The organism is Acinetobacter sp. IK23 (assembly GCF_035615275.1).
GTDB lineage: Bacteria > Pseudomonadota > Gammaproteobacteria > Pseudomonadales > Moraxellaceae > Acinetobacter > Acinetobacter seifertii.
This window is the reverse complement of the sequence record NZ_JANBNX010000020.1, coordinates 1-57,671: the sequence shown is the minus strand read 5'-3', so window position 1 is coordinate 57,671 and position 57,671 is coordinate 1. Positions and strand designations below refer to the sequence as shown.

Sequence of the window (57,671 nt, the reverse complement as noted above, 5' to 3'; positions counted from 1 at the left end):
GAAACCGTAAATGATTGACGCAAAGGCCATTTGACCCGGCATTTGATAGAAAAAGAGCGCAATCAATAGTGCAATAATGACTGTGCCTGTACCCGCAATACTGCCTTTTAAACGAAAAACAGCCAATGCCAAAAAGAAGAAAATAATCGGGATTAATGCAACCGCACTAGACAGCCAAATATTATTTAAAGGGTCATAAAGTTGTTGCCACATATTGAGCATTGTCATCTCCTTGAAATGCCGAGGCGAAATTTTTTGTACCTTAAAAGTTTAAACATTTAGCACAATTGGTATTACCAATTTAAATTTAAGTGCAAATATTCTTCCTTAAACCATAGATCTCATCATAAACACAGATATTGGCAAGATCAATCATTAAATTAACATCATAATTGGTATGACCAATATAGCTAAGAAAAATAAAGCTATTTCTAATTTATAAATTTATTTATTAGACTAAAGTCGTAAAAATCTTTCTTATAAATTTAGATATGAGCTACCGAAATGAAGTGAAAAATTTGAATATAAAAACTATAAACATACCTGTTTCATGATCTATGTATAATGTGCACACAACTCAAACCACATGTATTGAATTGAATAATGACTACTTTAACGTGTTTTAAAGCTTATGATATCCGAGGCAAACTCGGCACCGAATTGAATGAAGAAATCGCCTATAAAATTGGCCGCGCATACGGACAAATCTATAAACCAAAGACCGTGGTTGTAGGTTGTGATATTCGTCTAAGCAGTGAGGGTTTAAAACAAGCGACTATCCGCGGTTTAAACGATGCGGGTGTGAATGTGCTTGATTTGGGCATGACGGGAACTGAAGAAGTTTACTTCGCCGCTTTCCATTTAGATGTGCAAGGTGGTATCGAAGTTACTGCGAGCCATAACCCAATGGACTATAACGGTATGAAATTGGTTCGAGAAAATGCTCGTCCAATTAGTGCAGATACCGGTTTAAAAGAAATTCAGGCTTTAGCAGAAACCAATCACTTTGAAGAAGTTAGCCAAAAAGGCACAACTCAAAGTTATAACATTTTGCCTGAGTTCGTCGATCACTTAATCACCTATATTGAACCAGCAAAAATCCGCCCACTTAAGTTAGTGGTAAACGCGGGTAATGGTGCAGCTGGTCACGTGATTGATGCCATTGAAGAAAAATTTAAGGCGCTTAACGTACCCGTTGAATTTATTAAAATTCACCATGAGGCAGATGGTACTTTCCCAAATGGGATTCCTAACCCAATTTTAATTGAAAACCGTGACAGTACTCGAAATGCTGTTCTTGAGCATAAAGCAGATATGGGAATTGCTTGGGACGGCGACTTTGACCGCTGTTTCTTGTTCGATGAAAAAGGTCAATTCATTGAAGGCTACTATATTGTTGGTCTACTGGCTCAAGCTTTCTTGATTAAACAATCAGGCGAGAAAATTGTGCACGATCCACGTTTAGTGTGGAACACATTTGATATCGTAGATGAATATAAAGGTGTTGCTGTACAGTCAAAATCTGGTCACGCGTTCATTAAAGACGTTATGCGTGAACACAATGCGGTATATGGCGGTGAAATGAGTGCCCATCACTATTTCCGTGACTTTGCTTACTGTGATAGCGGTATGATTCCGTGGTTACTTACTGTTGCTCTACTTTCTGAAACAGGACAATCACTTTCAACACTCGTTGAAAATATGATTACCAAATTTCCTTGTAGTGGTGAAATCAACTTTAAAGTAGCTGATACACAAATCACTATTCAAAAGATTTTTGATTTCTATGCTGCTCAAAACCCGGAAATTGACCGTACCGATGGTGTAAGCCTCGACTTTGGTGCATGGCGTTTTAATGTACGTGCTTCAAACACTGAGCCTTTACTACGTCTCAACATTGAAAGCCGTGCAGACCGTCAAGCTCAGCCAATGCAGCATTATGTAGATGAATTGACTGGACTAATTCAGTCTTAATAGAGCTCATCTCAAAGAGATGGAAGATTATTGTTCCATCTCTTTTTGGCTATTCTGCATAATTTTATAAGTATGATTATGTCCATCTAATACATCCTTATTTAGATTTTCATAACCTTTCAACAGCGCTTTTTTATCAAAATTACACGTTTGATTTTCATTAATAAATTTTTGGTGAATGGCACTAAAACAACTCGATACATCATCAACAAATTGATAGTAATCAGACAAAGGCAACCCTGCCAACTTTAATAGTTTTGGAGCAACGAAACTTGCAGAAATATAAGGCTGATTCAAGGGCTTCTTATCTAATTTATAATTGCTCCACACTACAAACGGTGTCTGATAATTTTTTAAATTAGTCCGCTCAGGATCATCTTTAAAAAATCCATAACTCTCATAAACTTCTTGTAGATTCGGTAAATGATCGCCAAAAGCCACTAAAATTGTTGGTCGATCTACTGTCTTTAAATATTCAGCGAGCTCTTTTAGCTTTTGGTTAGCACGTGCAGTTCCAGCAGTATAAGTACTTAACTTTTGCTTTTCAGTCTCAGACAGCTCTTTATTAAATTTATAATTCTGCTTACCAAAACGATCATCGTTATACATAGGATGATTTTCAACAGTAATCGCATAAATAAACTTTGGCTGTTGCTCGTTCTCTTCTAAAGTAGACTTAATCGAATCAAAAATAAGATCATCTGTGGCCCACCCACCCAAGTTAAAAACTGTAGATCGATCTTTTTGGGCAATCATATTTTCAAGTGATATAAATTTATCGAAGCCTAAATCTGGATATACCTTATTCCGATTATAGTAATATCCATAGTTATTATGCATTGCAATCGTTTGGTAACCAATTGAGTTTAAATAATAAGGCAGAGCATAAATTGGCTTTTTCAACTTGGAGACATATAACAACTCATTTGGGAAAAAAGTTGTGTTGAGGCTCGTAAGTACTTCAAATTCAACATTCGCAGTACCTCCTCCAAAAGAAGGAGACAGTAAATTAGAGACCTGATTTTGATGAACAAAAGATAGTAAGTCTTTTGGTAAACCACTATCTAAATGATGAGAATCCCAAAAAGATTCTTCCATCACGATAACAATGTTCGGATATTCCTTCTCATTGTCGTCTAAAGATTGAGCCAAATGATGTTCCTGCAAAATCTGCTGTATCTCTTGCTCAGATACTTTACGATTAGGTAATAAAACACTGGTTACATTATCCAATACCTTAGATACGTAAAAAGTCACAAAACCATAATCTTGAATTTTTCGATAGTCGCCGATCCAGTCATTTCTCGTATTTGGAAATTCTTGTAAACTGGCACAAATCATAGGTTTATTTTCTGAAAAACACGCCCCTGTAGGATTTTTAATAAAATTTAAGTAAATTAAGCCACTACCAAGCAATCCAAAAATAATAATATTGGGAACATAGGTATGAAAAGTGGCTTTACTTTCTTTACGTATAGCAATCAGCAGCACAATAAGAAAGAAAATAATGAGAGTAAAAAAGATGAGCTGTAAATGCCAAGGAGTTGCCTTCATGGCCTCTGGAAGTAAAAAAATATCTTCAGGACTTAAATTACTAAATAAATATTGTTGCTTCTTTTTATTAATAAAATTTAAAAATATAACAAATAATTGACTTAAAAAAAGAGCTGTATACTTTCGGCCAACTATAATAAAAAATAGTTGAATTACTGCATAGTTAAAGAGAATTGAAAAAATAGCTTTTTCTGAAATCAAATAGCTATAAAACTTATCCCATGTCAAGTTCATATCCCATGCAACGTATACACCTACGCAGGTGGATAAAAAAGCAATAAAGATAAATAACAGCTGTTGACGTAAAAAAACCATGACGACAAAAAAGAGGCTAACAGGGGATTATGGCGAATACTAACATGAAAGTAGTCACTACAACTTTAGCCTCTTTTTAGAAAAAAGCCTTATCTCGGCACAACAACAATATCTGCCTGATATTTAGAAAAATTAAATAATTATTTTTTATATCCAGTCGGATTCTGTTTTTGCCAGTTCCAACTATCGGCTAGCATATCTTCCAAAGTATATTGTGGCTTCCACTCCAACTCTTGTTCAGCACGAGAGGCATCTGCATAAAACGCGGATAAATCCCCCTCCCGTCTATCAACAAACTCAGTTGGAATTTGAATACCATTCACTTTTTCAAAGGTTTCTTTAATTTGCAAAATTGAAATTGGAACACCTGTTCCAATATTCCAAGCCCGACAGCCACGACTATTCAAACGATTCGCCAATGCCAAAACATGGGCTCTAGCCAAGTCAACAACATGGATAAAATCCCGTTCACAAGTTCCATCTTTAGTTGGGTAGTCATTGCCAAAAATCAACAGTTTCTCACGTCGCCCTACAGCAACTTGTGTGACATAAGGCATAAGATTATTAGGAACACCTAATGGATCTTCTCCAATCTGCCCACTTTTATGAGCACCCACAGGATTGAAATAACGTAATAAAGCAATCGACCATCTAGAATCTGCCAGTGCTATTTTTTGTAGCATCTGCTCAATAATCATTTTGGTATACCCATAATTATTATTAGGAATACTTAAAAGCATATCTTCATGGTATGGAGATGGATTTAATTCACCATAAACTGTTGCCGATGAACTAAATACAAAATTAAAAACTCCTGCTTTCTCCATTGATTTAACAAGCTGGTTAGTACCTGCAATATTATTATCAAAATAAATTAATGGCTTTTCCTGACTTTCACCAACAGCTTTTAAACCAGCAAAATGAATAACAGCTTCAATATTATAATTTTTAAAAAGCTGATCTAAAACATTTCCATCACGAATGTCACCTTGAACAAAAATTAAGGATTTATTCGCCAACTTTTGTACACGTTTTAGAGATTCTTCAGAGCTATTTGACAAATTATCCAATACAATAACTTCGTGACCTGCATTAAGCAATTCAATACAAGCATGTGAACCAATATAACCAGCACCTCCGGTCACTAATATTTTAGCCATCTGTCTTCCCTAATAATATTTTTAATAAACCTTGTGTTGAAACATCAAAAGTTGAAATATCTTTGATCTCACGATTTAAAACAGGTAATAATTGACTAGCAATTTCCTTCCCTTTTTCAACACCCCATTGATCAAAAGGATTAATATTCCATAAAACTGATTGTACAAAAACCTTATGTTCGTACATTGCTATCAACATACCTAAACTATATGGATTTAATTCTTTTAAAAGAATAGTTGAACTTGGTTGATTACCCTCATATTTTTTATAAGTTGGTAAATTATTTAATTCATCATTCGAAAGTGCCTGATTACCAAATGCTAATAAACGTGATTGAGCTAAACAATTAGATAAAGCAAGATGATGTTGATCTACCAAAGCGGCAGCATTCTCTGCATAAGTAAATTGATTGGCGTTATATCGTTTTACTGGTGCAATAAAGTCACAACTTACGGAATGCGTACCTTGATGCAAAAGCTGATAAAATGCATGTTGTGCATTTGGCCCAACTTCTCCCCAAATAATTGGACATGTAACAGAGTTCACTTTTTCTCCATTACGTTGAGTCGACTTCCCATTGGACTCCATTTCCAATTGCTGCAAATAGGAAGCAAAGTACTTTAAACGCCCATCATATGGTAATACTGCATGAGTTTGAATATTTAAAAAATTATTATTCCAAACTCCGAGTAATCCCATTAAAACAGGAATGTTGTTCTCAAAAGATGTTGTTTGAAAGTGTTGATCTATCGCATAAGCACCAGCTAGTAACTGCTTAAAACCATCAACACCTATACTTAAAGCTATAGGAAATCCAATGCATGACCATAATGAATATCGACCACCAACCCAGTCCCACAGCAGAAGTTGTTTGTCAGGGGATATTCCCCACTCTGTCATTTTTTCAGGTTTTGTCGATACACCTACAAAATGACTTTTTATCACACACTCTCTATCACCCAGAGCTTTTTGCAGCCACTGACGAGCAGTTTCCGCATTTGATAAAGTATCAATCGTACCAAACGATTTTGACGATATAATGAAAAGAGTTGTTTCAGGTCGTAATTGATGTAATAAATCAGATAACTGACTACCATCCATCGTAGAAACAAAATGTATTGCTAAAGGTTTAGCTGTAGGCACTTTAAAATCAGAAAGTGCATGCGTAACCATTAAAGGTCCTAGATCTGATCCACCAACCCCAATATTTACGACATCTTGAATAACTTCACCAGTTACACCACGATACTGCCCAGAATGTATTTGTTTTACTAACTTGTACATGTTTTCAAGTTGTTGATGCACGGATGATGATAACTCATCAAATTCAGTATTAAATCTCGGTAATCTTAGAGCCCAGTGCATCGCTGACCGATTCTCGGTATAGTTTATCTTCTCACCAGAGAACAATCTTTTGATCCAAATATCCAGCTGTTTTTTATTAGCAAATTCGACTAAAGCATTTATTACTTCTATATCTATTCTATGTTTACTAAAATCAAAAGTTATATCGTCATAATGTAAACAAAACTGTTCGAAACGATCAACTTGCTCTGAAAATAATTCATTAAGGTGTTTAGATTTCAGTTTGTCAGCTAATGACTGCAAAGTGTAATTTGGTATATATATGTTTTGCATCAAATGTTCTTCAATTTTTTCATTCATTTTCGTCCAACACCCTCGTAGACAAAGCCGGTTGCTTTAACATAGTCAGGATCATAAATATTACGCCCATCTAAAATTAATGGATGACGCATTTTTTTATGTAATTGTTGAAAATTAGGGCTAAAATAACACCTCCATGCTGTAACAATACACAGTGCATCGGCATCATTAACAACTTCATAAGGATCGTGACTAAGAACTAAATCTTCTCGCTCGCCGTAAATTTTATATATTTCTTGTAATGCTTGTGGATCATGTAATCGTACCTTTGCCCCTTGCGCCCATAATGCGGCTAATATCGTGTGGATAGGAGAATTATTTACATTAGAACTATTTTCCTTGAACGATGCTCCCCATATAGCTATGGTTTTTTCTTTCAGATTTGAATGGTAATAATTCCAAAGTTTCCTAAAAAGAATTTCTTTTTGTGTTTCATTAATCTCCCATACTTGTTGAAGAAGACGGCTTTTAGCACCCGTCTGAGAAACTGCACTTGATAAGGTCAAAATATCATGTGAAAAATTTTCTCCACCAAAACCAGATCCTGGCGATAAATAAGCCGAGCCAATTCGAGTATCTGCACCTAATGCTTGTTTCACATTCAATATATCGATACCCAGTTTCTCAGCAACTAAAGCTAAGTCATTCATATAACTTACACGTGTCGCCAACATGCCTGAGATACTCAATTTGGTAAACTCCGCATCTAAAATAGGCATAAATAAATATTGATTTTCATACCTAAAAAATGGTCGCAATAACTCTTTAATCAATCGTTTTGATTCTTCTACCTCTACACCAACAATAACATGTTTAACATTTAAGACACTATTAATAGCATTTCCCTCTTGAATAACATCGGGAAAATAAACCCAATAGTCATTTGGTAATATTGCTTTTAGTTTTTCAGTTCCATGTAAACCAAAGGTTGAACTATTTATCATTAATCGAGGATGAACTATAGGCCGATGTGATAACAGACTCAATGTATTGAATGCAAGGTCATACTCAGTTGGATTAAAGCAGAAAAAGTAAACTTCCATATCCACAGGAATATCAACCAAGCTCTTTTCAATTAAACTGCCTAAATCTCGCTGTTTGATTAGTCTACGATTTACTTCTTCTTCTTGATATTCGATACCTGAAATATTTTTGTTCAAATATGAATTCTGATGGCACCAATAAACCTGATTACCATACTCAGATAACAACGCTGCCATAACTCCAGCATGTAAAGTGGTACCCAAGATTGCAATTTTCATTTTGTACCCTATTATCTAAGAAAGCTGAATATTTAAGTCTGCAATTAATTGTTTAAAATCCTTTCCTAACTTTGGATGGTTTACTCCATAATCCAATACAGCTTTTAAGTAGCCTAATTTATTTCCACAATCAAACGTTTTACCTCTCATTCTATAGGCCTCAACTACATCATTTTGTTGTAGTGTTGCAATTGCATCAGTCAATTGAATTTCATTACCCGCACCTTTTGATGTGCGCTCTAGAATGTTCATAATTTTGTTAGGTAAAACATAACGGCCAACTACAGAAAGGTTCGATGGTGCATCAGCAATATTAGGTTTTTCAACAATTGCTCGCACCACCTCGTTTCCACCCTCCTGAGGTACTGTCGCAACATCAACGATCCCATATTGGTCTACTAAATGTGGCAACACACTTTCAACCATAATCTGAGCGATATTAACTTTGTTATAACGCCCAATCATTATTTCCAAATCACTTTGCTGATTGGACTCATTTTTAACTAAAACGTCAGGAAGCAGGACAGCAAAATCATCATCACCAACGATATCTTTTGCACATAAAACAGCATGCCCTAAGCCAAGTGGTTGAGGTTGACGAATACTAACAATAGAGACATGATCAGGAATAATATCTGTAATTTCTTCCAAGAGATCGAATTTTTGTTTTTCTATCAAAATTGTCTCTAACTCAAAATTACGATCAAAATAATTTTCTATCGACACTTTCGATGAATGAGTCACTAAAATAATTTGCTCAATACCTGCTTCAACAGCCTCTCGAACAACGTATTCAATTGCAGGACGATCAACGACCGTGACCATTTCTTTAGGAATTGACTTACTGGCAGGTAAGAAACGAGTCCCTAACCCTGCAACAGGAAGAATGGCTTTTTTGATCATTTGTGTATTCACTATAAAAGTTTCTATCTAAAATTAAATAAATCTCGCATGTTATTAAACCGCGAGATGGTTTTGATAAATTTGTATTGTCTAGTCAAATAAAACCTGTTCTTTCATCTCTAAAATTTCATATTTAACGGAAGCTCTAGACTCACTGAAGCACCACTATCTTTTCCTTTAACGTCAGAGTCACTTAACCAAACATTAATCTTTAAAGGAATTTGAGGTTTGATATTATGAGTCCAGGTAAGATCCAAACCTTTTATTTTATCTTTTTGGTCAAATGCATGATTAATTTCGACATTCGATTGATTAACTTGAGTGTAAAACACTCTACCCATTAAACGATTAACTTTATCGAACTGAATATCCCCACCTAATGAAACCAAATCACCATCACCACCAATTGGGTATCCAAGGGGATAACCATTCTGATAATAACCATCAGTGTAAATATAGTGATTATAACTATAACCTAAGTTTTTACCATTTGTGCTAGTGTCCGCCCACTCCACATAAACTGAAAATGGCATATTTTTATAAGAAGCTGCGTAATCCAAACCAGCTAAGTAAGTATTCCTCGAAGGTAAACCACCTGCTTCATCTTCTCCAATTACTTGTCCATAGACACCAATTGGATACCCTAAAGCTTTATTTAAATTAAGTCTAAAATCTATTCCTGCCAATTGATTAGAAGGATCTTCGGCAGGATTATAGACATTATCATTGCCTTTGATCGCCTGCCATAAAGTATTTAAACTTTCAGAACGCCCCTCGCCACCCCATTGCAATACACGGGAAGCGCCTAATTCTAAAAACTGGAATGGTTGAGCCGTTATTCTTAGTCCGAGTAATTTTGCATGCGGGACAGCTTCATAATCTTTCAGTTGCCCGGCAAAAACCTGATACTGCCAAGAGCCAAACCAAGACAACCATTTTGTTTCAAATGGATTTTGTAACGCCCTTTGAATAGTGACACCATAGACAGGCCTACTCGCATCACCACGAATTAAACTACCCTCATGACCAGGGCCCCACCATGTTGGTATTTGACCTGCTATCAACCATTGATTCCATAGCTTAGTAGCAAGATAAGACCCTTCAAGGTTAATATCTTCATTCATCGTGTCTTGTTGATCTTTTTCTACATTAACGCGAAGCTTTGCATCCCAAAATGTTCCACCTGTATTCAATTCCAAATATCCTTGATATTCAGATTTGCTTTTATCCGCAAAACTTTTAGGTAAATATTTTGGATCAGACTCTGCAAACAATCCAATCTTTACAGCGTCATTGTCTAAATTTATATTTTTTTGTATCGAAGCAATAACTTTTTCTTGTACTGAATTTGTCGGTTTTGCATTAGATAAGGCATTTTGAATTTCATCACCGCTCAATGGCCATGTAGATGTACTTATTTGAATTACACCTTGCTGATTCAACCAGTTCAAATCATTACGCAACTCACTGTCATTCAATAAAATTCCTTGCGCAAAAACAACTGATGTTGTTGTTAATCCTAAAAGAAATAATCCCATTAAAATTTGTTTTTGCTTCACCTTCATCATTCTATAATCTCAAAACTATTCGAGCAATGATAACTATCTTATCGAAATTTGAATGTAATTTTCAGTATTTTTTAACCTATAACTGTTGTTTAGAATCTAAAAAATCTATCTTATTGAATTATGCCTTAAAATTGAATAAACTTCTGGTTAATGAAGTTTGCCCAATCTACACTTGCAATACTATTGTAATAAAAACAACATTACACTTGTATTATGATAGATGAACGCAAAGTTTTACCTCTTATGAATACAAAATTAACATACCCAATATCGAATGAAGAAAATCAATTCATGATTATCAAACCTCAACCCCCTCTCAAACGAGTCTTTGATTTATTCTTTGCAATCATACTTTTTATTGTATTACTACCTTTATTCTTACTATTTTCCATTATTGTAAAAGTAGATGGTGGCAGTGCTTTTTATGGACATGAGAGGGTAGGCAAAAATGGGCAGAAATTTAAATGTTTAAAATTTAGATCTATGGCGAGTAACTCCCAAGAACTATTACAGAATCTCTTAGCATCCGATCCAATAGCATATGAAGAATGGCACAGTACCTACAAACTAAAAAATGATCCTCGTGTTACAAAAATTGGGCATTTTTTAAGAAAATCAAGTTTAGACGAGATGCCACAACTTATTAACATCATTAAAGGTGAAATGAGCTTTGTCGGTCCTAGACCCGTAACTCAAGATGAACTGACTCGTTACAAAGACAATGTTATTTACTATCTAGCAGTTACACCAGGTCTGACAGGCCTATGGCAGGTAAGTGGACGTAACGATATTGATTATGAAACACGTGTTTTATTAGACACTCAATACGTCAAAAATTGGTCATTTTTTCAAGACCTAAAAATTCTCGCAAAAACATTTATCATTGTTATTCTTGGCAAAGGCGCATACTAATATGATCATTGAGGACTCCCAACTAGTTTCTGACAAAACAGTTTTCGCCTCTATTGTTATTTACAAACATTCCTATTTAGACTTAAAGCCTACCTTAGACTCCTTAAGTAATACTCCTTCAATACAAAAAATCATTCTTATAGACAATGACCAAAGTGATTGGGCTCAAACTTTAAATAATGAAAAAATTGTTTACATAAAATCTGAGGGTAATTTTGGATTTGGATATGGTCATAATCTTGCAATTCAGCAATATGCAAAAGCCTCAGATTTCTTTTTGATTTGCAATCCAGATATTGCGTTTGAAGCAAACGAATTCGAAAAGTTATTAAATTTTGCGGCAAAATCAGATGCTGGATTATTCTTACCTCGCATATATAAAGGTGATGGGGTAGATCAGCATGGTGCTCGTTTATTGCCCACGCCAATGAACTTATTTGCTCGACGCTTTTCTCCAGCATTCGGAGAAAAGCTTGATCAAAATTATTTACTAAAAAAATTTTCTATTAATAAGCCAATATTTGCTCCAAATTTGATTGGATGCTTTATGCTATTTGCAAGTCATGCACTACTCGACCTTGGCGGGTTTGATGAACGCTTTTTTATGTATATGGAAGATGTTGATCTTTCTAGGAGATGTTATGAAAAATATGGAGCTGTGTACTATCCACTTGCACATGTAATACACTTACATGAACAAGGCTCTTATAAAAACAAAACGCTCTTAAAGGCACACCTCAAAAGTGCTTATCAATATTTTAACAAGTGGGGCTGGTTTATTGATGTCAAAAGAAATCAAATCAATGAAGAATGTTTGAAACAGTTTCTTTAAAAAAAAGACTATCAGTTATCAAACCCGATAGTTCTTGCTTTGTCTTAAACCATCTCTGATCGCTTTAATATAATATTTTATATAGTCAGCTTTCTTGCTTTTAGTTAGTAATAGTAAAATTTGAATACCGAAATTTATTATCATTAACTTTATTACCAGTATTTTTGGAACATAAGGCATTTTCCACATAAAAAATAAATTTCGGATGCGATAATAACGTCTTAAACCAGAATGTACTGGTATATTAAAATTTGCAATTTTTAATGTATCATCACCAATACTATGTTTCATTACTGCTTTTTCGGACATATATAACTTATAACCCTTACTTAAAGCTCTAAAACACCATTCTGTATCTACAAAATCAATAAAAAATTCTTCACGCATCAAACCTATTTCTTTGAGAGCTTTAACTGATACTAATGTGCCAGATGAAATTAAAAAACTTACCTCAATAGGCTGACTAATATTTTCAACTACTATTTTATCAATTAGACCATAACTATTAAATTTTAAAGCTGGAAAATAAAATCCTTTTTTTTCATCAATAAAACGTGGCCCTATAGCCGCAAAATTACTGGAATTAGCTCCAACTTTTTTTAAATCAAAAATTAAATTAACCAGGAAATGATCATCAATTTTACTATCTTGATCAAAAAAAATTATTTTATCAGCACCAAGATCAATAGCTTTCGTTATTCCAGTATTTTGTGCTTTAGCTAAACCTTCATTAGAAGATAATTTAATACACAAAATACTATTTGAACATTCAGAAAACATTTCAAAGAAATCATCATCAGAAGCATTATCTATCAAAATAACATTAAATTTACTAGAAATTAGAGTTTTAACTAAATCTAGCAATTTCGCACGATCTGGATTGTAAGTAACAACTAATGAAAAATTTTTATCTTCCATATCAAGTCCTATTTTTGCAATTTCTAAAGTGAAAAGAATAAGAGGCACAGAAAAAAAGTATAACACCTCCACTTGCACCAAATAATAAAGGATTAGTTGAACCCAACATAACCCAAATTATAAATAGGAAAAATGGAACAATAATTTTATTAATGAAGCTCAAAGAAACTTGATAATTAAAATAATAAATATTATAAAGGATTAGCCCAAATAGAATTAATGTACCAATTAAACCTAAATTCATAAGTATAGACAAGGATTGACTCTCATACAAATACTTTACATCACTAGATCGGATGAAATTTGGAAGATAATAACCAAAACCATTACCAAAAAAAGGAGCTTCTAAAAATTTACTAAATAGAAGTCTATTTTGTAAAATTCTTTCTAAATCTGAATAATAATTTACATCAGCAGCGTCCTTCCCAAATCTTGCAGTTACAGCAGAAATTAAAGTACTTCTAATTGATGGTATAAAACTTAACACAAAAAATAAGAAAGCACTTGATAGGATAAATTTTATTTTCTGCTTTAATTCTATATTCATTACAACAAATAAAAATATTAAAGTAAAAGTTATCAACCAAAAAGCTCTTGAAAATATAAGAATAAGCGATATGGATAGTAACAAAAGCTGAGATACAAGTATAAACTTTTTAGAATTACTTTTTAGAAACTCGAATAAAAGAAAATATATACAAAATGGAAGAACAGAATCTACTGGTAATTGTAATCGCGATAAATTAGTATCCCCCACCCCCATTGTCATAAGGTTAATTTTCCATACATCTGAAATTTTTTCTAAAATATCTATAATTGAAAAACCGATAAAAGTACTTAGAAAAATTAGTAATATTTTCAAAGAAGAAATCAACAGTAAGAAAAACTTAATATTTCTATAAACAACACCATAATCCTGATTTGAAGAATATTTATTGTAAGAAACAGAAGCTAAAAACAAAAAAATAATAATGCTTAGTAAAATATCACTTGACTGGCTTAAAATATAAAAATCTTCATTACCTATACTAAATGAATAAAGAACAAAACACACTAGTACAAACAAAAATGGTAAAATTCTTATAAAGAAAAATGAAGCAATTTTAAGATTAAAGAAAAAATAACTAAAAATAAAAAAAATAAACAATGGATTTCTTAAAAATATTAAACCAATAGCTATTTTAAAGAGGTTGTCAATTTTAAACTTCATATAATACCTTACTTAATAGAGTTAATAACTCTGTAAATTTTTCTCAATATTCTAATATTTAACAACCAGTTTAACAAACAATTACTAGATATGAAAAAATTTGTACAAGCAGTATATATAATCTGACTTTTCTTTTTTTTCTCCTGCACTTTAATAAATCTCTCAACAGCAGTATAAAATGAGCGATCTAGATTACCAGCACTTTTATGATATAAGTGAAAATCAATAACATAACAATTTAACCCTAAATTTATTGCATTTTGACACAAATCAGTTGCATATAGGTGAAAACCGGTTAATAATTGAGAACAACCTATATTATGTTTCATATTAATAATCAGAAAATTTTCATCTAAGCTCATTACCTTTGCTGGAAGATTACCATTTTTTTGCTCTCCATTAGGATCAGTTATATTGATAAAGTATTCCCCCTTCTCGTTTTTTCCAGCATTGCCAGCTACGGCCCAATTATTATCTTTAGATTCTAACTCACTAATACAATTTAATAGCTTATAATAACTATCATAATGAAATAAAATATCTTGATGGCAAAAAATCATATATTCAGATTTACATATTTTTAAAGCATGATTCAAACCAGAATATCCATCAAATGTATTTGAATTTTTATTGTCGAAATAATAAAATTTTATATCTTCACGATCAAAGCCTACTTTTTCAGCACTCTCGACCATTTCATTATACTCTTCAAATCGAGTAACTAGAGTATAAAATTCAATTTTATTTTCAAATACTTGATTTTTTGGCACTTGATACATAAAAATTTCCAATCTCGAGTTAGTTTAACTTGATTAATTCCATTGCTTAATTTTCTTACAAAAACCAAGAAATAACATCAGTGAAACTATTGTTTCTGTAATAACAATTGATACCGCAGCACCATAAATATCATAGTAATATATTAAAATAAAAATATGAAGAAGATGGCTTAGCCCACCTAAAATATATATTTTCCCCAACAACTTAGCTTCACCAATTACAATCAATCCCCATTGACCAAAAAGAATTCCTAGTGAAATCACTAACGGTAAAATAGACAAGATCTCTAATATTTTATAAGATTCATAAAACTCACTACCATAAAGTATAGATACAATAAATCTAGAGCTTAAAAAAATTAATATTGAAATTAAAAAACCTATCAAAGTTAAAATTATACCGAATTTTTTAAATTTTAATAAATATTCTTTCTTATTATTAAAATTGGACAAATTAGGGAAAATTGCCTGGTTCAATGGGCCCATTAATGATTGAGATGTAGTAATAACTTTATCTGCCGATGAATAAATTCCAATATTTCTCAAACCTACAAAAAAACTCATAATAAATGTATTCATAGTTGTATAAATACTTGAGCCCAAGTAACTAACAAATATATATGATGACTCTACAAGTAGATTCTTAGAAAAAAGATAATCAAATTTACAAAATTTTGCTAATTTCAATTTAAATACATAAAGAATTGAAATCAAACCAGATATAAATAATCCTAGGCATATAAAAAACATCGCCCAATTAATATCATCACTTCCATTAACAAAAACAAAAATTAACAACAATGAGACAAATTTTGACAATGTTGTTGGGATCAAGAGAATACTCATTCTCTGTAGACCTTGAAATAACCATATTGGATTTAAAGTTGCTCCCAATAAGGATATAAATCCTATATAAATTAAATATTGGATATTTTTAAATTGGGGAATAAATTGACAAAGTAGGAATGTTAATATAATTGAAAAAGCTAAGAAAAAAAACTTTATTAAAATTGTATGAGTAAATAATCTATTAATTTCTTTTTGATTCTTATTCTCATTAGCAATACTAATTCTCCGGGTAACAGTTAAATTAAACCCAAAATCTATAAGCATCACCAAATACAAGATAATAGCTTGAGATAAAGCTAAAGCTCCCATTCCACTAGGACCAAATATTCTTGACAAATAGGGGATAGTGAGTAAAGGAAAAATATAATTCGTACCCTGAATTAAAAAGAGTATAAAAATATTTTTCCGAACTATGCTCATATAGACCTATATTTTAAATTTAGAAAATACTACGATTACTAATAGCTTCTTTAAAAGTTGGAGCAAGTCTATCTTTATCTGTCAACTTTAATTCGATTCCGCTTTCTATTGGCCACTCAATTGCAAAGTCAGCATCATCCCATACAATACTTCTTTCACACTCTTTAGAGTAATAATCTGTGGTCTTATATAAAAACTGAGTATTATCTTCGAGTGCTATAAAGCCATGCGCAAAACCAGCAGGAATCCAAAACTGTTTGTGGTTTTCACCGGTAAGCTCGACCCCTACCCACTCCCCAAATGTTGGTGAGTTTTCACGTATATCTACTGCTACATCCCACGCTCGGCCTTGTACCACACGTACCAGTTTTCCTTGCGCATGCGGATTAAGCTGATAATGCAAACCGCGCAATACACCTTTTTGTGAAAACGAGTGATTGTCTTGTACAAATTGTGGAACGTCTAAGTCACGCTCAGTAAGTGCCTGCTCAAATTTTTTTTGATTAAAACTTTCCATAAACCAGCCACGGTCATCACCAAACACACGCGGCTCTAAAATGAGTAAACCTTCGATTTTGGTTTCAATAATATTCATTATAATGACGTCCAGTATACCTTGATATAAGAAGCATCATGTAGATATACATAATGCCCTGATTACACTTATTTTGAATGTTCTTGATGCAATTTTAACAAGTACTGACCATATCCAGTTTTCTTAAAAAATTCACCACGTGCTTTAAGTTGGTTTAAATCGATCCAGCCATTGTTAAAAGAAATCTCTTCTAAACTAGCAACTTTTAAACCCTGACGATGCTCAATGGTTTGTACAAACTGACTGGCTTCAATCAGTGAATCATGTGTACCAGTATCTAGCCATGCAAAACCTCGACCAAGTACTTCTACATTTAGTGCTTGTTGCTGTAAATAAATATTATTTACGTCGGTAATTTCAAGCTCTCCGCGATGTGATGGTTTAATATTTTTGGCAATTTCAACCACTGAATTGTCATAAAAATACAAGCCAGTCACTGCATAATTCGATTTTGGCTGTTCTGGTTTTTCTTCAATACTTAAAGCTTTACCCGATACATCAAAATCGACGACACCAAAACGCTCAGGATCATTTACATAGTAGCCAAATACAGTCGCGCCGTTATTTTGCGCAGCAGCACGCTTCAATTGTTCACTAAAATGCTGACCGTAGAAGATATTGTCACCCAAGATCAGAGTGACATTATCTTGACCAATAAATTCTTCTCCCAAAATAAAGGCTTGTGCAAGCCCATCAGGAGATGGCTGAACTTTGTAAGAGAGTTTGATTCCAAGTTCCTCACCAGTACCTAAAAGTTTTTCAAAATTTGGCAAGTCTTCAGGAGTAGAAATAATTAAAATTTCATTGATTCCCGCCAACATCAACACAGACAATGGATAATAAATCATTGGCTTATCATAAATTGGCAATAATTGTTTTGATGTACCCATTGTGATTGGGTATAAACGAGTTCCTGAACCGCCAGCAAGAATAATACCTTTACGTTTTACTTGGCTCATTGAATAATTTCCTCTAAAACTTGTCCTACACCTAGCTTCCAATTCGGTAGGTGTATTTTAAAATTTGCTTGTAGTTTATTTGTATTTAAACGGGAATTTAAAGGTCGTTTAGCTGGAGTAGGATATGCAGTCGTTTCAATTGCATTTACTTTTTGAATTGCTAAAGATTGTCCTTTTTGTTTAGCTAACTCAAATACAAATTGTGCATAGTCGAACCACGAGCATTCACCAGCAGCAGCCAAATGATAATGCCCTAATAAATCTTTTTGTTGCTGAGCACCCATTAATGAATAATACTTTAGTGCATGTGCTGTTACATCCGCAATAAGAGCCGCCCCTGTCGGCGCACCAATCTGGTCATGAATAATACTTAGCTCTTCACGATTTGAAGCTAATTTCAACATCGTTTTTATAAAATTATTACCATGCGAAGCATAAACCCAGCATGTTCTGAAGTTAATAAAAGCACAGCCACTTTGCTCAAGTGCAATTTCACCAAGGCGCTTTGTATTTCCATACAAATTTACTGGATCCGTTAAGTCACTCTCAGACCATGCTTTTGTTCCTTCACCATTAAAAACATAATCGGTTGAATAGTGAACGAGTAAAATATGATGAGTCTGACAAAGTTCAGCTAGATTTTTAACAGCGAGATGATTTATTAAATCAGCGTTTTCTTGATCTGATTCAGCTTTATCAACCGCGGTATAAGCGGCAGCATTTACAATTATATCTGGCTGAACTTTTTCAATAGTTTGTTTAATTTGATCAAAATTAGCCAAATCACCACTTAAACCATCTAAACTTATAGAACGGTCAAGCGCTGTCACCTCGCCAAGTGGTTGTAGAGCGCGTTGTAACTCCCAACCAACTTGTCCATTTTTTCCGAGCAATAATATTTTCATGGTTATCACTCAAAATTTAGGCTTTTTTTGCCTGATATTGTTGTTGTACCCAGTTTTTGTATTCACCGCTTTGTACGTTTTCAACCCATTCTTGGTTGTTCAAGTACCATTCAACAGTTTTACGAAGACCTGTTTCAAAACTTTCTTCTGGCACCCACCCTAGATCTTCTTTAATTTTCGTTGCATCAATTGCATAACGTAGATCATGACCAGGACGATCTTTGACATACGTAATTAAATCAACATAATGGGCCACGCCTTCAGGTTTATTTGGCGCAAGTTCCTCAAGTAACTGGCAAATTGATTTTACGACATCAATATTTTTTTGTTCGTTATGACCACCAATATTATAAGTTTCACCTACTTTGGCTTCAGTAACAACTTTATAAAGTGCACGTGCATGATCTTCAACATATAACCAATCACGAATTTGATCACCTTTACCATAAATTGGTAAAGCTTTCCCTTTTAATGCATTTAATATCACTAGGGGAATTAATTTTTCTGGGAAGTGATATGGGCCATAGTTATTAGAACAATTTGTAATTACTACTGGTAAACCATAAGTACGATTCCAAGCACGTACTAAATGATCTGAGCTTGCCTTACTTGCAGAATATGGAGAACTTGGCGCATAAGATGTCGTTTCATGAAATAAATCATCAGTTCCCTCAAGATCACCATATACTTCATCGGTTGAAATATGATGAAAACGGAATGCTGTTTTTTTATCGTCACTTAAATTATTCCAATAATGACGTGCGGCTTCTAATAATTGATATGTTCCGATAATATTGGTTTCAATAAATGCAGCAGACCCCGTAATTGATCGATCAACGTGTGATTCTGCAGCTAAATGCATAACTAAGTCTGGCTGAAAATCTTTAAATAAAACATCCAATGCTTTACGGTCGCAGATATCAGTTTGAGAAAATTGATATCTTGAATTTTGGTCAACCTCTTTAAGTGATTCTAAATTTCCTGCATATGTCAATTTATCAACATTAAGAACATCATTATTAGTATTTTTGATAATGTGACGAACAACAGCAGAACCAATAAAACCTGCTCCACCTGTAACTAAAATTTTCATAAAATTCCTATGTTAGTAATCTTTACAGCCGAATATCACTTTGTTCTTTGTTTAAAACATATTTTAAATCATATAAAACATGTTCTCCTTTGCCTAAGGAAACAAGTTCCTGTGCAGACATTTGTTTAAACTGGTCATGTGCAACCGCTATTATAATCGCGTCATACCGACCTTGTTTTAATTCCATAATTGGAGCTAAGCCATACTCTGCTTCAACCTCCGCACTATCTACCCAAGGATCATAGATATCAAGATCTAAATCGTATTCTTTTAGTGCTTTTACCATATCTACAATTTTGGTATTTCGTATATCGGGACAATTTTCTTTAAAGCTTAAACCTAAAATTAATATACGTGCCCCTACAACTTGGATACGTTTCTTTACCATTTCTTTGATCAATTGAGTTGCAACATATTCTCCCATACGGTCATTTAAACGACGAGCTGCTAAAATGATTTCAGGATGCAAACCAATCGACTCGGCTTTATGTGTTAAGTAGTAAGGGTCAACACCAATACAATGCCCACCAACCAAACCTGGTCTAAAATTTAAAAAATTCCACTTTGTACCCGCTGCTTTAAGCACATCCTCTGTATCAATACCCATTTTATTAAAAATAAGAGCCAATTCATTGATCAATGCAATATTGACATCTCTTTGTGTATTTTCAATGACTTTTGCAGCTTCAGCAACTTTAATAGTCGGCGCTTTATGTGTTCCTGCTTCAATGATTAAGTTATAAACTTGATCAATATAATCAGCTACCAACGGTGTTGAACCTGATGTAATTTTTAAAATATTAGTGACACGTCGTTGTTTATCGCCAGGATTAATACGCTCAGGGCTATAACCTACAAAAAAATCTTGATTGAACTTTAAACCTGAATATTTTTCTAATTCAGGTATACATACCTCTTGTGTCGCACCTGGATAAACCGTTGACTCATAAACAACGATATCGCCTTTTTTTAAAACCTTCGCAATACTTTGAGATGCTTTTATAAGAGGGGTCAAATCTGGTTGTTTAAAATCGTCAATTGGTGTTGGTACCGTGACAATAAAGAAGTTTGAATTCTGTAAATCTTCAATATTTGCTGTATACGACAAATGCTGTACGTATTTCAACTCATCTGAGGTTACTTCTAATGTATGGTCATGTCCGTTTTTTAACTCCAATATCCGATTTTCATTTATATCAAATCCGATTGTAGGTTTATATTTACCAAATTCAACTGCTAAAGGTAATCCAACATACCCTAAGCCGATAATTGCTATTTTTAGTTGCTCAAGTTGAAACATATATAAAACCTAACCATTTAATTTTAAATGGGGAAACATCATGGACACGACCTACTACGTTAATATAGCAGACTTTAAACAAAATTTTCTCGAAATATACAATCACTGCTTGGCAAATAAAGTATGATTTGGGTTAATTATAGACTACAATCCAATGTCTTCATGCAAAGTATCATTGGATTACAAACAATAAAGGGTTTGAATGTGAAGCATCAAAGCACATTATTATTTTTAGCCATTTCACTTTCGTTTACAGGATGTGCAGTCACCTCAGGCTTACAAACTTATGACTTACCTGAACAAGGTGCTTTTAAAACAGAACAAGGAGCAGAAGTTTCTGTTGTTCAACTCACCCAAAACAATATTCCAAAAATTAGTTCCGAGGCTTTGCGTCCACAAGGAAATATAAGCGCCTTATTTAATACTCCTTTTTATCAATACCGCTTAAGTGCTGGGGATGTTTTATCTATTCAGCTTTGGGCTTATCCTGAAATTACTCCTCCTATTCAAGGTGCCTCTACCGATATTAAAGCATTTGGATACCCTATTGATTCTGCAGGAAATGTACAGTTACCACTTGTAGGACAAGTTCATATTGCAGGGAAAACACTGGCTGAGACCAATAAATATTTACGAAGTCAATTTGCTAAGTATTTAAAAACACCTGATGTTGTAGTTCGAGTCTTGTCATACCAAGCTAAACGCTATTTTGTTAATGGTCAGGTTATGAAAAGTGGACAATACACTTTAGATGATCAACCTATCAGTATCTATACAGCCCTCAGTATGGCAGGTGGTGTAAATCAAGAGTCTGGTGATAATACTGATATTCAACTCATTCGTAATGGCGAAGTTTATAATTTAAATGTCGTTGCACTTGAGAAACAAGGTTATTCACTACACAAATTACTAGTCCAACCCAATGATACGATTTATGTAAATACTAAACAAAATCAAAAACTCTATGTTATGGGTGAGTCTAATAAAAATTCAGCAATTCCATTACGAGATCAAGGTATGACCTTGAGTGATGTATTGGGCGAGAGTGAAGGTGTTAATCCATACTCGGCAAGTGCAGCTCGTATTTATGTCATGCGTACAGATTTACAAACAAAAAGATCAACAATCTATCAGCTCAATTTGAGTAGTATTGGTAACCTTGCATTATCTAATCAATTCCAAATGCAAAAAAATGACATCGTTTATATTGATGCGACTGGTTTAACACGCTGGCAGCGTATCATGAACCAGATTGTACCGTTCTCAAGTGCACTTTATACCTTTGATCAATTAGGTAAAAACTAGCATGCAGTTACAAAATATCTTAGTGGTCTGTGTTGGTAATATTTGCCGCAGCCCAATGGCAGAGTACTTTTTAAAGGCCCAGCATCCTAGATTAAATATCTCATCTGCTGGTATTTCAGCCCTAGTAGGTCATAATGCAGATGACAAAGCGATTCACTGTATGGATCAGTTGAATATTGATATGAGACCACACGTGGCTCGTCAGCTCAGCGCTGAATTAATCAAACAAAATGATTTAATTTTAGTCATGAGTAATAATCAGCAAAAGCATATTGAACAAACTTGGCCATTTGCTAAGGGTAAAATTTTTAGGCTTGGCCATTGGCAAGGGCAAAATATACCTGACCCCTATCAGCATGACCAAGCTTTTTTTGATCAGACTTGCCGCAACATTCAAAGCTATGTGCAAGATTGGCGCACTCAATTATAATTGTATATTAGTTGTAAATTTATGAACCAAAACTCTAAAACTAGCGAAGATAGCATCGATTTAAAAGAGTTATTCTTTTCATTGATTGCACAGTGGAAAATCATAGCGTGCTGCGTGGTCTTAAGTTTAATTTGTGCCTTGCTATACTTACGGATAACGCCAGATACTTATTCTGTAGATGCTATGGTACAAGTTGAGGACAGTAAAGGCGCTGCCTCTGCTGCTTTGCTTGGTGACCTTTCTAAAGTCAGTGGAGGTCTATCTCAAAAATCACCAGCTGATCCAGAAATAGAGATTCTTCGTTCTAGAATGGTTTTAGGACAAGTCATCCGGAACCTTAATCTTGATATTAACGTCAAAGATAATCAATCAGGATTGATCGATAAGTTAATTTCACAAGATAAGAGTAGACTTGATTATCGTCATGAATCTGTACTGTACATTAATCAAAATAATAATTTGATTATACGAGAACTTAAAGTACCTGAATATTATTTAGATAAACCCTTAAAGTTAGAGTTCAAAGGTGCAAATCAATTTACTCTAACCTATAAAAATCAAGTTGTATTTAATGGTCAATTAAACAAGAAAAATATACTAAATACAAATAGAGGTCTTTGGCAGGTACAACTTAATGCTCAAGGTAATCTGAAAGAACAAAGCTATACTTTAACTAAGCTCGCTCTACCAACAGCCGTTAAAAATTTTAATGATATCTATAGTGTTGCTGAAAAAGGTAAAATGACCGGTGTTATTGGTTTAAATTATCTAGGCCAAGATCCTGAGCACATTACACAAGTACTTAATAATGTTTTAAATGTTTATCATGAACAAAATATTGAGAGAAAGTCGTTAGAAACAAAACAGACTTTAGCTTTCCTTGAAAAACAGTTACCAGAGCTTCGAAAGCAGTTGGAAGATTCTGAGATTAAGTTTAATCAGTTCCGTGAAAAGTATAAAACGGTAGATGTGAATGCTGAATCTGAATTATTACTAAAACAGAATATTGATCTTGAAAAACTTAAGATCGAGTTAGAACAGAAGCAAGCAGAGCTTTCTGCTAAGTACACCAATGATCATCCATTAATCCGCCAAATTGATGCACAAATTACAGAGATTAATAAAAAGATTGCTGATCTTAATAATCGTTTAACTCAACTTCCTGAGACCCAACGTTTATATTTACAACTATATCGTGATGTAAAGGTCAATACAGAGCTATATACATCATTACTCAACTCATACCAGCAACTCAAAATCGCTAATGCGGGTGAGATTGGTAATGTTCGCATTATTGACACTGCTGTAGAACCAGTTAAACCAGTTAAACCTAAAAAACTGATTGTTCTCATACTTTCTATTTTTGTTGGTGGTTTTATCGGTGTATTAATTGCATTACTACGCAATATGATGCGTAGCGGAATTAAAGATTCTACTCAAATTGAAAATGAATTAGATCTGCCAGTTTATGCGACCGTACCTCGTTCTCCTATTCAAGAGACTCGTATGATTATTTTGAAAAAGAAAAAGAGTATTCCTATTTTAGCAGTTAAAAGTAGTGATGATATTGCAATTGAAAGCTTACGCAGTATTCGTACTGCGATTCACTTCGCTTTAACCTCAGCAAAAAATAATATTATTATGATTGCAGGTCCTTCACCAGAAGTAGGTAAATCATTCATTTCGACCAACTTGGCCACTATTTTTGCCCAAGGTAATAAACGCGTATTGCTTATTGATGCTGATATGCGCCGTGGTTATATGCATAAATACTTCGATGTTGATGTAAAACCTGGTCTTTCTGAATTACTAAGTGGGCAAGCTGACTTGACACAAGTTTTACATAAAACGCAAGTTGGAAATCTTGATGTCATTACTCGTGGTAAGAGTCCAACCAACCCTTCAGAAATGTTGAGTTCTACACAGTTTAAAGACTTGTTAGAAAAGTTTCAGACTCAATATGACCATATCATTATTGATACCCCACCAGTGCTTGCAGTAACTGACGGTATCATTATTTCTCAGTATACTGGTGTAAACTTAATTGTTGCTCGTTATGCTAAGTCTCATATGAAAGAGCTTGAATTAACAGTTAATCGTTTTGAACAAGCTGGTGTTAAAGTGAATGGCTTTATCCTTAACGATATTCAACGTTCTAGTGGCGGTGGTTATGGTTATAACTATGCCTATGCCTATAAAGCACAAAAAGAAGATTAATTAAGAGTTTTCTTAAAAAAGCCAGATCAAATGATCTGGCTTTTTTATTCGATTTTTAAGTTTCACCAAATTAAAACTAACTAAAATATATAAAAAAACCACTCGTTTTTTTTGTCAAACATTCTATGCTTAAGTCGAAGCATGCTAAGATCGAAGCAGCCTTTTAGACTCAAATGATTATTTTTGGAACCTTTTATGAGTAAAGCCTTACCCATTGCTGTCGCTGTAGTTTTAGGCGGTGCTGCACTTGTACCTGTATATTATGCAACTCAACATCCGACCACAGAAGCCGGACGTAAAGCAGACAAAAATGCTTCTCCAATTCAAAAAATCAGTTATGTTCTTGGTTATGAAGTTGCGCAACAAACTCCTCCAGAACTAGATACTAAGGCATTTGTTCAAGGGATCCATGATGCTCGTGGCAAGCAAGCAAGTGCTTATACTCAAGAAGATTTAAAAGCAGCTGTTGCAGCTTATGAAAAAGAGTTACAACAAAAAATGCAGCATCAAGATAAACCTGAACAAGCTGGCACATCTGCTGAATCTGCCGATGTACAATTCCTTGCTGAAAACAAAACAAAAGCTGGGGTAAAAACTACTGCATCAGGTTTGCAATATATCATTACTAAAGAAGGTACTGGTAAGCAGCCAACAGCACAGTCTGTTGTTAAAGTTCATTATGAAGGTCGCTTAATTAACGGTCAGGTTTTTGATAGTTCTTATAAACGTGGTCAACCTATCGAGTTCCCTCTTAATCAGGTGATTCCAGGATGGACTGAAGGTCTTCAACTTATGAAAGAAGGCGGAAAAGCGACTTTCTTTATTCCATCAAACCTTGCATATGGTCCACAAGAAGTTCCAGGGATCCCAGCAAACAGTACACTGATTTTTGATGTAGAACTCATTTCAGTGAAATAATAACAATCCAGGAGAGTAATTATACTCTCCTGTTTTTTTGGAAAATGGCATGAAAAAAATTAGTTTGGTTATTGCAGCTTCAACAATGAGCTTATCTGTTCTTGCTGCCACGCCGATAACAAATAAAAGCCCAGCAAAAGATCAGTTTAGCTATAGTTATGGCTATTTAATGGGACGTAATAATACTGATGCATTAACAGATTTAAATCTTGATATCTTTTATCAAGGTCTTCAAGAAGGTGCTCAGAACAAGTCAGCACGCCTCACTGATGAAGAAATGGCGAAAGCGATTAATGAGTATAAAAAAACTTTAGAAGCTAAACAGCTTGTTGAATTTCAAAAGCAAGGACAACAAAATACCCAAGCTGGGGCTGCTTTTCTGGCGGAAAATGCTAAGAAATCTGGTGTGATTGCAACAAAATCAGGTTTGCAATATCAAGTTTTAAAAGAAGGTTCTGGTAAAACACCTAAAGCGACTTCTCGTGTAAAAGTGAACTATGAAGGCCGTTTACTCGACGGAACTGTCTTTGACAGTTCAATTGCACGTAATCACCCTGTCGATTTCCAGTTGAATCAGGTGATTACAGGCTGGACAGAAGGCTTACAAACGATGAAAGAAGGCGGTAAAACCCGTTTCTTTATTCCAGCTAAACTTGCTTATGGTGAAGTAGGCGCTGGTGATAGTATTGGTCCAAATAGTACTTTAATTTTTGATATTGAATTGCTACAAGTTTTGCCAAAATAAGTTTTTTAAGATCAAAAAAAGCGATCATTTAAGATCGCTTTTTTTATTTTAATGTTTTAAATCTCTTGGTCTAAAACCTGTAATCAGTAAGCCCATTAAGTAAGCGATTACACCTACTACGCATAGGCCTGCGACCTCAGCAATACGGATCCATTGAGAAAGTTCACCATTATACCAATTTAACCCAAACCAAAGCACTGCAATCATAGCAAGGTTTGCTAAACCATATTGAAGAGCTAGTTTTTTCCAATGTGAGCCAAATCGGAAAATATTACGCTTATGTAGATAGAAGTAGAGCAAACCGGCATTTACCAAAGCTGAGCCAGAAGATGCTAGTGCAAGCGCCATATGCTCAGCATGCCAATTGATTAGTTTAAAGAATCCAATAAATACAACGTTTAAAATGGCATTTGCGGCAACTGACATTAAACCTACACGTACTGGTGTTTTAGTATCTTGCTGCGCGTAGAAGCCTGGTGCAAACACCTTAATGAGCATAAAAGAAATTACACCAGCACTCATACATTGCAATGCAAGTGCTGTCATTTGAGTATCACGTAGGTCAAACTCGCCGCGTTGGAATAAAGCCTGAATAATCGGTGTAGAAAGCATAAATAAGGCGATACTTGCTGGCAAACCAACCAACACAATAACTCTTGCTGCCCAGTCGATCATGCCGCGGAACTTTTCCTGATCTTGCTCAGCATGACGTGCTGAAAGCGAAGGTAAAATCACTGTACCAATGGCAACACCGATTAAACCTAAAGGTAGCTCAGTCATACGCTCTGCACTGTAGAGCCAAGATACCGAACCGTCTTGCATAAAAGAGGCCCAAATCGTATTTAACAATAGGTTAATCTGAGTCACAGACACACCAAATAATGCTGGAAGCATTAATTTTAAAATACGCTCTACACCCTCGTGTTTAAAATCAACTTTGGGTGGAATTAGTAGATTTTTACGCCATAACTCAGGAATTTGTATGGCTAACTGTAAAATACCTGCTGCGACAACAGACCATCCTAATGCTTTAATAGGCTCAGCCATATACGGCGTAAGCCACCATGCACCTGCGATCATTGCGACATTAAGCAATACAGGTGAAAAAGCAGGGGAAGCAAAAGAACCATAACTGTTTAAGATACTGCTGGCAAAAGCAGTCAGTGACATAAACATTAAATATGGAATAGTCAGACGGAACATGCTGACCGCTAAATCGAATTTTTCAGGGTCATTATGGAAACCTGGCGCATACATATAGATGATTGCTGGTGCCAAAACCATAGCCACGAAAGTGAGTAAAGTCATGACCATAAGCAAACAACCAAATACCCGACTAATCAGGATTTGAACTTCAGCATGTAATCGACCTGTTTTATATTCGGTTAGTACCGGAATAAAAGCTTGCGAGAAAGCTCCTTCTGCAAATAACCTTCGAAAGAAGTTGGGAATACGAAAAGCAACGACAAAGGTATCGAAATCTTTACCCGCACCAAACACGTTGAGCAGTACAACATCTCGTACTAAACCCAATACCCGTGACAACATCGTCATTGCACTGACAATAAAAGTCGATCGCCATAATGCCATCGTACTCACCTACAGCTATATATTCGAAAGTCGCTATTGTAATGAAACTAGAAAATCTTTTCGTTGTGAAATGATGAATGAACTCAAGTTTTTTTCTGTGCTAACAGTTGTCTAAAGTGCTGCCATTTAAAATAAGGTCCCGGATCGGTTTTTCGGCCCGGTGCAATATCTGAATGTCCTGCAATATGGTTTTTAATTTCTGGATAAGCTTGGCGAATAGCGGTAACCACATCAGTTAGTACACTGTACTGTACTTCGTCAAAAGGCAAGTCATCACTTCCTTCAAGTTCAATACCAATTGAATAATCATTGCACTCAACTTTAGCTAAATAACTCGAACGCCCTGCATGCCATGCCCGATCATTAAAGTTAACAAACTGTAGGATTTCACCTGTTCGTAAAATTAACAGATGCGTAGAGACTTGCATCCCCTCAATGGTCTGAAAATAAGGATGAACTGACCAATCTAACTTGTTTTGAAAAAACTGCTCAATATACCCACCTCCAAATTGAGATGGCGGCAAGCTAATATTATGAACCACAATCATTTGAATTTCGGTACCAGTCGGACGCTGGTTAAAATTTGGAGAAGGAACTTGTCTCGCCCCTTTTAATTGTCCATCTATAACTTCATACGGTGTGATTTTCTTCATTGAAGTGCCAATAAATTGCTTGCCATTGTTTTAGTTTAAAACAGTTATGTGCTTTTCAAAGTAGTCAGCACGATTGTTTATCGCGATTAAACACATAAAACAGCTTATTTTTAAAGTCGACGGTGCTAATATATCGCAAGTTTTAGGGTCATCGACAAAATGGAAACCGTATGAGCATACCTCAGTCTTTGCTTGAACAGTCAATTCAAATCAATATTCAACAAGCATTACAAGAAGATATTGGGGACGGTGACATTACCGCTATGCTCACGCCTGAAGATGAACAGGCAACCGCGACCATCATTAGCCGTGAAGATATGGTTTTAGCTGGACAGCCGTGGGTAAATGCACTCATCTCAGCTTATGACAATACTGTACAGGTAACTTGGTTAAAACAAGAAGGTGACCGTGTTGCTGCAAATGAAGCCTTTTTAAAGCTTGCTGGTTCTGCACGTAGCTTACTGACGGTAGAGCGCCCTGCTTTAAACTTTATTCAAACTTTGTCTGCTGTTGCAACAAAAACTGCTGAATATGTTCAGCATCTTGAAGGTTTAAATACAAAACTTCTCGATACACGTAAAACTTTACCGGGTTTACGTATTGCACAAAAATACGCAGTAACCGTCGGCGGCGGACAAAATCACCGCCTCGGTTTATTTGATGCATTCTTAATTAAAGAAAATCATATTATGGCAGCGGGCGGTATTGCCCAAGCGATAGCAAAAGCACACCAAATTGCACTAGGCAAACCAGTTGAAGTCGAAGTTGAAACTTGGGATGAGCTCAACCAAGCACTTGAGGCTGGTGCGGACATTGTCATGCTAGACAACTTCAGCCAACAACAAATGATTGATGCCGTAAAACATGTGGCTGGACGTTGTAAACTCGAAGCTTCGGGCAATATCACTATTGAAAACTTACGCGAAGTAGCGACTACTGGTGTCGACTATATTTCTATGGGCGTATTGACTAAAGACGTCAAAGCCGTTGATTTATCAATGCGTTTTAATGCTTAAATAAAATCAGCATCATTATTGGTATTTTTTTGCGACTTAGTCATGTCTGCTGCTTGTGTTTTTTGCCATGCTGACTGAGTCGCTTGTCCCCCACTATCCCGTGGATCGGCAGCCATTAAAACAAAAGTAACTACTGCTAATAATACAATAAAACCTTGTAGCATAAATTTTCCCCATCACTTTTAAAAATTTAGGGTTTCAAGGTAAAAGATAAATATGACTAGGCTTAGGAGATTCTGTTACAAAAGGTAAACCTTTATTTTTATTATTCATCTACATAATAAGATATTACTTCCCTTCATTTATATTTCCCAACATTAGATTGTGCGAGATGTCATCTACAACCTGCCCAAAATCTATAAATATATTGTTTTTGCAATAAATCAGATATATGCAGGAAGAGAACAGGTTTTGTAGATGACAAATGCATTTGGTTACTTTGGGCGAAACCAAAGTAACGAATTAGCTACTTCCACTGGATGAATAAATGATAAGACTCCGTCGTGCTAGCTAATTTAAAATATGATTAACTTAAGACTTCATCTTAATCATTCATCCATTAGAGCAACTTAAGACTCTAAATAACCCATATATGGGTCAGAAATCGAATCTTCTTGAGTTTCTATACGTCCTGCAAAACGGCGGCTAAAAGTAGCATCATCCGCTAATGTCACCGTAAAGTCATACCAACCACCAAATTCAGACATATCCCAAACTAATTCTTTTTCAGAACTATTCGTTTCAATCGTCCATGTCTTATTTGGAAGATAAGCATTTGCTTTGACGTTAAGCTTGACTGACTTATTACCATCGTGACGAACCTTTAAATATAAATTCGCATCACACTCTTCCACACAGACTCTAATTTCTGGTAGTGCTTGAGTTTGATTGATTTGGATCAAATTACCTTTAAACGCGCGGTGGAAACCATTTGGACCAAGTACCCATAAATCGTACTGTCCATTTATAGTATTCCACACATCATCAAGCTGTTTACCTGCCTCAACCATATAGCGACGAGGAGCTACTGTAAGATCTAATCGATTATAGACATGGAAAACGGCTGCTTGTTTACCCGTATTAGAGAACATCAATTTAACTGTTTTTTGAGTGGCATCAACTTTGGCACTGGTGTGCAAAATATATGGCAAAGCACATGATGGTCGAATCCCCATTTCCTGCTGAGGAAATTGCTGCTGGCTCGGTACAGGAACTTGTGGCAATAAAGCTTGAGCAACACGAATCGCATCGGCTTCGGCTTTGGTTTTCTTGCCATCTAGTTCAGCAACAGGCAAAAGGTTCGGTGTTTTAAAATTAAATGCTGTCGTTAAATCACCACATACGGCGCGGCGGTATGGGCTAATATTCGGCTCTTGTACACCAAAGCGTTTTTCTAAAAACTGTAAAATAGAAGTATGGTCAAAGACTTGAGAGTTTACCCAGCCACCACGGCTCCACGGTGAAATCACATACATCGGAACGCGTACACCTGGCCCATACACTCGACCATCTGGCTTAGGTTGAGATTTTGAAGTCGCTACCGCCGGATGATTAAAGTATTCATAAGATACTTGCTGATCGGTTAAAGTTGTTTTTCCATATACAACGCCATTTATATCTTTAAATGGTGCACTCGGTGAAGGAACATGGTCGAAGAAACCATCATTTTCATCGAAGTTCACCAATAAAACCGTTTGACTCCACACTTGAGGGTTTTCAGTTAAAGCATTTAATACTTCTTGCATATACCAAGCACCCTGTACAGGACTTGATGGTCCCGGATGCTCACTGTAGGTCGCTGGAGCAACTAACCAACTCACTTGCGGTAATTTACCTTGAGCAATATCAGCTTTAAAAGTTCCTAAGAAACCACCATCCGGCATGGTATTGGCAATACCTTTATAAAGTGGCTGTGTTGCATCGATTTTTTCATCGTATGCTGGGCATGTTGGGGTGTCATTACTGACAGGTTGACCAGATTGCTCGTTAGCACGGCGATATTGCTTGAAACCAGCTAAAGGGTTATCGGTAAAGTTATCTGGCATGTTTTGATAAACTTTCCATGTCACGCCAGCCTGCTGTAAACGCTCAGGATACGTCGTCCATTCATAACCATCTGTTGATGATCCAATCCCATCAAATTCGTTGACCACACTGGCTACACCTGCACCTGTAGGACCATTCGTTCCAGTCCAGATAAACTTACGGTTCGGGTTAGTCCCTGCATGCATAGCGCAGTGGTAGGCATCACAAATGGTAAAAGCGTTGGCTAAAGCAAATTGATATTCAACTTCTTGCTTTTTATAGTAGCCCATAGATTGCGGCTTTTTATAAGCAACCCAATCACTCATTCGGCCATTGTCCCAAGCAGCTTGGCCATCTGACCATGAGTGAGGCGTTCCTGAAACACGCTGAGCATTTCCTAAACGACTATCTAAATGGTAAGGCAATACTTTATTTTTCTTGGCATCGTATTGCTCCCAGACCTTACGATTTTCTGTCATTGGAATGGTAAAGCGGTCACCAAAACCACGTACACCTTTTAATGTTCCGAAATAATTATCAAAAGAACGGTTTTCCTGAGTCAAAATCACGATATGTTTAACATCTTGAATAGTTCCACTTTCAACTTTGGCATCGATAGCCAGCGCTTTTTGAATACTTAGCGGGAAACTTGCTAGAGCAGCGGTCCCAAACATAGTTTTTGTAGAATTTAAAAGAAATTCGCGACGATTCATTTTTTCATCCTTAATTTTTATTATGGTGCACAGTGCATTTTGCAATTACTGGTTGGCGGTGTTGTTGGCGATGAATTATCTGAGTTGTTGTCATCGTTACAAGCACTGAGCATAAGCGCTAAAGATGTAATAAATAAAAGTGAAAGTTTTCGCATCATTTTTTTCCAAACGGTTTAAATGCGAACTACTAATAAAGCGTAAAAGTGACAGACAAGTGATGTTTTTATGTCGATTTGATGAAGGCATAAAAAAACGCATCCGAAGATGCGTTTTTTAGAAAACTTAAAATTACCAGCCTAAAGCTTCTTGTTGCTTTTTAATCAGCTCGGCAATTCCTTTTTCTGCCATTTCTAACATGGCATTGCTTTGTGCACGAGTAAACGGTTTATCTTCGGCTGTACCTTGAATTTCAATAAACTCGCCAGCTTGTGTCATTACTACGTTTAAATCAGTTTGACAGTTCGAATCTTCTTCATAGCAAAGATCAAGAAGCACTTCATCTTGATACATACCTACAGAAATTGCAGCAACCAAACCTTTAAGTGGATCATGCTTAATTTTTTTCTGTGCAAGTAAAACATTCATCGCATCAACCAATGCTACAGCAGCACCAGTGATTGAAGCTGTACGTGTACCGCCATCTGCCTGAATGACATCGCAGTCGATGGTAATGGTATTTTCACCCAACTTTTTCAAATCAACCATCGCACGTAAGCTACGGCCAATGAGGCGTTGGATTTCTTGAGTACGACCAGTTTGTTTACCACGAGCAGCTTCACGGTCACAACGTGAATGTGTTGAACGCGGTAACATACCATACTCTGCTGTTACCCAGCCTTGGCCTTGGCCTTTTAAAAAGCGTGGCACTGAATTATCAATGCTTGCAGTACAAAGGACTTTGGTGTGACCAAATTCGACCAGCACAGAACCTTCAGCATAACGGGTGTAGTTTCGTGTAATTTTCACTTCACGTAATTGGTCTAATGCACGTTGGTCAATACGCATAATCCTTCCTAACTTCTCTTAAATACAAACTTGGGCATAGTATAGCAAAGGATTTTGACAGGTTGAGTTTATTCCCTACTTTGAAATGTAAGTCTGCACTTTTCATGACTTAAAAATAAAAATAGCCCCTAAAAAGGAGCTATTTTGGATTAACTGAGATTATGCAAATTTAAATTTTGCTTTTAACTTTTCTAATGTCTGCATCACTTTTCCAGTAGTTTGGTTTGGTAATGAACATTTTGCTAAACGTACCCATACACTCCAGAACTGACGCATAAAGCTCGCTTCGTTGTAGTGAATGCCATATTCTGCACAAAGTGCCTTAATCTTTGGCGCTACTTCTTTATAGCGGTTAGCTGGCATGTCCGGAAATAAATGGTGTTCAATTTGATGACTTAAGTTACCACTCATAAAGTGCATCCACTCTGTCCCACTAAAATTACTCGAACCACGAATCTGGCGTAAATACCACTCTGCCTTAGTTTCAGTGTCGGTATTATCCGGCTCAAACGTTTCTGCATCTTCAGTAAAATGACCATTAAAGATCACGGCAGATGACCACAAGTTACGAATAATATTGGCAACTACATTTCCTGCAAAAACTGGTAAAAACATAGGCCCAGAGATCACAGGGAAAAACACATAGTCTTTTAAAACTTGACGCGTTGCTTTTTTACGGACTTTAGCCGAGTCTTTCCAAACCTGTTTCCAGCTCTTGGTTTTATAAACTAATGCATCTTCAAGATGTAAGTTTTGTACACCTACATACCATTCAAAGAAAAACATTAACTGTAGACCGAGTGGAATATTGAGCAGGTGACGAGGTTCCCACTTCTGTTGATCACTTACTCGTAAAATTCCATAACCAACATCATGGTCTTTACCTACAATATTGGTATAGGTATGGTGCACATAGTTATGTGTTTCACGCCAGTCATCACCCGATGCAATGGTATCCCAATCGTAAGTATTACCGTTCAGGCTTGGTTCATTTAACCAATCAAACTGACCATGCATGACGTTATGACCAAGTTCCATGTTTTCTACAATTTTAGAAATGCCTAATAAGCCTGTTCCCAATAACCAGACAGGTGGAATCCAGCCACCAAACATCAACATGCCACGCGATGCAATTTCGGTATAGCGAACAAAATTACGCACTTTGTAGATATATTTTGCATCTTGCTCACCAAGACTTTGCATAACCTCTTGACGAATCTGCTCAACACGGCGACCAAACTCTTCAGTCTGTTCAGGTGTTAAATGAGCAGATTTAGAAACAGTAGAAAATTCTAATGCCATATTCATAGGGTTAATCCTCTTTAATTCTTTTTATAGATCAATCGTGACTGGGCTTAATGCCTGGCTCACACATAGTTTAATTGGACGGTTCGGTTGATCTTCAATTTCACCTGTTAACAGGTTTTGAGTGACCCCGCTCACTTTGGTACAACTGCATTTATTGCAGACACCCATACGGCAACCATGTTGCGGACGTAGTCCTGCTTGCTCTGCACTGCTCAGTAAATTTGTTTCAGCCAAAAACTTGTGTTGGGCACGGCGGAAAATAACAGGCTGTGCGGTATGGGTTCCCGTCACTTGAAGTGGTTGGAAATATTCTTGGTGAAGCTGAGACTGAGCACCTTTTTTGGCATAAATTTCATTTGCCTGTTGCATCATGCCGTGATGACCACACACATAAGTTGCTGTTTGCTCAAAGTCAGGAACCAGCTTCTGTAGCAGGCTTTCAGTTAAATGCTGCTTTTGCTCAGTGGTATTAAAAAAATGATACTGAAGCTGTGGGTACTGCTCTGCCAAAGCTTTTAATTCAGCATGAAAAATTTCCGCACGATTAAAATAAATCACATGAATTTGTTCAAGCTGCTGTTTCAAAGCTTGCTGCAAAAGTGAATAAATTGCAGTAATACCGCTTCCTGATGCAATTAAAATCGCGGGCTGCTGGCCTTGATGCAAAGTGAACTCACCTTGTGGCTGTGAAATTTCAACATACTCACCCACATGTAAAAGTTGAGCTGCGCGAGATACCAAGCCTTGTACTTTAATACCTAAAGCAATTTCACCTTGAGTGGTTACTTCAATAATTGAATAACTACGCTGTTGGTAAACGCCATCGATAAGTAAAGTCAGTAAAATACTTTGACCTGCACAAACCTGATCGAAATTAAAATTACGATTCGGTTTAAGCTTGATCAGCACCATATCGGTATGAAGTGGCTGAACTGCGGTAACTTCTGCAAGTACCCTTTTCCAAGCCCAAGACACATTAATTTTTTGCAAAACAAAATCAACGAAATCTTCTCGAACCCAATGTGGTTGATAGTTAAGTGTTGCGTTCATACGTTCCTCTTTTGTTTCTGGCTATTTATTTGAGTGAACACATGTTCGTATAGTGAACATATGTACACTATATTTATAAGTGTTCACTCAGTCAACACTTGTTCACTATTTTTTTTATGAAAGTTTGCTCTTTTTTGTTAGACTTTGGCTCACGGTTTAAATAGGTTCTTTTAATGTCGATACGGGATGAACGAAAACAGCAAAGTCGTCAGGCACTTCTCGATGCAGCCTTGCATTTAAGTACGTCTGGGCGTTCGTTCAGTAGTATCAGTTTGCGTGAAGTTGCACGTGAAGTTGGTTTGGTACCAACAGCGTTTTATCGCCATTTTCAAGACATGGATGAACTCGGTAAGGAACTAGTCGATCAAGTCGCGCTACATTTAAAAAGCGTTTTGCATCAACTTGGACAAAGTTATTTACAACATAAATCTGCTAAAACCCAAACCAGCATTGAGCTATTTGTGCAGGCAGTGAATCATAGCCCTAAACAATGGCAATTTATGATTGCTGAACGTTGGGGCGGTTCAGAAACGGTTCGTACAGCGATTGCTCGAGAAATCGAATTTCTGATTGAAGACCTAACAACAGATCTGACTAAACTCGAAAATTTTAAACATATTCAAAACCCTCAAGATTTAAATGTCTTATCTACCATTTTGACTAATATGTCATTTACATGGGCAATGACGTGGCTCAACCTCGCCAAACAATATCAAGGTGAACAGCTCAAGCAGCAACAAACTGCCTTTATTGAAAACGCATCTACACAAGTTCGCTTACTGTTTAGAGGGATTGCGAACTGGGAACGATAGAAGCGGCAAATGACAAAAAACAGGTTATGTGGTAATACGTAAACAGAGAAAGAAAAAGGCTCAAAATTTCGAGAAAAGTCTTTTTCTTTTTTACAGGAAGTAAATTATTCGTTAGGCCAAACTGGTGTGGGAATACCTATGAATCTTGATCGTCATACACAGTTTTTAATGCGCAAAGAAAAGATTCTGAGCGTTGCAGAAAAATTGTTACTAGAAAACAATCAGGAAATTACTCTAGATGAATTAGTGGCCGAGCTAGATATTGCAAAAGGTACGCTTTATAAGCACTTTAGAAGTAAAAATGAACTTCTACTTGAACTCATTATTCAAAATGAAAAACAAATTTTAGAAATTTCTCAAAAATATAATACCGACTTTAAAGAGTATGCACCCCGTTACATGCTGCATCATTTGCTCACACCGGGCAAAACGATTCTATTGCATCAACTTGAAGAAAATCTGACCATGACAGAGTCTAAGTTGAAACACCTCTTTGAAGAGCTTTATGAAATTCGTCAGCAACGTATTTTAGCGATTAAAGATATTACTGAAAATTATTTAAAATCATTGAACTACGATATGTCGATTCGTGATTATTTATCATATATCTGGTCACTGACTTATGGCGCATCACTGCTTCTAAACTCAACGTATTATCAGCGTTCAATTGGTTCTCGCCAAAAACTCATTAATTTATATATTAATCAGGCATTGTCGTTGCCAACACAAACCACCAATTTTGATGCACTAAATTTCCAAATCGAAGATGAAAATCATCAAAATTAATTGAATTATTTCGTGATTGTGAAAGTAATTAAATATTAAAAACGGGCTCCTAATGGAGCCCTTTTTCTAACGCAATCAAAATTATTTTGCTTTACGTTCTTTCTCAATTAAGTAGTTAAGTACTTGGGTCACTTTACCATCTTCACCCTGTACCACATATTTACCATTTACCACTACAGCAGGAACACCAGTTAATTGGTACTGTTGAGCAAGTTTATTTGACTCAGCAACTTTTGCAGTTACGGCAAATGAGTTGTAAGTACTGTTAAATTTCTCTTCAGGTACCCCATAACGCGTGAAGAATTTAGCCGCAGAAGCCTGATCAAAAATCTGCTGACCATTCACCTGAATGGCATGGAATAATGGTAAATGTGTGCGCTTACGAACACCTAATGCCTCAGATGTATAATAAGTACGTGCCCCTTGTTCCCATACTTTGTTCATAGCAGCTGGTGTACGTACAAAACGTACATCATTAGGAATTTGTTTTAACCACGTTTGCATATGTGGTTCAAGTTTAAAACAGTGTGGACAACCATACCAAAAGAACTCACGTACTTCGATTTTCCCCGGTACTTCCACTTTGCCTGGATTGGCAATCACGGTGTAGTCTTTACCAGCAACGAAATCTGCTGCCATTGCACTACCCGATACGGCCATAATTGCTGCACTCAAACCACCCAAAACCAATTTTTTCATTGCTACAGCTTTTCCTCTAAGTTGTTATGCATTAGCTTATGCTCTAAATATAAAACAAATATGCTAAATTCGTTTTGCTTCTGTGAAGTTTTTTATTGGGTTTATCGCTTTTTTCCCAATAATCGCTACACTAACGGCGAACTACATCCAAAAAGATAACTCAAGTTTAGAGGTAGCACCATGTCGCAATTGAATGTTGATTTACAAGAAATCGCAAAGTTTGAAGCACTTGCTGCCAAATGGTGGGATCAACATTCTGAATTTCGCCCACTTCATCAAATTAACCCATTACGTTTAAACTGGATTGATGAACGTGTTGGTGGTCTTGCAGGCAAAAAAGTACTTGATGTTGGCTGCGGTGGCGGTATTTTAGCTGAAAGCATGGCTCGCCGTGGTGCAGATGTACTCGGTATTGATATGGGTGAAGCACCTTTAGCTGTAGGTCGTTTACATGCTCAGCAAGACAATGTTCAAAATATTGAATATCGCCAAATTCCAGTTGAAGAATTGGCTCAAGAGCAAGCAGGTCAATACGATGTGGTCACTTGTATGGAAATGATGGAACATGTTCCTGATCCAGCATCTATTGTTAAAGCATGTCAGGCTTTAGTGAAGCCAGGTGGTCATGTGTTTTTCTCGACCATTAACCGTAACCCAAAGTCATATTTATTTGCGATTATTGGTGCTGAATACGTATTACGCATGCTTCCAAAAGGTACGCATGATTATCACAAGTTTATTCGCCCTTCAGAAATGGCACATGACATTCGTAATGCAGGCTTAACTTTAAAAGAAATGACAGGCTTGCACTACAACCCGCTTACCAAGCATTACTGGTTAGCGCCAAATGTTGATGTTAACTATATGGTTCATACAGTAAATACAGGTGCATGATGAAAGCTGTTTTATTTGATTTAGACGGCACTCTCATCGACACGGCTGCCGATTTTATTCGTATTATTCAACAAATGTGCCGTGATGCAAGACGCCCTGTTGTAGAAGCCGATCTTATTCGTACTCAGGTTTCTGAGGGCGCACGTGCAATGGTCAAATTAGTCTATCCAGAACTGGATGTAGCCAATCCAATTTTCTTGGCGCATCGACAAAACTTTTTAGATATTTATGGCAATAATATTGTCGTCGATACAGACCTGTTTGAAGGCATGTATCCACTTTTAGAAGAGTTAGAAGCTCAGCAAATTCCGTGGGGTATTGTGACCAATAAACCACGTGGTTTAAGTGAGTCATTGTTAGATAAATTAAATCTGACTGAACGCTGTGCAGTTCTAGTGTGTCCAGAAGACGTTTCTAAAACCAAGCCAGACCCTGAACCAATGTATTTGGCTGCAAAGCAGTTAAATATACCAGCAAATGAAATTATTTATGTGGGTGATCATCCACGTGATATTGATGCTGGTCGCAATGCCGATATGTATACGATCTTGGCAGCATACGGTTATTTACCTATCGAACATCGTGATGATTTAGCCGCTTGGCAAGCCGACTCGATTGTAAATACGGTGACAGAATTACACGAGATGTTACGTCAAAAGCTTCCTGCTCTACAGGAAAATCAGCGTATGATAGGTTAACACAAGAGTTTTACAGGCTTTTTTAACAGTTATTTATATCAATATAAAAAGAAGGAGGTTTACCAATGAAATATTCAGAATATCAACCTCGTCCAGATCTTCTCAAAGATCGAATTATTTTAATCACCGGTGCAGGTGATGGAATTGGGCGAGCTGCGGCCCTCAGTTATGCTTTACACGGCGCAACTGTGGTTTTGCATGGTAGAACCTTAAATAAACTTGAAGTAATTTATGATGAAATTGAAGGTTTAGGCGCTCCTCAGCCTGCAATTTTACCATTACAACTTTCGAGTGCTTCTGATCGTGATTATGACTTTTTAGTAAATACTCTCGAAAAGCAATTTGGTCGTCTGGACGGTATTTTGCACAATGCCGGCATTTTGGGTGATCGAGTAGAACTGGCACATTATCCAACAGAAGTATGGGATGATGTAATGTCAGTAAATTTACGTGCGCCTTTTGCTCTTACTCAAGCCCTACTCCCGCTTTTACAAAAATCAGATAACGCTTCTGTGGTATTTACCAGCTCTGGCGTAGGTCGCGAAGCACGTGCACTCTGGGGCGCGTATTCAGTGTCTAAAGTCGCAATTGAAGCTGTAAGTAAAATTTTTGCAGCTGAGCATACCTATCCAAATATCCGCTTTAACTGCATTAATCCCGGTGCAACACGCACAGCAATGCGTGCAAAAGCCTATCCTGAAGAAGATCCAAAAACATTATTGACACCTGAGTCGATTATGCCGGCTTATCTTTATTTAATGGGTGAAGATAGTTTGGCGCTCAATGGACAAAGTATTGATGCTCAGGATTAAATAACTATAGATGAAAAGCTAAAATACATTACGGCCGATCATCACATCTGGCTTGGCTATACCTGAAAAGATATATACAAGCCTTTTTTATTATTGATAAAAACTCTGGATCTATCCGTAATTTTAATTGAAGCATTAAATGATCTTCACAGTTTCTCTGCATTTTACGCGTAGAGTATTCACCATGAGAGACATCAGATGTAAACGAGGATGCATCATGAAAAAGTTGTTCACTACCTTAACTCTTTGCATAACCGTACTGACTACTAGTATGGCAAGCTTTGCCGACCCTCCTTTTGATCGAGGACATGGCCCTAAAGGTGGTCCGCATGGTGAATGGAATGATCGTGGACATAAATTTGATCGGGACAATGACGATGATCGTTTCCGCGATGAACGCCGTATGCGTGAAGAACGTGGTTTTGAACGTCTAAAGCAACATCGTTGGCAACCAGGTTATGTCATGCCACAGCATTATCGCGGCAATGGCTATAAAGTCGACTACAAAGACAATAACCTGCCTAAACCAGATCGTAACCAACAATGGTATAAAATTAACAACGATTACATTTTAGTCGACAAGGATTCTAATAGTATTGTAAGCATCCGCGGTTTCTAAGTCTGATAGCTCCTCACTATCAGTCATTAAAAAGGATAAAACCAATTGGTCTTATCCTTTTTTTATTTTATATATCAATTAGATAATAAAAAATTCATATATTCTAAATTTCTTCTTATTTCATAGAAAGTTTTCACATTTATCGTTCTTAGTCTTCACGATTTATCTTTAATTATTCACTAATCTTCAATTATCGAAATTTAATTGATCATTCGAGGTTCATGATGAAAAAACTAACAACAGCAATTGTTCTTTCAGTGAGTGGTTTAATCGCAACAACAGCAATGGCTGCTCCAAATGACCATGATCGTCATGGCAATTACCCAAACCATGACGTAAAAACAGTTAAAGTGATTAAAAAAGACGACCATCGCAATGACTGGCGAGCAGGTCAAGTTGTACCCCGTGAATATCAGCACCCACGTTATGCAGTTGACTATCGCTCACACCAGAAACTAACCAAGCCAGGGCGTTTTCAAAAATGGTATAAAGTGAATGGTAACTATGTACTGGTAAATGAACAAAGCCATAAAATCATTAAAGTGATTCGTTAATTTAACAAAACATCAAACACCCAAATCTAATTTGGGTGTTTTTCTATCTAAAACATGCGACTTTAAGCTTTTTTGTTTAGAATCATCTTTATATCTTTTTGCTGTTGATTCGAGATCGGTATGCCAACTAAGTCTTTAGAGAAATCACATAATAACACCCAACATTATGTACATTGGTTCCGACATTCAGCACCTTATATTAATGCCCATCGCGATAAAACTTTTGTTCTAATGTTTGGCGGTGAAGCCGTCCGCGATCCTAATTTCGAACATATTATTCATGATATTGCTTTATTGCATTCACTTGGTATCCGCTTAATTTTAGTCCATGGCGCACGTCCACAAATTAATCAAAACCTTAAAGATAAAGGTATCGAAACACCTTTTTATGATAACAGTCGTATTACAACACGCGAATCATTAGGCTGTGTCATGAGTGCTGTGGGATCTATTCGGTTAGAAATTGAAGCACTGTTATCTATGGGATTGGCTAATTCTCCAATGTACGGCGCTCGAATAGATGTTGTATCAGGTAATTTCGTAACAGCTAAACCTTATGGTATTCGTGATGGAATGGATTTTCAGCTTACGGGTGAAGTTCGTTCCATAGATACCGACGCGATTGAGCGTCATCTCGATAACGATAATATTGTTTTACTGGGCCCAACTGGTTACTCAACCACAGGTGAAGTATTTAATTTAAGAGCTGAAGAAGTTGCAACGAAAACTGCGACCTATTTAAAAGCAGACAAATTAATCTTTTTAGGTGAACAACAAGGTTTGCTTAATGAAGAAGGACAATTATTGCGTGAATTGAGCCCGCATCAACTTGATTACTATATTCAGCAATACCAGACCAGTAGCCCCACCCTAACCCTACATTTACAGGAAGCAAAAAAGGCATCTTTATCGGGTGTTCACCGTGTTCATTTAATTTCTTACGCCTATGATGGTGCACTCATTGAAGAACTCTTCACCCGTGACGGTGTGGGTACCATGATTACCGATGCGCACTATGAAGAAGTTCGCACAGCCCATATTCAAGATGTGGGTGGCTTAATGAATTTATTGCGCCCGTTAGAAGAAGAAGGCATTTTGGTTTATCGTTCGCGTGAACGTTTAGAGCAGGAAATTAGCCAGTTTGCGGTTATTGAACGAGACGGTATGATTTTGGCTTGTGCTGCTCTTTATCCAATTCCAACTGAATTTAATGAAACTCGTTCGGCAGAAATTGCTTGTGTAGCAGTACACCCTAGTTATCGCAAATCAAATCGTGGTAGCCAAATTCTGCAATTCCTTGAAGAAAAGGCCAAACAACAAGGTATTCGTCAATTATTTGTGTTAACAACACGAACTGCTCATTGGTTTTTAGAACATGGTTTCCACCAAGTCACTGTTGATGAATTACCAAATGCCCGTCAGGCACTATATAACTATCAAAGAAATTCTTTAGTGTTTAAAAAACTGCTTCCCTAGTCTTTGCATTTTTTAAGATATTCTTATTTCAGATAAGCTTAGTCCCAAAAGTACAACCATACATACCATTAATGTATGGTTGTACTTTTTTTAAATCTTTAAATTTTCTTCATTTCATATTTTTCATTTTATTTACAAAAACTTAAAAATTATTTCCTAAATATTATTCTGTTTAATAAATCATTTTTTTGCATAAGTTTATCGCCGAATGTTTTTAGCTTTTTTTTGCATAAATAAAGACTGAATACTTATTTTTTATGAAATAAAAATCCCTTTAGGGTATCTGCTCATCCAATTATTTTTCTTTTTCTCTTTCGGGGAGCACGAAACCACATGGCACTTTTTAATTCCACTTCATGGGCAAAATATTCAGTCATTGCTGCCAGCCTTGCGGGAGTGATGATGCTAGGTGGTTGTGCTAAAAAAGAGGAACAGACCACCACAACTCTAAATATTGGATACCAGAAATATGGCATCCTTCCTATTTTAAAAGCTCGTGGTGACTTGGAAAAAGCACTAAAAGACCAAGGTGTACAAGTGAAATGGGTCGAGTTTCCTGCGGGTCCTCAATTACTTGAGGGTCTAAATGTCGGAAGCGTTTCATTGGGTGAGGCTGGCGAAGCACCACCTATTTTTGCTCAAGCAGCCAATCCAAATTTAGTCTATGTCGCAAACCAACCGGCTGCACCAAAAGCAGAAGCATTATTGGTCCAAAAAGACTCTCCTATTCACTCAATTCAGGATTTAAAAGGCAAACGTGTCGCACTGAATAAAGGTTCGAATGTTCACTACCTATTATTGAAAGTTCTAGAAGCCAACAACTTAAGCTTAAGTGATATTCAACCAGTTTATTTACCGCCATCAGACGCACGTGCTGCTTTTGAAAAAGGCGCTGTCGATGCATGGGTCATTTGGGACCCGTTCTTTGCAGCAGCTGAACATCAAATTCAGGCTCGTGTTTTAGCAACAGGTGAAAACTTGGTGAGCAATCATCAGTTTTACTTAGCTGATCGTAAATTTGCAGAAAGTAATCCCAAAGTACTCAACACTGTTGTGCAAACGCTAAATCAGACTACTGAATGGGTGAGTTCACATCAGGATGAAGCTGCCAAATTACTCGAAAAACCTACGGCACTTGAGTTTGATGTACTCAAAACTTCTATTTCGCGAATGGGTTTTGGTGTTCAACCAATATCTGACAAGGTCGCTCAAGAACAACAATATGTAGCCGATGCCTTTTATGCGCAAAAGCTCATTCCAAACAAGCTCACCATTCAAGATGCCATTTTAAAACTGAAATAAACCCAGCTTGGGCACAGCTTAAATAACGATATAAATGCTGTGCCTTGTCTGAAGGGAACAAGGATATCTATATGCAACATCAGTCATTATTTAATAAGAGTCAGTGGACTCAGTTAGTTAAGCGCTTTAATGCAGTCGCTGTCTTAGGTTTAACGATTGCTGCACCTGCTTGGGCAATTGACCCAACCGTAAAAGAACTGCGTATCGGTTTTCAAAAAAGCTCGATTAACTTCGCGATTGCCAAGCAACAAAAACTATTTGAACAAGAATTTCCAAATGCCAAGATCACTTGGAACGAGTTCCCGGCTGGCCCTCAAATTTTAGAAGCCTTGGCTGTTGGCTCACTCGATGTTGGCGTTACTGGAGACACCCCTCCAGTCTATGCTCAAGCAGCGGGCAAGCCTTTATATTACATTGCTTATGAAGCAGCTAAGCCATTAGCGTCAGCAATTTTAGTTCCTAAAAACTCGCAGCTCACCCAGCTTAAAGACCTAAAAGGCAAACGTATTGCGTTGCAAAAAGGTTCTAGTTCACATTACTTGCTCGTACAGGCTGTGCGTAAAGCGGGATTAAAATGGAGCGACATTACGCCAATTTGGCTCACACCTGCCGATGCGCGCGCAGCATTTCAAAAAGGTGCCGTTGATGCATGGGCAATTTGGGACCCTTACTACGCTTCAGCACAATTAGAAGACCAAGCTCGTGTTCTTGCATCTGGTAAAGGTCTAAGCCCGAACTATACCTTTTATTTAGCCGCTCCAAATTTTGTTAAGCAATATCCAAAAGCTGTTCCTGAACTCATCAAACAGATTAATCAAGCTGACAAATGGGTTCAAAGCCATCAAACAGAAACGGCGAGCGCGATTGGCCAAAGTACAGGCTTAAAACCTGCAACTAGTGACTTATTCATTAAACGTCGTCCACGTCCATCAGCAGCAGCTCCTCTTAACAGCAAAGTGATTGCTGAACAACAGCAGCTTGCAGACATCTTTACCCAACAAGGCATCATTCCAAAACCAATCAGCATCAAACAAGCTGTTTGGGGTGCCAAGTAATTTCAATAGACATATAGGTAATGCACATGAAAATTTTCTGGTTTATTCCTACCCACGGTGATAGTCGCTATTTAGGTACAAGTAAAGGCGCTCGTCAGGTTGACCATGCCTATATGAAGCAAATTGCTGTGGCAGTAGATAATTTGGGTTACGAAGGTGTACTTATTCCAACGGGCCGTTCATGTGAAGACCCGTGGATTACGGCGGCTAGCCTTATTGATGCAACTCAGCACCTTAAGTTTTTAGTTGCGTTACGTCCGGGGGTAACCACACCAGCTTTAGCTGCGCGTATGGCTGCAACATTTGACCGCCTATCGAATGGTCGTGTGTTACTCAACTTGGTGACAGGTGGCGATGAAGCAGAACTACGCGGTGACGGTTTATATGAAGATCACTCAACGCGTTACCAAACAGCCAATGAATACGTAAAAATCTGGCGTGAAATTTTGACACGTTCACATACGGGTGAAGCTTTTACATTCCACGGTGAACGCCTACAAGTAGATGATGCAAAACTACTTTACCCACCTGTCCAAAAGCCTTACCCACCACTTTGGTTTGGCGGTTCTTCAGATGTCGCTGTCGACCTTGCAGCGGAGCAAGTAGACACTTACCTCACTTGGGGTGAACCACCAGCAGCCGTGAAAGAAAAGATCGAGCATGTTCGTGCAAAAGCCGAGGCTAAAGGCCGTAAATTAACTTATGGCATTCGCTTGCATGTCATTGTTCGCGAAACCAACGAACAAGCATGGGCAGCAGCGAACGAGCTTATTCAATATCTCGACGATGCAACTATTGCTGCAGCACAGAAAAAATTTGCTCAAATGGACTCCGTAGGCCAACAACGTATGGCCGCGCTACATGGCGGTAACCGAGACAAGCTAGAAGTCTCTCCAAACCTTTGGGCAGGTATTGGTTTAGTCCGTGGTGGTGCAGGTACGGCACTTGTAGGTGACCCAGAAACAGTTGCTGCTCGTATTCAGGAATATGCAGACCTTGGTATCGATACTTTTATTTTCTCGGGCTATCCACATCTTGAAGAGTCGATCCGTTTTGCAGAGTTAGTATTCCCGTTATTACCAATTGAGACCCGAGCTAAACTTGCTCAGCCAAACTTAACTGGTCCATTCGGTGAGATTATTGCCAACAACTATGTTCCAGACGAGAAGAAGCAAAATAGTTCCGTCAAGGAGCCTGCATGAGCCAAGATGTAAATATTGTTTCACGTGGAACAAAACAAATCGGGCAGCGTTTGCTGCCCTGGATTTTCCCAATTGTTCTATTGGTTGTTTGGCAAATTGCTTCAAGTTCAGGTCTTTTAGAAAGCCGCATTTTACCTGCTCCAAGTGCTGTCATTTCAGCTTTTTGGCATCTTTTGGTGAGTGGCGAACTATGGCATCACGTTAAAGTAAGTGCTGGTCGTGCATTGCTTGGGCTTTTAGTAGGAGGTGGTTTAGGCTTGCTATTAGGTCTGCTCAATGGGTCTTCGCGTTTCGCCTCCACCCTACTCGATACAACCTTACAGATGATTCGTAATATCCCAGCTCTGGCGCTTATTCCGCTGGTGATTTTGTGGTTTGGTATTGATGAAACAGCAAAATTGTTTTTAGTTGCTGTCGGTGTTTTCTTCCCAATTTATATCAACACCTATCATGGAATTCGTTCAGTCGACCCACAATTGATTGAGATGGGTAAAAGCTATGGGCTTTCCCGCTGGCAGCTCTACAAAGAAATTATTTTGCCAGGTGCGATGCCTTCTATTTTAGTAGGTTTACGCTTCGCATTAGGTTTGGTTTGGGTATTACTCATTGTGGCTGAAACGATCTCAGCGCAAGCAGGTATTGGTTATATGACCATGAATGCACGAGAGTTTTTGCAAACAGATGTGGTTCTGGTCGGTATTCTTCTTTACGCCCTATTAGGCAAGTTAGCCGATGTTTTAGCACAAATTTTGGAACGCTATTTACTACGTTGGCACGCTGGTTATCAAAAATAAGGGAGCTTAAAATATGACAAATCTGAATTTAAATATTAATCAGAATGACGTAGAGCTCATTCCAGAAAATCATCCAGAGTCACAAGAACCTGTCGTAGGTGCAGAGATTCTGATTGAACAGCTTTACAAGTTTTATGGTGAGGTGAAAGTTCTTGAAGATCTGAACCTGCATATTCAACCGGGCGAATTTTTAGCGATCGTTGGTCGTAGTGGCTGCGGTAAAAGTACGTTACTACGCTTAATTGCCCAACTTGAAAAAGCAAGTTTTGGAGAAATTAAATTTAAATCTGCGCGACATTTACGCGAAGGGATTACTAACGATGATATTCGGGTTATGTTCCAAGACCCACGCTTACTTCCTTGGCGAAATATTCTTCAAAACGTTCAACTTGGACTACCAAAATCACAACATGCTTTGGCAGAAGAATTACTGGAAAAGGTGGGTTTAAAAGAAAAATCGGGACAGTGGCCTTCACAGCTCTCAGGTGGCCAGCGCCAGCGTACAGCGCTAGCTCGCGCATTATCTCATACTCCACGTATTTTACTGTTAGATGAGCCGTTAGGTGCATTAGACGCGCTCACCCGTCTTGAGATGCAAAGCTTGATTGAGCGTTTATGGAAAGAGCAAGGTTTTACTGCCATTTTGGTCACACACGATGTAAGTGAAGCAGTGCAACTGGCCGACCGTATTATCCTATTAGATAAGGGCCAAATTGCCCAAAGTTTCCAAGTGAATTTGCCACGTCCGCGTAAAAAGAGCATAACTTTTGCCCAGCTTGAACAACAAGTACTCGATGCTGTTTTAGCAACTTAAAGCTGAGATGAGTAATGAGTACCATTTCAACCACAAAATGTCCAATTAACGAGCAATAAAACTGATGATTTATTGCTCTTTTTTGGGGCGAATATAAAAAAATATTTTTAAGAATAACAATAAACTAGTGAATCTCTCTATTTTTTGCACAATAGTATATCTATTGCTCAAATAACTATCCGTTTTTTCACTAAAAAAGTGAGACACCTGTGCACAAATCAAACGATTTACCTTACAATGGGAGCACTATCTTTTTAATTTATGCAGCAAATGGAACAAAAGAAGAGTACTCAAAAGCGCAATCAGCTTCTTGCTGCCGCCCTTGATGTGTTTTCACTATATGGGTTCAGTGGTGCAAGTCTGGATGAAATTGCCCAACTCGCTGACATGCATAAGTCGAATATTTTCTATTACTATGAAAATAAAGAGTCTTTATATGTGGAAGTGCTGACCACAGTTTTACAAAAATGGCTTGCTCCCTTACAAACCTTAGAAGCTGAGTTAGAACCAGCCGAAGCTTTGTCTCACTACTTAATACAAAAAATCGAACTTTCACGTAGCCAACCAAAAGCTTCGCGACTATTTGCTTTGGAAATTATCCAAGGGGCACCCCACATCTTACCTATACTGAAAGGGCCTTTGAAAAAGCTATTTAAGCGCAAAGCTAAGGTTATTCAAACATGGCAAGAAGAAGGAAAAATTTCCCCAGATATCGACCCTGAGCTGTTAATACTCAATATTTGGGGCCTTACACAGAACTATGCCGATTTTGCCACTCAGATGGAAATGGTGACTGGAAAAACGTTGCGAAACCGCAGTATGTTCCAACGCTCGATTGAGCATACAGTTCATCTCATGCTCTATGGCGTATTACCTCGCTAAAATAAAAAAGATCGGCAAATTTGCCGATCTTTTTTTAGAAATGATTTTGATAAAGAGCCAAGAGTTTTTGCGCGCCCAATAATAAATTTTCTTCCCAATCTAAATGAGCGGTATCGTCTGCGCCATCAGTAATATACTTCACTGAAATTAGACGTACACCTAGCTTGTGGCAAACTTTGGCTAAGGCATACCCTTCCATATCCACCACATCACAAGCGACTTTCGGCTGACCCGTTTCAAATGAGTCCCCTGTCCCGCAAATGCCTTTTGGTAAATCAGAAAAATGTGATTGAAGATGAATTTCAGCAGGTAAGTGCTCATCTAACGGCGTTACACCGACTTCAAACCCTAATGGTGAAACATCCATATCACGTTGCACAAAAGTTTTTACTTCGACCAAATCATGTCGATTAAAAGATGAACTTCCTGCCGAACCTAAGTTAATTAGAGTTTTACAGCCTGTTTTTTGAATAACTTCAAATGCTTTAAAGGCAGCATTGATTTTACCGATACCGCTATAATGGACTTCAATACCTGCTTGTTCAAATAAACCTTTAGATTCATTGGGAAGTGCCATAATTAAAGCGATATCTTTGTTCATTCAAAAAGCTCAAATCAAAATTAAATAAATTAGAAAATAAGTATAAATCAGGTGCAAAAGCTTTTTTGCACCTTTTCACTATTACTGCATTTTTTGTTGTAAGGCGATTAAACATGGAGAGAAGAACAGTTGCCCACTATAGGCTCCGGCTAAGGTTTTCTTCATTACAACGCTCCACATCACTAATAATAAAACACTAAGTGCCACTGCAACATACTGTAAAAATACAACTTCAACCTGATGCCCTAAATTAAATAAAGCCAAAATAAACACACCAAGTGGAAAGGTTAAGCCCCACCATCCCAAGTTAAACGGAATACCGGTTTTTGCATGACGAAGCGTTGTTAATATCGCAAGACCTAGCCACCATAACCCAAAGCCTAACAGTACCAAACTCCCTACCACGCCTAATGCTTGAAATACATTGGCAAACTGGTCAAATCCTACATTTGGTGCCACTCTTTTTGCTTGTTCACCTAGCAACAATAGACCTAACGCACCTGTTCCAATTGGACCTAAAGATAACCAGCTAGAAATTGCGACTTCTTTTTCCGGTAACTGATGCAAAGCCATACGCAGCATTAAAATGGTCAAAATAGCGAATGCAGGTAAAACAGAAATTCCCCAAAGTACGTAGCCCGCTAACAATAAATGAAAGCTATGCAAATCTGCTGGTAAATGTGCAACCAACATGCCCGCAGAGCTTGCTGCTACTTCACAAGCAACGACAGGTAAAAGCCAGATTGCAGTCATGGTATGTAGCTGATGGTTCTGTCTACTAAACATACAAAACGGCACAATCCACGCAATTGCGAGTGCTAAAAATACATCGACGTACCATAAAGCTTGAGCAATATGGATTGCAACTTCACCATAAAGCCCGACACCGAAGCTTAAAAAGCCATTTAATATGGTTGCGAGCCCCATCGGTATAGCGCCTAAAAACAAGCTCATATTTGGATGATTAAATACTTGCTTCGCTTCATGAGGGAAAAGAAACCACCGCAATAAATAAAGAACGGAAAAAACACTAAATAGAACAATATTAAATTGCCATAACAAAGTTGCTAGTGTGAATAAAAATGATTTGGCAAATGGAAGCTGAATTAAAATCATACTGACCACACCAGTACCCATAGTTGCTGTAAACCAATTTGGGGTAAAATGCCGTATAACATCTTTACTTTGATTTAATTGGTAAAAGGGTCTTTTCATCTTGAGCCTCTATTCAAAGAGTGGATGAAGCTATAGTAGGATAAATTAATAATAAGAAAAATTGATTTATTTTTATTTAATTCATCAATTTTTTAGATATAAAGGATATTCATATTGAAAAATACCTGAGTAAAAACACAACAACAAGACGAATCTGTGAGATTATGGCAATATATAGCCCTTGCAAAAATAGCCATATTTTAAGTTCATGAAACTGCTTCGTCTTAATGCGTTATCGCCCAATTTCCAGTTGCCGCAAACAGCGGTAACTATTGGTAATTTTGATGGTGTCCATTTAGGTCACCAAGCGATGATTGCTCAACTCAAAAAAATTGCTGCAGCACAAGGCTTAAAAACATTGGTCATGATTTTTGAGCCACAACCGCTTGAGTTCTTTAAAGGCTACGATGCCCCACCTCGTATTAATTCATTACGAGAAAAAGTTGAATACCTCGCTGAACTTGGGGTGGATTACATTGCGGTTGCCAAATTTGACCAGCATTTCCGTAGCATGAGCGCATCAGAATTCGCAGAGTTATTAAAAGACAAATTAAATGCGCAGGCTTTGGTTTTAGGAGATGACTTTCATTTCGGTAAAGACCGTCAAGGCAACAGCGAATTTTTAAGAAATTACGGCTTTCAAGTCACAAATTTACATACGATTGAACTCGAAGGTGAACGCGTCAGTTCAACTCGTATTCGCCAAGTGCTTCAAGTGGGTAATCTCGCTTTAGCAGCTAAATTATTAGGCCGTCCGTACAGTATTACTGGACGAGTTCAATATGGCGACCAAATTGGACGAACTTTAGATTTTCCAACGATTAATGTCCGTCTCAACCGCCATAAGCCTTGTTTAAATGGTATTTATGGCGTTGAAGTCATTTGCGAAACAACTTCGCTAACTCAAAAAGTGCTTCAGGATGACCCTGAAAAGCCAGGAATTGCCGGATATCATGAAAATAGCCTTTATGGTGCAGGTCATGTCGGTACTCGCCCAGCCATTCAGCAAGAACATCCAGAGTGGAGATTAGAAGTACATTTCCCTGATGTTTCTGCTAATCTGTATGGCTTATTTATGCGGGTGACTTTTCTTCACTATCTTCATGGTGAATTGAACTACCCTTCGCTTGAGGCACTTAAGGCAGGAATTGATAATGACGTGCAACAATTACGACAATATCGTAACGACACGACACAATTTCCTTTTTAATTCGAATTTTGATTGTAAAACATGTCGGCTCCCAAGCTGATTAAACTGGAAGACAACTTGCATGAGCGATAAGCAAACTACTGAAAATGCAGTGGACTACAAAGCCACGCTAAACCTGCCGGATACTGAATTTGCAATGAAAGCAAATTTGGCAGTACGTGAAGTGAAATGGTTAGAAGAGTGGTATACCGACAACATTTATCAGCAGATTCGTGCATCGCGTATTGGCAAGAAAAAATATATTTTGCATGATGGCCCTCCATATGCGAACGGTACAATTCACTTGGGTCACGCTGTTAACAAAGTACTCAAAGACGTCATCGTCAAAAGCCGTACTTTGGCAGGTTTCGATGCGCCATATGTTCCGGGTTGGGACTGTCATGGCTTGCCAATCGAACTAAAAGTTGAAGAAAAAGTAGGTAAAGTAGGCGAAAAAGTTGATGCAGCGACTTTCCGTAAACTGTGCCGTGAATATGCGCTAAAACAAATTGATTTACAGCGTGCTGACTTTAAACGCCTTGGTGTTTTAGGTGATTGGGATAATCCTTATCTCACCATGAACTATAAACAAGAAGCCGATATCGTTCGTGCTTTAGGTTTAATCCAAAAAAATGGGCATATCCAGCCGGGCTTAAAGCCAGTGAACTGGTGTATGGACTGTGGTTCAGCACTTGCTGAAGCTGAAGTTGAATACGAAGATAAAAAGTCTGACGCAATTGACGTTGGTTTTGGCGTTGTAGATTTAAAAGATTTAAGCGCTCGTGTAAATGTAGATGTTCAAGACCCAACAGACATCGTGATCTGGACCACTACACCTTGGACATTGCCAGCGAACCAAGCAGTTGCATTGCATGCCGAAATTGAATATCAATTAGTACAAGTAACGACTGAACGTGGTAAACAAAACTTTATTCTTGCTAAAGACCTAGTTGCTTCTGCAATTGAGCGTTACAAGCTTGAAAACCCGGTTGTCTTAGCTGACTTTACTGGTTCAGCTCTTGAAAATCTTACTTTACAACACCCTTTACTTACCGATCGCCAGGTTCCAGTTATTTTAGGTGAACACGTTATCGCAACAAGCGGTACAGGTGCGGTACACACTGCTCCTGGCCACGGTGCAGACGACTATAAAGTAGGTCTTCAATACAACCTTAAAGTTGAAAACCCAGTAGGTGGTAACGGTGTTTACTTACCAACCGCACCAATCTTTGCTGGTGAGCACATCTATAAAGCCAATCCAAAGATTATTGAAGCTTTAGGTGCTGTAGGCCGCTTATGGGCTCATCAACCGATTAAACACAGCTACCCACACTGCTGGCGTCATAAAACTCCTATTATTTTCCGTGCTACACCACAATGGTTTATCAGCATGGATCAAAAAGGTTTACGTGAAGGTGCGCTTAACGCTATTGAAAACGATATCGAGTTTGTACCGAACTGGGGTAAAAACCGTATTGAATCAATGATCGAAGGTCGTCCAGACTGGTGTATCTCACGTCAACGTACTTGGGGTGTGCCAATTCCTTTCTTCGTTCATAAAGATACAAATGAATTGCACCCTCGTACGCCTGAACTCATTGAAGAAGTTGCAAAACTTATCGAACAAGAAGGTATCGATGCATGGTTTAACCGTGATGCAAAAGACTTCATTGGTGAAGATGCTGAACAGTACAATGCTGTTCGTGATACGCTTGATGTATGGTTTGACTCTGGAACAACACATTACGCTGTACTTGAGCAACGTGAAGAATTAGAAAGCCCTGCTGACTTATATTTAGAAGGTTCAGACCAACACCGTGGCTGGTTCCAATCTTCTTTATTAACGTCTATGGCAATTCATAATCGCGCGCCATACAAAGCCTTGTTAACACATGGTTTCACAGTGGATGAAAATGGCCGTAAATTGTCGAAATCTTTAGGCAACTATATTCCGCTTGAAGAAATTATCAAACAACTTGGTGCTGACGGTTTACGTTTATATGTCGCGTCTAGCGACTATCGCTATGAAATCGCAGCATCAAAAGAAATCTTTAGCCGTGTAAGTGATAGCTACCGTCGTATTCGTAATACGCTACGCTTCTTGCTTGCAAACTTAAATGGTTTCAAACCAAGTACAGATGCTTTAGCAGTAGATGACCTTATCGCTCTTGATCAATACATCTTGCAACGTGCGAATGAAGTACAACAAACTATTATCACTGCATATGAAGAAATGAACTTCCATGTCGTGTGTAGTGCGTTAACAAGCTTCTGTATTAATGATTTAGGTGGTTTCTATCTAGACATCATCAAAGACCGTCAATACACCACTAAGGCTGACTCACAAGCGCGTCGTTCTGCACAAACAGCGCTTTATCATATCGTACAAGCATTTGTTCGTTGGATGAGTCCTATTCTAAGCTTCACAGCTCAAGAAGCGTGGCCACTTATTCCAGAACAAACTGAGAAGTATGTATTTACAGCTGAATGGTATGACCTACCTGTTTCATCAAAAGCAAACTTACTTTCTGAAGCAGATTGGCAAACATTGATTAGCGTAAAATCTGCAGTAAATAAACAGATTGAAGCAGCTCGTAACGCTAAACTTGTCGGCAGTAATCTTTCAGCCAAAGTTGAACTTTGGGCAAATGAATCATTACAAACAGTTTTAAACCAACTGGCTGATGAACTCCGTTTTGTTCTTATTACTTCGCAAGTAGTAGTACATCCATTTGCTGAACAAGGTGAAGCAACTGAAATGGAAGGCTTACGTGTACAAGTATCTGCAGCAGAAGGTGAAAAATGTGCACGTTGCTGGCACGTCCTTCCTGATGTAAATACACACGCCGATCATCCTGGTTTATGTGGTCGTTGTATTGTGAACGTCACTGGTCGTGGCGAAGTGAGAAAATATGCCTAATTCACAAGCTAAAAAAGGCTTATTCCAGTTTTATCCACACAACCTCATTTGGCTTGGACTTTCTGTCCTTGCCATTGTGTTGGATCAATGGACAAAGTGGATCGCAAGTACACATCTGAACTATGCAGATCCTGTACCAGTGCTTCCATTTTTAAACTGGACACTATTACATAACTATGGTGCAGCCTTTAGCTTTTTATCTGATGCTGGAGGATGGCAACGCTATTTCTTCACATCTTTGGCAGGCTTAGTTTCAATACTTTTTGTATTTTGGTTGCTACGTATGCCTAAAAAAATGGTGGTGCTACCTGTAGCTATCGCTTTAATTTTAGGTGGAGCACTTGGTAATTTAATTGACCGTATTACTTTAGGTTATGTGGTCGATTTCATACATGTTTATTACCAAAATCATCACTTTCCAGCTTTTAATATTGCGGACAGTGCCATTACTCTAGGTACCATTTTGCTACTCATCGATACATTCTTCCTTGAGAAGCAAAGACCTAAAAATTCGGATGCATAATATGACCGAAATTATTCAACCTAATGAAGAAATTCGTATTACTGACGGTTCTAAAGTTGACCTACACTTTTCTGTTGCTCTTGAAAATGGCGTAGAAATTGACAATACACGTAGCCGTGAAGAACCTGTTAGCTTGACTATTGGTGACGGTAACTTATTACCAGGTTTTGAGAAAGCCTTATTCGGCTTACGTGCAGGTGACCGACGTACAGTACATCTTCCACCAGAAGATGCTTTTGGTCCTTGGAATCCGGAAAATATACAAACTTTTGATACGGTTAAATTCGAACAACGACCTATTCCTGGTCACATGATCGAATTTGAAGATAAAGCAAAAGCAACTTTATTTGGTGTTGTAAAGTCAGTGAATGATGATATTACTGAAATTGATTTCAACCACCCTTTAGCTGGCAAAAATATTACTTTTGAAGTAGAGATATTCAAAGTAACTCCAGCTGGCCAGCAAGGCATTAAGTTGATGTAAAAAAAGCCCTCGATTGAGGGCTTTTTTATTATTTAATCTTTATGCATGACATAATAATCCTTACAAATTCTATATTCTCACGTCCTATGTAATGAATTAAGTTATAAAGATAAAAATCCTTAGGAAAAATATATGCTGGTCTATATTGTCGTGGGAAGTGTTCGTGAAGGACGTACAGCAATTAAAATTGCCAATTGGGTAGAATCAACAATTCCAACATTGGGTCTAAAAGATTTCCAAACTGAAGTAGTCGATTTAAAAGAATGGGATTTACCTCTGTTTTCAGGCTCTCACCCACCCGCTACCGGAATTTATGATCAACCTAAACAACAAGAATGGGCAAACAAAATTGCTCAAGCAGATGCTTTTATCTTTATTAGCCCAGAATACAACCACGGTTACAGCCCAGCTTTAAAAAATGCACTCGACTATGTAGGTAAAGAATGGAGCGGTAAACCAGCCGCATTTATTGGCTATGGCTCCACAAATGGCTCGCGCTCTATTAGCCAAATACGCCAAGTCACCTCAAGTTTAAGTATTGTTGACCCAAATGCTGTAATAGAAATACGAGATATCTTTAAACGCAATAAAGATGAAAAATTTGAAGCCAATGAATTTGAAGTAAAAGGTCTTCAATCAATTGTTGAAAAGCTACAAAAATATCATTTGTCTTAAATTGAATAAAAAGCCTCTTTTCCAAACACAAGGGGCCTTTTTAATTTTATAAACTTTTTAAATAATTCACTACGTCTGTATTACCAGCCATTTCTGCTAACTGTAGTGCTGTGTATTCACTTTTATAAGCAACTTGCGCACCTTTTCCTACCAAGAGCTTCACTATCTCTAAATGATCATTCTCAGCTGCTGCTTGCAAAGCACTATAGCCTTCCTCATCTATCTGATTAGGGTCCTCTCCATCTATTAATAATTGTTTTATTTGCTCTAGATCACCTAAAGATGCCCAATAGATCAACTCTGGAAGAGAAAGTTCTTCATTATCTTCAGGTAATTGAGAGAAAGAATTAAATTTCACGAGATCATGCCAAAATTAAAAGCTTCTTCATTATATCTCTGAATCAGGGCACCTGTACAAATGTTCTTTTAGAGTTGTTTTTTATCTTTATCTTTATTTTATCCATAAAGCAACACCCCGGTTTCTTTCGAGACCGGGGTGTTTGGAATAATGAGCTG

At 37.1% G+C, this 57,671-nt stretch carries 56 protein-coding genes (1 of these 56 running past the window's edge); 28 read left to right on the top strand and 28 right to left on the bottom strand.

Annotated features, from left to right (window positions below; genetic code table 11):
* Nucleotides 1–228 carry the 5' portion of an L-lactate permease gene (gene lldP / locus MSG95_RS13500; protein WP_324645084.1) on the bottom strand. Its footprint begins 1,440 nt before the window's first position, so 228 of the gene's 1,668 nt are visible here — the first part of the coding sequence; its start codon is at nt 226–228; its stop codon lies off the left edge, out of view.
* A 375-nt stretch (nt 229–603) separates the two neighbouring features.
* Here lldP and MSG95_RS13495 point away from each other — a divergent pair, with 375 nt between their 5' ends.
* Nucleotides 604–1,974: a phosphomannomutase gene (locus MSG95_RS13495; protein ID WP_077165109.1), complete on the top strand. Its 1,371-nt coding sequence runs from the start codon at nt 604–606 to the stop codon at nt 1,972–1,974.
* Nucleotides 1,975–2,001: 27 nt separating this feature from the next.
* On the opposite strand, the gene MSG95_RS13490 is transcribed toward MSG95_RS13495, so the two are convergent.
* The 6 genes from MSG95_RS13490 to MSG95_RS13465 form a co-directional block, all read right to left on the bottom strand.
* On the bottom strand, nt 2,002–3,663 hold the full coding sequence (locus tag MSG95_RS13490; protein WP_077165141.1) for an LTA synthase family protein: 1,662 nt from the start codon (nt 3,661–3,663) through the stop codon (nt 2,002–2,004).
* 320 nt (nt 3,664–3,983) lie between these two features.
* Complete coding sequence (gene galE, locus MSG95_RS13485; RefSeq protein ID WP_077165108.1) at nt 3,984–5,003, bottom strand: UDP-glucose 4-epimerase GalE; 1,020 nt, start codon at nt 5,001–5,003, stop codon at nt 3,984–3,986.
* A complete protein-coding gene (gene pgi, locus MSG95_RS13480) occupies nt 4,996–6,642 on the bottom strand; it encodes a glucose-6-phosphate isomerase (RefSeq protein WP_087450868.1) in 1,647 nt (548 codons plus the stop codon). The genes galE and pgi overlap by 8 nt, the downstream gene beginning before the upstream one ends.
* Nucleotides 6,643–6,665: 23 nt before the next feature.
* The gene (locus MSG95_RS13475; protein ID WP_077165107.1) at nt 6,666–7,931 is read right to left on the bottom strand and encodes a nucleotide sugar dehydrogenase; all 1,266 of its coding nucleotides are present in this window, start codon (nt 7,929–7,931) and stop codon (nt 6,666–6,668) included.
* 15 nt (nt 7,932–7,946) lie between these two features.
* Nucleotides 7,947–8,834, bottom strand: a complete 888-nt coding sequence (gene galU / locus MSG95_RS13470; RefSeq protein WP_049590767.1) for a UTP--glucose-1-phosphate uridylyltransferase GalU — start codon at nt 8,832–8,834, stop codon at nt 7,947–7,949.
* Between the two features lie 119 nt (nt 8,835–8,953).
* Nucleotides 8,954–10,399, bottom strand: coding sequence for a capsule assembly Wzi family protein (locus MSG95_RS13465; protein WP_077165140.1), 1,446 nt, complete (start codon nt 10,397–10,399; stop codon nt 8,954–8,956).
* Between the two features lie 246 nt (nt 10,400–10,645).
* Between MSG95_RS13465 and MSG95_RS13460 the strand changes: the two genes are divergently transcribed.
* Nucleotides 10,646–11,314, top strand: coding sequence for a sugar transferase (locus tag MSG95_RS13460; RefSeq protein ID WP_145953349.1), 669 nt, complete (start codon nt 10,646–10,648; stop codon nt 11,312–11,314).
* A 1-nt stretch (nt 11,315) separates the two neighbouring features.
* Nucleotides 11,316–12,146 carry a glycosyltransferase gene (locus MSG95_RS13455; protein ID WP_077165106.1) on the top strand — a complete coding sequence of 277 codons (831 nt, stop codon included), beginning with the start codon at nt 11,316–11,318 and terminating at the stop codon, nt 12,144–12,146.
* Between the two features lie 18 nt (nt 12,147–12,164).
* Here MSG95_RS13455 and MSG95_RS13450 read toward each other — a convergent pair whose 3' ends face one another.
* The 9 genes from MSG95_RS13450 to tviB form a co-directional block, all read right to left on the bottom strand.
* Entirely contained in the window at nt 12,165–13,064 is a 900-nt protein-coding gene (locus MSG95_RS13450) for a glycosyltransferase family 2 protein (protein WP_077165105.1), read from the bottom strand.
* A 1-nt stretch (nt 13,065) separates the two neighbouring features.
* Nucleotides 13,066–14,274 carry an O-antigen ligase family protein gene (locus MSG95_RS13445; protein WP_324624808.1) on the bottom strand — a complete coding sequence of 403 codons (1,209 nt, stop codon included), beginning with the start codon at nt 14,272–14,274 and terminating at the stop codon, nt 13,066–13,068.
* An 8-nt stretch (nt 14,275–14,282) separates the two neighbouring features.
* A complete protein-coding gene (locus MSG95_RS13440; protein WP_077165103.1) occupies nt 14,283–15,053 on the bottom strand; it encodes a glycosyltransferase family 2 protein in 771 nt (256 codons plus the stop codon).
* A 33-nt stretch (nt 15,054–15,086) separates the two neighbouring features.
* Nucleotides 15,087–16,322 (bottom strand): flippase, encoded by a 1,236-nt coding sequence (locus tag MSG95_RS13435; protein ID WP_077165102.1) that lies wholly within the window; start codon nt 16,320–16,322, stop codon nt 15,087–15,089.
* A 19-nt stretch (nt 16,323–16,341) separates the two neighbouring features.
* Nucleotides 16,342–16,917, bottom strand: a complete 576-nt coding sequence (gene rfbC / locus MSG95_RS13430; RefSeq protein WP_077165101.1) for a dTDP-4-dehydrorhamnose 3,5-epimerase — start codon at nt 16,915–16,917, stop codon at nt 16,342–16,344.
* Between the two features lie 68 nt (nt 16,918–16,985).
* The gene (gene rfbA / locus MSG95_RS13425) at nt 16,986–17,876 is read right to left on the bottom strand and encodes a glucose-1-phosphate thymidylyltransferase RfbA (RefSeq protein ID WP_049590776.1); all 891 of its coding nucleotides are present in this window, start codon (nt 17,874–17,876) and stop codon (nt 16,986–16,988) included.
* Nucleotides 17,873–18,781, bottom strand: a complete 909-nt coding sequence (gene rfbD, locus MSG95_RS13420; RefSeq protein WP_077165100.1) for a dTDP-4-dehydrorhamnose reductase — start codon at nt 18,779–18,781, stop codon at nt 17,873–17,875. The genes rfbA and rfbD overlap by 4 nt, the downstream gene beginning before the upstream one ends.
* 16 nt (nt 18,782–18,797) lie before the next feature.
* A complete protein-coding gene (gene rfbB / locus MSG95_RS13415) occupies nt 18,798–19,874 on the bottom strand; it encodes a dTDP-glucose 4,6-dehydratase (protein ID WP_077165099.1) in 1,077 nt (358 codons plus the stop codon).
* A gap of 22 nt (nt 19,875–19,896) precedes the next feature.
* The gene (tviB, locus tag MSG95_RS13410; protein WP_324624809.1) at nt 19,897–21,174 is read right to left on the bottom strand and encodes a Vi polysaccharide biosynthesis UDP-N-acetylglucosamine C-6 dehydrogenase TviB; all 1,278 of its coding nucleotides are present in this window, start codon (nt 21,172–21,174) and stop codon (nt 19,897–19,899) included.
* A gap of 162 nt (nt 21,175–21,336) precedes the next feature.
* On the opposite strand from tviB, the gene MSG95_RS13405 reads away from it, so the two are divergent.
* The 5 genes from MSG95_RS13405 (at nt 21,337) to MSG95_RS13385 (ending at nt 26,789) form a co-directional block, all read left to right on the top strand.
* A complete protein-coding gene (locus MSG95_RS13405) occupies nt 21,337–22,479 on the top strand; it encodes a polysaccharide biosynthesis/export family protein (RefSeq protein ID WP_171262294.1) in 1,143 nt (380 codons plus the stop codon).
* Nucleotide 22,480: 1 nt separating this feature from the next.
* Nucleotides 22,481–22,909 (top strand): low molecular weight protein-tyrosine-phosphatase, encoded by a 429-nt coding sequence (locus MSG95_RS13400; RefSeq protein ID WP_077165097.1) that lies wholly within the window; start codon nt 22,481–22,483, stop codon nt 22,907–22,909.
* A gap of 21 nt (nt 22,910–22,930) precedes the next feature.
* The gene (locus MSG95_RS13395) at nt 22,931–25,126 is read left to right on the top strand and encodes a polysaccharide biosynthesis tyrosine autokinase (protein WP_324624810.1); all 2,196 of its coding nucleotides are present in this window, start codon (nt 22,931–22,933) and stop codon (nt 25,124–25,126) included.
* Between the two features lie 195 nt (nt 25,127–25,321).
* A complete protein-coding gene (locus MSG95_RS13390; RefSeq protein WP_077165095.1) occupies nt 25,322–26,044 on the top strand; it encodes an FKBP-type peptidyl-prolyl cis-trans isomerase in 723 nt (240 codons plus the stop codon).
* Nucleotides 26,045–26,093: 49 nt separating this feature from the next.
* Nucleotides 26,094–26,789 carry an FKBP-type peptidyl-prolyl cis-trans isomerase gene (locus tag MSG95_RS13385; protein WP_324645082.1) on the top strand — a complete coding sequence of 232 codons (696 nt, stop codon included), beginning with the start codon at nt 26,094–26,096 and terminating at the stop codon, nt 26,787–26,789.
* Between the two features lie 48 nt (nt 26,790–26,837).
* On the opposite strand, the gene murJ is transcribed toward MSG95_RS13385, so the two are convergent.
* Nucleotides 26,838–28,388: a murein biosynthesis integral membrane protein MurJ gene (gene murJ, locus MSG95_RS13380; protein ID WP_171057788.1), complete on the bottom strand. Its 1,551-nt coding sequence runs from the start codon at nt 28,386–28,388 to the stop codon at nt 26,838–26,840.
* Between the two features lie 74 nt (nt 28,389–28,462).
* Complete coding sequence (ampD, locus tag MSG95_RS13375; protein ID WP_077165093.1) at nt 28,463–29,032, bottom strand: 1,6-anhydro-N-acetylmuramyl-L-alanine amidase AmpD; 570 nt, start codon at nt 29,030–29,032, stop codon at nt 28,463–28,465.
* 170 nt (nt 29,033–29,202) lie between these two features.
* On the opposite strand from ampD, the gene nadC reads away from it, so the two are divergent.
* Nucleotides 29,203–30,048, top strand: coding sequence for a carboxylating nicotinate-nucleotide diphosphorylase (gene nadC, locus MSG95_RS13370; protein ID WP_077165092.1), 846 nt, complete (start codon nt 29,203–29,205; stop codon nt 30,046–30,048).
* Here the strand turns inward: nadC and MSG95_RS13365 are convergent.
* From MSG95_RS13365 to MSG95_RS13340, 6 genes are all read right to left on the bottom strand, one after another.
* Nucleotides 30,045–30,212 carry a hypothetical protein gene (locus MSG95_RS13365; protein ID WP_077165091.1) on the bottom strand — a complete coding sequence of 56 codons (168 nt, stop codon included), beginning with the start codon at nt 30,210–30,212 and terminating at the stop codon, nt 30,045–30,047. The genes nadC and MSG95_RS13365 overlap by 4 nt on opposite strands.
* 405 nt (nt 30,213–30,617) lie before the next feature.
* Entirely contained in the window at nt 30,618–32,786 is a 2,169-nt protein-coding gene (locus tag MSG95_RS13360) for a phosphocholine-specific phospholipase C (RefSeq protein WP_077165090.1), read from the bottom strand.
* Between the two features lie 20 nt (nt 32,787–32,806).
* Nucleotides 32,807–32,941: a hypothetical protein gene (locus MSG95_RS13355; RefSeq protein WP_264653691.1), complete on the bottom strand. Its 135-nt coding sequence runs from the start codon at nt 32,939–32,941 to the stop codon at nt 32,807–32,809.
* Between the two features lie 133 nt (nt 32,942–33,074).
* Nucleotides 33,075–33,791: a ribonuclease PH gene (rph, locus tag MSG95_RS13350; RefSeq protein ID WP_004706096.1), complete on the bottom strand. Its 717-nt coding sequence runs from the start codon at nt 33,789–33,791 to the stop codon at nt 33,075–33,077.
* 159 nt (nt 33,792–33,950) lie between these two features.
* Entirely contained in the window at nt 33,951–35,093 is a 1,143-nt protein-coding gene (locus tag MSG95_RS13345; protein WP_077165138.1) for a fatty acid desaturase family protein, read from the bottom strand.
* Between the two features lie 30 nt (nt 35,094–35,123).
* Nucleotides 35,124–36,149, bottom strand: a complete 1,026-nt coding sequence (locus MSG95_RS13340; protein WP_123785520.1) for a ferredoxin reductase — start codon at nt 36,147–36,149, stop codon at nt 35,124–35,126.
* 173 nt (nt 36,150–36,322) lie between these two features.
* On the opposite strand from MSG95_RS13340, the gene MSG95_RS13335 reads away from it, so the two are divergent.
* Entirely contained in the window at nt 36,323–36,961 is a 639-nt protein-coding gene (locus MSG95_RS13335) for a TetR family transcriptional regulator (RefSeq protein WP_000027533.1), read from the top strand.
* Nucleotides 36,962–37,099: 138 nt separating this feature from the next.
* Nucleotides 37,100–37,747: a TetR/AcrR family transcriptional regulator gene (locus MSG95_RS13330; protein WP_019457902.1), complete on the top strand. Its 648-nt coding sequence runs from the start codon at nt 37,100–37,102 to the stop codon at nt 37,745–37,747.
* A gap of 81 nt (nt 37,748–37,828) precedes the next feature.
* Here the strand turns inward: MSG95_RS13330 and MSG95_RS13325 are convergent, their stop codons facing one another.
* Entirely contained in the window at nt 37,829–38,446 is a 618-nt protein-coding gene (locus MSG95_RS13325) for a thiol:disulfide interchange protein DsbA/DsbL (RefSeq protein ID WP_019457901.1), read from the bottom strand.
* A 180-nt stretch (nt 38,447–38,626) separates the two neighbouring features.
* On the opposite strand from MSG95_RS13325, the gene ubiG reads away from it, so the two are divergent.
* The 12 genes from ubiG to MSG95_RS13265 all read left to right on the top strand — a co-directional run bounded on the left by ubiG (nt 38,627) and on the right by MSG95_RS13265 (nt 49,548).
* Nucleotides 38,627–39,340 carry a bifunctional 2-polyprenyl-6-hydroxyphenol methylase/3-demethylubiquinol 3-O-methyltransferase UbiG gene (gene ubiG, locus MSG95_RS13320; RefSeq protein ID WP_019457900.1) on the top strand — a complete coding sequence of 238 codons (714 nt, stop codon included), beginning with the start codon at nt 38,627–38,629 and terminating at the stop codon, nt 39,338–39,340.
* On the top strand, nt 39,337–40,038 hold the full coding sequence (locus MSG95_RS13315) for an HAD family hydrolase (RefSeq protein WP_077165087.1): 702 nt from the start codon (nt 39,337–39,339) through the stop codon (nt 40,036–40,038). Before ubiG ends, MSG95_RS13315 begins: the two co-directional genes overlap by 4 nt.
* 65 nt (nt 40,039–40,103) lie before the next feature.
* Nucleotides 40,104–40,850, top strand: a complete 747-nt coding sequence (locus MSG95_RS13310) for a YciK family oxidoreductase (protein WP_019457898.1) — start codon at nt 40,104–40,106, stop codon at nt 40,848–40,850.
* Nucleotides 40,851–41,067: 217 nt separating this feature from the next.
* Nucleotides 41,068–41,469, top strand: a complete 402-nt coding sequence (locus tag MSG95_RS13305) for an RcnB family protein (protein ID WP_039250170.1) — start codon at nt 41,068–41,070, stop codon at nt 41,467–41,469.
* Nucleotides 41,470–41,693: 224 nt separating this feature from the next.
* Nucleotides 41,694–42,023: an RcnB family protein gene (locus MSG95_RS13300; protein WP_077165085.1), complete on the top strand. Its 330-nt coding sequence runs from the start codon at nt 41,694–41,696 to the stop codon at nt 42,021–42,023.
* Nucleotides 42,024–42,143: 120 nt separating this feature from the next.
* Nucleotides 42,144–43,499, top strand: a complete 1,356-nt coding sequence (argA, locus tag MSG95_RS13295; protein ID WP_019457895.1) for an amino-acid N-acetyltransferase — start codon at nt 42,144–42,146, stop codon at nt 43,497–43,499.
* A gap of 333 nt (nt 43,500–43,832) precedes the next feature.
* Nucleotides 43,833–44,801: a sulfonate ABC transporter substrate-binding protein gene (locus tag MSG95_RS13290; RefSeq protein ID WP_077165084.1), complete on the top strand. Its 969-nt coding sequence runs from the start codon at nt 43,833–43,835 to the stop codon at nt 44,799–44,801.
* A 71-nt stretch (nt 44,802–44,872) separates the two neighbouring features.
* On the top strand, nt 44,873–45,856 hold the full coding sequence (locus MSG95_RS13285; RefSeq protein ID WP_077165083.1) for a sulfonate ABC transporter substrate-binding protein: 984 nt from the start codon (nt 44,873–44,875) through the stop codon (nt 45,854–45,856).
* A gap of 26 nt (nt 45,857–45,882) precedes the next feature.
* A complete protein-coding gene (gene ssuD, locus MSG95_RS13280) occupies nt 45,883–47,058 on the top strand; it encodes an FMNH2-dependent alkanesulfonate monooxygenase (protein WP_000689549.1) in 1,176 nt (391 codons plus the stop codon).
* Complete coding sequence (gene ssuC, locus MSG95_RS13275; RefSeq protein WP_004706119.1) at nt 47,055–47,852, top strand: aliphatic sulfonate ABC transporter permease SsuC; 798 nt, start codon at nt 47,055–47,057, stop codon at nt 47,850–47,852. Before ssuD ends, ssuC begins: the two co-directional genes overlap by 4 nt.
* 13 nt (nt 47,853–47,865) lie before the next feature.
* The gene (locus tag MSG95_RS13270; protein ID WP_004706121.1) at nt 47,866–48,666 is read left to right on the top strand and encodes an ABC transporter ATP-binding protein; all 801 of its coding nucleotides are present in this window, start codon (nt 47,866–47,868) and stop codon (nt 48,664–48,666) included.
* A 261-nt stretch (nt 48,667–48,927) separates the two neighbouring features.
* Entirely contained in the window at nt 48,928–49,548 is a 621-nt protein-coding gene (locus MSG95_RS13265) for a TetR/AcrR family transcriptional regulator (protein ID WP_077165082.1), read from the top strand.
* A gap of 34 nt (nt 49,549–49,582) precedes the next feature.
* Here MSG95_RS13265 and MSG95_RS13260 read toward each other — a convergent pair whose 3' ends face one another.
* Complete coding sequence (locus MSG95_RS13260) at nt 49,583–50,149, bottom strand: 5'-methylthioadenosine/S-adenosylhomocysteine nucleosidase (protein ID WP_004706125.1); 567 nt, start codon at nt 50,147–50,149, stop codon at nt 49,583–49,585.
* 81 nt (nt 50,150–50,230) lie between these two features.
* On the bottom strand, nt 50,231–51,364 hold the full coding sequence (locus MSG95_RS13255) for a TDT family transporter (RefSeq protein WP_077165081.1): 1,134 nt from the start codon (nt 51,362–51,364) through the stop codon (nt 50,231–50,233).
* A 208-nt stretch (nt 51,365–51,572) separates the two neighbouring features.
* On the opposite strand from MSG95_RS13255, the gene ribF reads away from it, so the two are divergent.
* From ribF to MSG95_RS13230, 5 genes are all read left to right on the top strand, one after another.
* The gene (gene ribF, locus MSG95_RS13250; RefSeq protein ID WP_077165080.1) at nt 51,573–52,574 is read left to right on the top strand and encodes a bifunctional riboflavin kinase/FAD synthetase; all 1,002 of its coding nucleotides are present in this window, start codon (nt 51,573–51,575) and stop codon (nt 52,572–52,574) included.
* Nucleotides 52,575–52,635: 61 nt separating this feature from the next.
* The gene (gene ileS, locus MSG95_RS13245; RefSeq protein ID WP_077165079.1) at nt 52,636–55,473 is read left to right on the top strand and encodes an isoleucine--tRNA ligase; all 2,838 of its coding nucleotides are present in this window, start codon (nt 52,636–52,638) and stop codon (nt 55,471–55,473) included.
* Nucleotides 55,466–55,996, top strand: coding sequence for a signal peptidase II (lspA, locus tag MSG95_RS13240; RefSeq protein ID WP_001133879.1), 531 nt, complete (start codon nt 55,466–55,468; stop codon nt 55,994–55,996). Before ileS ends, lspA begins: the two co-directional genes overlap by 8 nt.
* 1 nt (nt 55,997) lies before the next feature.
* Nucleotides 55,998–56,480 carry an FKBP-type peptidyl-prolyl cis-trans isomerase gene (locus MSG95_RS13235; RefSeq protein ID WP_004884037.1) on the top strand — a complete coding sequence of 161 codons (483 nt, stop codon included), beginning with the start codon at nt 55,998–56,000 and terminating at the stop codon, nt 56,478–56,480.
* Nucleotides 56,481–56,612: 132 nt separating this feature from the next.
* Entirely contained in the window at nt 56,613–57,155 is a 543-nt protein-coding gene (locus MSG95_RS13230) for an NADPH-dependent FMN reductase (RefSeq protein WP_004706139.1), read from the top strand.
* A gap of 46 nt (nt 57,156–57,201) precedes the next feature.
* On the opposite strand, the gene MSG95_RS13225 is transcribed toward MSG95_RS13230, so the two are convergent.
* Complete coding sequence (locus MSG95_RS13225) at nt 57,202–57,513, bottom strand: ankyrin repeat domain-containing protein (protein ID WP_004706141.1); 312 nt, start codon at nt 57,511–57,513, stop codon at nt 57,202–57,204.
* Between the last annotated feature and the right edge of the window lie 158 nt (nt 57,514–57,671).

What these genes read in the sequence shown, in the direction of transcription:
- MSG95_RS13495 (WP_077165109.1), top strand. Translation starts at nt 604, where the DNA reads ATGACTACTTTAACGTGTTTTAAAGCTTATGATATCCGAGGCAAACTC.
- galE (WP_077165108.1), bottom strand. Translation starts at nt 5,003, where the DNA reads ATGGCTAAAATATTAGTGACCGGAGGTGCTGGTTATATTGGTTCACAT.
- pgi (WP_087450868.1), bottom strand. Translation starts at nt 6,642, where the DNA reads ATGCAAAACATATATATACCAAATTACACTTTGCAGTCATTAGCTGAC.
- MSG95_RS13475 (WP_077165107.1), bottom strand. Translation starts at nt 7,931, where the DNA reads ATGAAAATTGCAATCTTGGGTACCACTTTACATGCTGGAGTTATGGCA.
- galU (WP_049590767.1), bottom strand. Translation starts at nt 8,834, where the DNA reads ATGATCAAAAAAGCCATTCTTCCTGTTGCAGGGTTAGGGACTCGTTTC.
- MSG95_RS13465 (WP_077165140.1), bottom strand. Translation starts at nt 10,399, where the DNA reads ATGAAGGTGAAGCAAAAACAAATTTTAATGGGATTATTTCTTTTAGGA.
- MSG95_RS13460 (WP_145953349.1), top strand. Translation starts at nt 10,646, where the DNA reads ATGAATACAAAATTAACATACCCAATATCGAATGAAGAAAATCAATTC.
- MSG95_RS13455 (WP_077165106.1), top strand. Translation starts at nt 11,316, where the DNA reads ATGATCATTGAGGACTCCCAACTAGTTTCTGACAAAACAGTTTTCGCC.
- MSG95_RS13450 (WP_077165105.1), bottom strand. Translation starts at nt 13,064, where the DNA reads ATGGAAGATAAAAATTTTTCATTAGTTGTTACTTACAATCCAGATCGT.
- MSG95_RS13445 (WP_324624808.1), bottom strand. Translation starts at nt 14,274, where the DNA reads ATGAAGTTTAAAATTGACAACCTCTTTAAAATAGCTATTGGTTTAATA.
- MSG95_RS13440 (WP_077165103.1), bottom strand. Translation starts at nt 15,053, where the DNA reads ATGTATCAAGTGCCAAAAAATCAAGTATTTGAAAATAAAATTGAATTT.
- MSG95_RS13435 (WP_077165102.1), bottom strand. Translation starts at nt 16,322, where the DNA reads ATGAGCATAGTTCGGAAAAATATTTTTATACTCTTTTTAATTCAGGGT.
- rfbC (WP_077165101.1), bottom strand. Translation starts at nt 16,917, where the DNA reads ATGAATATTATTGAAACCAAAATCGAAGGTTTACTCATTTTAGAGCCG.
- rfbA (WP_049590776.1), bottom strand. Translation starts at nt 17,876, where the DNA reads ATGAGCCAAGTAAAACGTAAAGGTATTATTCTTGCTGGCGGTTCAGGA.
- rfbD (WP_077165100.1), bottom strand. Translation starts at nt 18,781, where the DNA reads ATGAAAATATTATTGCTCGGAAAAAATGGACAAGTTGGTTGGGAGTTA.
- rfbB (WP_077165099.1), bottom strand. Translation starts at nt 19,874, where the DNA reads ATGAAAATTTTAGTTACAGGTGGAGCAGGTTTTATTGGTTCTGCTGTT.
- tviB (WP_324624809.1), bottom strand. Translation starts at nt 21,174, where the DNA reads ATGTTTCAACTTGAGCAACTAAAAATAGCAATTATCGGCTTAGGGTAT.
- MSG95_RS13405 (WP_171262294.1), top strand. Translation starts at nt 21,337, where the DNA reads ATGCAAAGTATCATTGGATTACAAACAATAAAGGGTTTGAATGTGAAG.
- MSG95_RS13400 (WP_077165097.1), top strand. Translation starts at nt 22,481, where the DNA reads ATGCAGTTACAAAATATCTTAGTGGTCTGTGTTGGTAATATTTGCCGC.
- MSG95_RS13395 (WP_324624810.1), top strand. Translation starts at nt 22,931, where the DNA reads ATGAACCAAAACTCTAAAACTAGCGAAGATAGCATCGATTTAAAAGAG.
- MSG95_RS13390 (WP_077165095.1), top strand. Translation starts at nt 25,322, where the DNA reads ATGAGTAAAGCCTTACCCATTGCTGTCGCTGTAGTTTTAGGCGGTGCT.
- MSG95_RS13385 (WP_324645082.1), top strand. Translation starts at nt 26,094, where the DNA reads ATGAAAAAAATTAGTTTGGTTATTGCAGCTTCAACAATGAGCTTATCT.
- ampD (WP_077165093.1), bottom strand. Translation starts at nt 29,032, where the DNA reads ATGAAGAAAATCACACCGTATGAAGTTATAGATGGACAATTAAAAGGG.
- nadC (WP_077165092.1), top strand. Translation starts at nt 29,203, where the DNA reads ATGAGCATACCTCAGTCTTTGCTTGAACAGTCAATTCAAATCAATATT.
- MSG95_RS13365 (WP_077165091.1), bottom strand. Translation starts at nt 30,212, where the DNA reads ATGCTACAAGGTTTTATTGTATTATTAGCAGTAGTTACTTTTGTTTTA.
- MSG95_RS13360 (WP_077165090.1), bottom strand. Translation starts at nt 32,786, where the DNA reads ATGAATCGTCGCGAATTTCTTTTAAATTCTACAAAAACTATGTTTGGG.
- MSG95_RS13355 (WP_264653691.1), bottom strand. Translation starts at nt 32,941, where the DNA reads ATGCGAAAACTTTCACTTTTATTTATTACATCTTTAGCGCTTATGCTC.
- rph (WP_004706096.1), bottom strand. Translation starts at nt 33,791, where the DNA reads ATGCGTATTGACCAACGTGCATTAGACCAATTACGTGAAGTGAAAATT.
- MSG95_RS13345 (WP_077165138.1), bottom strand. Translation starts at nt 35,093, where the DNA reads ATGGCATTAGAATTTTCTACTGTTTCTAAATCTGCTCATTTAACACCT.
- MSG95_RS13340 (WP_123785520.1), bottom strand. Translation starts at nt 36,149, where the DNA reads ATGAACGCAACACTTAACTATCAACCACATTGGGTTCGAGAAGATTTC.
- MSG95_RS13335 (WP_000027533.1), top strand. Translation starts at nt 36,323, where the DNA reads ATGTCGATACGGGATGAACGAAAACAGCAAAGTCGTCAGGCACTTCTC.
- MSG95_RS13330 (WP_019457902.1), top strand. Translation starts at nt 37,100, where the DNA reads ATGAATCTTGATCGTCATACACAGTTTTTAATGCGCAAAGAAAAGATT.
- MSG95_RS13325 (WP_019457901.1), bottom strand. Translation starts at nt 38,446, where the DNA reads ATGAAAAAATTGGTTTTGGGTGGTTTGAGTGCAGCAATTATGGCCGTA.
- ubiG (WP_019457900.1), top strand. Translation starts at nt 38,627, where the DNA reads ATGTCGCAATTGAATGTTGATTTACAAGAAATCGCAAAGTTTGAAGCA.
- MSG95_RS13315 (WP_077165087.1), top strand. Translation starts at nt 39,337, where the DNA reads ATGATGAAAGCTGTTTTATTTGATTTAGACGGCACTCTCATCGACACG.
- MSG95_RS13310 (WP_019457898.1), top strand. Translation starts at nt 40,104, where the DNA reads ATGAAATATTCAGAATATCAACCTCGTCCAGATCTTCTCAAAGATCGA.
- MSG95_RS13305 (WP_039250170.1), top strand. Translation starts at nt 41,068, where the DNA reads ATGAAAAAGTTGTTCACTACCTTAACTCTTTGCATAACCGTACTGACT.
- MSG95_RS13300 (WP_077165085.1), top strand. Translation starts at nt 41,694, where the DNA reads ATGAAAAAACTAACAACAGCAATTGTTCTTTCAGTGAGTGGTTTAATC.
- argA (WP_019457895.1), top strand. Translation starts at nt 42,144, where the DNA reads ATGCCAACTAAGTCTTTAGAGAAATCACATAATAACACCCAACATTAT.
- MSG95_RS13290 (WP_077165084.1), top strand. Translation starts at nt 43,833, where the DNA reads ATGGCACTTTTTAATTCCACTTCATGGGCAAAATATTCAGTCATTGCT.
- MSG95_RS13285 (WP_077165083.1), top strand. Translation starts at nt 44,873, where the DNA reads ATGCAACATCAGTCATTATTTAATAAGAGTCAGTGGACTCAGTTAGTT.
- ssuD (WP_000689549.1), top strand. Translation starts at nt 45,883, where the DNA reads ATGAAAATTTTCTGGTTTATTCCTACCCACGGTGATAGTCGCTATTTA.
- ssuC (WP_004706119.1), top strand. Translation starts at nt 47,055, where the DNA reads ATGAGCCAAGATGTAAATATTGTTTCACGTGGAACAAAACAAATCGGG.
- MSG95_RS13270 (WP_004706121.1), top strand. Translation starts at nt 47,866, where the DNA reads ATGACAAATCTGAATTTAAATATTAATCAGAATGACGTAGAGCTCATT.
- MSG95_RS13265 (WP_077165082.1), top strand. Translation starts at nt 48,928, where the DNA reads ATGCAGCAAATGGAACAAAAGAAGAGTACTCAAAAGCGCAATCAGCTT.
- MSG95_RS13260 (WP_004706125.1), bottom strand. Translation starts at nt 50,149, where the DNA reads ATGAACAAAGATATCGCTTTAATTATGGCACTTCCCAATGAATCTAAA.
- MSG95_RS13255 (WP_077165081.1), bottom strand. Translation starts at nt 51,364, where the DNA reads ATGAAAAGACCCTTTTACCAATTAAATCAAAGTAAAGATGTTATACGG.
- ribF (WP_077165080.1), top strand. Translation starts at nt 51,573, where the DNA reads ATGAAACTGCTTCGTCTTAATGCGTTATCGCCCAATTTCCAGTTGCCG.
- ileS (WP_077165079.1), top strand. Translation starts at nt 52,636, where the DNA reads ATGAGCGATAAGCAAACTACTGAAAATGCAGTGGACTACAAAGCCACG.
- lspA (WP_001133879.1), top strand. Translation starts at nt 55,466, where the DNA reads ATGCCTAATTCACAAGCTAAAAAAGGCTTATTCCAGTTTTATCCACAC.
- MSG95_RS13235 (WP_004884037.1), top strand. Translation starts at nt 55,998, where the DNA reads ATGACCGAAATTATTCAACCTAATGAAGAAATTCGTATTACTGACGGT.
- MSG95_RS13230 (WP_004706139.1), top strand. Translation starts at nt 56,613, where the DNA reads ATGCTGGTCTATATTGTCGTGGGAAGTGTTCGTGAAGGACGTACAGCA.